46 protein-coding genes (2 of these 46 cut by a window edge) are annotated in these 57671 nt (G+C 36.6%); 25 read left to right on the top strand and 21 right to left on the bottom strand.

Annotated elements, in window-relative coordinates; translation table 11 throughout:
- Positions 1-508, bottom strand: the beginning of a protein-coding gene (locus tag AEQU1_RS09755; protein WP_220092317.1) for a hypothetical protein. The gene continues 980 nt to the left of window position 1, outside the view; 508 of the gene's 1488 nt are visible here — the first part of the coding sequence; it begins with the start codon at positions 506-508; the stop codon falls past the left edge of the window.
- A 128-nt stretch (positions 509-636) separates the two neighbouring features.
- On the opposite strand from AEQU1_RS09755, the gene dnaK reads away from it, so the two are divergent.
- Entirely contained in the window at positions 637-2553 is a 1917-nt protein-coding gene (gene dnaK / locus AEQU1_RS09750) for a molecular chaperone DnaK (protein ID WP_111880742.1), read from the top strand.
- 517 nt (positions 2554-3070) lie between these two features.
- Here dnaK and AEQU1_RS09745 read toward each other — a convergent pair.
- The 3 genes from AEQU1_RS09745 to AEQU1_RS09735 all read right to left on the bottom strand — a co-directional run bounded on the left by AEQU1_RS09745 (position 3071) and on the right by AEQU1_RS09735 (position 5815).
- On the bottom strand, positions 3071-4069 hold the full coding sequence (locus AEQU1_RS09745; protein WP_111880739.1) for an alpha/beta fold hydrolase: 999 nt from the start codon (positions 4067-4069) through the stop codon (positions 3071-3073).
- Between the two features lie 295 nt (positions 4070-4364).
- The gene (locus AEQU1_RS09740) at positions 4365-5078 is read right to left on the bottom strand and encodes a Two component regulator three Y domain protein (RefSeq protein WP_111880737.1); all 714 of its coding nucleotides are present in this window, start codon (positions 5076-5078) and stop codon (positions 4365-4367) included.
- Between the two features lie 95 nt (positions 5079-5173).
- Entirely contained in the window at positions 5174-5815 is a 642-nt protein-coding gene (locus tag AEQU1_RS09735) for an alpha/beta hydrolase (protein WP_111880736.1), read from the bottom strand.
- A 45-nt stretch (positions 5816-5860) separates the two neighbouring features.
- Here AEQU1_RS09735 and AEQU1_RS09730 point away from each other — a divergent pair, with 45 nt between their 5' ends.
- From AEQU1_RS09730 to menD, 3 genes are read left to right on the top strand one after another with little or no spacing between them, the layout of a single operon-like run.
- A complete protein-coding gene (locus AEQU1_RS09730) occupies positions 5861-6286 on the top strand; it encodes a PaaI family thioesterase (RefSeq protein WP_111880734.1) in 426 nt (141 codons plus the stop codon).
- Positions 6286-7353 (top strand): isochorismate synthase, encoded by a 1068-nt coding sequence (locus tag AEQU1_RS09725; RefSeq protein WP_111880733.1) that lies wholly within the window; start codon positions 6286-6288, stop codon positions 7351-7353. Before AEQU1_RS09730 ends, AEQU1_RS09725 begins: the two co-directional genes overlap by 1 nt.
- Positions 7354-7384: 31 nt before the next feature.
- Positions 7385-9049 (top strand): 2-succinyl-5-enolpyruvyl-6-hydroxy-3-cyclohexene-1-carboxylic-acid synthase, encoded by a 1665-nt coding sequence (gene menD, locus AEQU1_RS09720; protein WP_111880731.1) that lies wholly within the window; start codon positions 7385-7387, stop codon positions 9047-9049.
- On the opposite strand, the gene AEQU1_RS09715 is transcribed toward menD, so the two are convergent.
- Positions 9044-9448 (bottom strand): hypothetical protein, encoded by a 405-nt coding sequence (locus AEQU1_RS09715; protein ID WP_111880730.1) that lies wholly within the window; start codon positions 9446-9448, stop codon positions 9044-9046. The two genes, menD and AEQU1_RS09715, sit on opposite strands and share 6 nt — an antisense overlap.
- Positions 9449-9531: 83 nt before the next feature.
- Here AEQU1_RS09715 and AEQU1_RS09710 point away from each other — a divergent pair, with 83 nt between their 5' ends.
- Complete coding sequence (locus AEQU1_RS09710) at positions 9532-10362, top strand: S1 RNA-binding domain-containing protein (protein ID WP_111880728.1); 831 nt, start codon at positions 9532-9534, stop codon at positions 10360-10362.
- Here AEQU1_RS09710 and AEQU1_RS09705 read toward each other — a convergent pair.
- Both AEQU1_RS09705 and AEQU1_RS09700 read right to left on the bottom strand, forming a co-directional pair.
- Positions 10354-10833, bottom strand: a complete 480-nt coding sequence (locus AEQU1_RS09705; RefSeq protein ID WP_111880726.1) for a hypothetical protein — start codon at positions 10831-10833, stop codon at positions 10354-10356. The genes AEQU1_RS09710 and AEQU1_RS09705 overlap by 9 nt on opposite strands.
- Positions 10834-10913: 80 nt before the next feature.
- Positions 10914-12032 (bottom strand): C1 family peptidase, encoded by a 1119-nt coding sequence (locus tag AEQU1_RS09700; RefSeq protein WP_111880725.1) that lies wholly within the window; start codon positions 12030-12032, stop codon positions 10914-10916.
- Positions 12033-12127: 95 nt separating this feature from the next.
- Here AEQU1_RS09700 and AEQU1_RS09695 point away from each other — a divergent pair, with 95 nt between their 5' ends.
- Both AEQU1_RS09695 and AEQU1_RS09690 read left to right on the top strand, forming a co-directional pair.
- On the top strand, positions 12128-12967 hold the full coding sequence (locus tag AEQU1_RS09695; RefSeq protein WP_111880723.1) for a 1,4-dihydroxy-2-naphthoyl-CoA synthase: 840 nt from the start codon (positions 12128-12130) through the stop codon (positions 12965-12967).
- Between the two features lie 18 nt (positions 12968-12985).
- Complete coding sequence (locus tag AEQU1_RS09690) at positions 12986-14170, top strand: TlpA disulfide reductase family protein (RefSeq protein ID WP_111880721.1); 1185 nt, start codon at positions 12986-12988, stop codon at positions 14168-14170.
- Positions 14171-14193: 23 nt separating this feature from the next.
- Here AEQU1_RS09690 and AEQU1_RS09685 read toward each other — a convergent pair whose 3' ends face one another.
- A complete protein-coding gene (locus AEQU1_RS09685; RefSeq protein WP_111880719.1) occupies positions 14194-14583 on the bottom strand; it encodes a hypothetical protein in 390 nt (129 codons plus the stop codon).
- Positions 14584-14695: 112 nt separating this feature from the next.
- On the opposite strand from AEQU1_RS09685, the gene AEQU1_RS09680 reads away from it, so the two are divergent.
- Positions 14696-15208 (top strand): DUF4234 domain-containing protein, encoded by a 513-nt coding sequence (locus tag AEQU1_RS09680; RefSeq protein WP_111880717.1) that lies wholly within the window; start codon positions 14696-14698, stop codon positions 15206-15208.
- Between the two features lie 287 nt (positions 15209-15495).
- The gene (locus tag AEQU1_RS09675; RefSeq protein ID WP_146743739.1) at positions 15496-15861 is read left to right on the top strand and encodes a hypothetical protein; all 366 of its coding nucleotides are present in this window, start codon (positions 15496-15498) and stop codon (positions 15859-15861) included.
- Between the two features lie 74 nt (positions 15862-15935).
- On the opposite strand, the gene asnB is transcribed toward AEQU1_RS09675, so the two are convergent.
- The 9 genes from asnB to AEQU1_RS09630 form a co-directional block, all read right to left on the bottom strand.
- Positions 15936-17603 carry an asparagine synthase B gene (gene asnB, locus AEQU1_RS09670; protein ID WP_111880713.1) on the bottom strand — a complete coding sequence of 556 codons (1668 nt, stop codon included), beginning with the start codon at positions 17601-17603 and terminating at the stop codon, positions 15936-15938.
- Positions 17604-17861: 258 nt separating this feature from the next.
- Positions 17862-20276 carry a thiamine pyrophosphate-dependent enzyme gene (locus AEQU1_RS09665; RefSeq protein ID WP_111880712.1) on the bottom strand — a complete coding sequence of 805 codons (2415 nt, stop codon included), beginning with the start codon at positions 20274-20276 and terminating at the stop codon, positions 17862-17864.
- Between the two features lie 100 nt (positions 20277-20376).
- Entirely contained in the window at positions 20377-20601 is a 225-nt protein-coding gene (locus AEQU1_RS09660) for a hypothetical protein (RefSeq protein ID WP_111880710.1), read from the bottom strand.
- A gap of 37 nt (positions 20602-20638) precedes the next feature.
- Positions 20639-23452, bottom strand: coding sequence for a metalloprotease (locus AEQU1_RS09655; protein WP_111880709.1), 2814 nt, complete (start codon positions 23450-23452; stop codon positions 20639-20641).
- A gap of 16 nt (positions 23453-23468) precedes the next feature.
- Positions 23469-24158 carry a TIGR00730 family Rossman fold protein gene (locus AEQU1_RS09650; protein WP_111880707.1) on the bottom strand — a complete coding sequence of 230 codons (690 nt, stop codon included), beginning with the start codon at positions 24156-24158 and terminating at the stop codon, positions 23469-23471.
- Positions 24159-24216: 58 nt separating this feature from the next.
- Positions 24217-27078 carry an excinuclease ABC subunit UvrA gene (uvrA, locus tag AEQU1_RS09645; protein ID WP_111880706.1) on the bottom strand — a complete coding sequence of 954 codons (2862 nt, stop codon included), beginning with the start codon at positions 27076-27078 and terminating at the stop codon, positions 24217-24219.
- Positions 27079-27170: 92 nt separating this feature from the next.
- A complete protein-coding gene (locus AEQU1_RS09640) occupies positions 27171-28184 on the bottom strand; it encodes a hypothetical protein (RefSeq protein WP_111880704.1) in 1014 nt (337 codons plus the stop codon).
- Between the two features lie 284 nt (positions 28185-28468).
- The gene (gene ggt, locus AEQU1_RS09635) at positions 28469-30184 is read right to left on the bottom strand and encodes a gamma-glutamyltransferase (RefSeq protein ID WP_111880702.1); all 1716 of its coding nucleotides are present in this window, start codon (positions 30182-30184) and stop codon (positions 28469-28471) included.
- The gene (locus AEQU1_RS09630) at positions 30181-30765 is read right to left on the bottom strand and encodes an ACP phosphodiesterase (protein ID WP_111880700.1); all 585 of its coding nucleotides are present in this window, start codon (positions 30763-30765) and stop codon (positions 30181-30183) included. The genes ggt and AEQU1_RS09630 overlap by 4 nt, the downstream gene beginning before the upstream one ends.
- A 40-nt stretch (positions 30766-30805) precedes the next feature.
- On the opposite strand from AEQU1_RS09630, the gene AEQU1_RS09625 reads away from it, so the two are divergent.
- Together AEQU1_RS09625 and glmM are read left to right on the top strand one after the other, a co-directional pair.
- Positions 30806-31876, top strand: a complete 1071-nt coding sequence (locus AEQU1_RS09625) for an acyltransferase (protein WP_111880698.1) — start codon at positions 30806-30808, stop codon at positions 31874-31876.
- The gene (gene glmM / locus AEQU1_RS09620; protein ID WP_111880696.1) at positions 31873-33261 is read left to right on the top strand and encodes a phosphoglucosamine mutase; all 1389 of its coding nucleotides are present in this window, start codon (positions 31873-31875) and stop codon (positions 33259-33261) included. Before AEQU1_RS09625 ends, glmM begins: the two co-directional genes overlap by 4 nt.
- Here glmM and AEQU1_RS09615 read toward each other — a convergent pair whose 3' ends face one another.
- Positions 33262-34137: a lysophospholipid acyltransferase family protein gene (locus AEQU1_RS09615; RefSeq protein ID WP_111880694.1), complete on the bottom strand. Its 876-nt coding sequence runs from the start codon at positions 34135-34137 to the stop codon at positions 33262-33264. It abuts the gene before it with no gap.
- Positions 34138-34230: 93 nt separating this feature from the next.
- Here AEQU1_RS09615 and AEQU1_RS09610 point away from each other — a divergent pair, with 93 nt between their 5' ends.
- Entirely contained in the window at positions 34231-34881 is a 651-nt protein-coding gene (locus AEQU1_RS09610) for a rhomboid family intramembrane serine protease (protein WP_111880692.1), read from the top strand.
- An 11-nt stretch (positions 34882-34892) separates the two neighbouring features.
- A complete protein-coding gene (locus tag AEQU1_RS09605; protein ID WP_111880690.1) occupies positions 34893-35579 on the top strand; it encodes an SIMPL domain-containing protein in 687 nt (228 codons plus the stop codon).
- 106 nt (positions 35580-35685) lie between these two features.
- On the opposite strand, the gene AEQU1_RS09600 is transcribed toward AEQU1_RS09605, so the two are convergent.
- Positions 35686-36801, bottom strand: coding sequence for a TlpA disulfide reductase family protein (locus AEQU1_RS09600; RefSeq protein WP_111880689.1), 1116 nt, complete (start codon positions 36799-36801; stop codon positions 35686-35688).
- 136 nt (positions 36802-36937) lie between these two features.
- Between AEQU1_RS09600 and AEQU1_RS09595 the strand changes: the two genes are divergently transcribed.
- Positions 36938-39304, top strand: coding sequence for a GAF domain-containing protein (locus AEQU1_RS09595; protein WP_258455265.1), 2367 nt, complete (start codon positions 36938-36940; stop codon positions 39302-39304).
- Between the two features lie 3 nt (positions 39305-39307).
- On the opposite strand, the gene AEQU1_RS09590 is transcribed toward AEQU1_RS09595, so the two are convergent.
- Complete coding sequence (locus AEQU1_RS09590; protein WP_111880685.1) at positions 39308-40492, bottom strand: Pycsar system effector family protein; 1185 nt, start codon at positions 40490-40492, stop codon at positions 39308-39310.
- Positions 40493-40544: 52 nt separating this feature from the next.
- Here AEQU1_RS09590 and AEQU1_RS09585 point away from each other — a divergent pair, with 52 nt between their 5' ends.
- The gene (locus AEQU1_RS09585) at positions 40545-44222 is read left to right on the top strand and encodes a phosphoesterase (RefSeq protein WP_111880684.1); all 3678 of its coding nucleotides are present in this window, start codon (positions 40545-40547) and stop codon (positions 44220-44222) included.
- Between the two features lie 7 nt (positions 44223-44229).
- A complete protein-coding gene (locus tag AEQU1_RS09580) occupies positions 44230-47943 on the top strand; it encodes a metallophosphoesterase (protein WP_111880682.1) in 3714 nt (1237 codons plus the stop codon).
- Between the two features lie 95 nt (positions 47944-48038).
- Here AEQU1_RS09580 and AEQU1_RS09575 read toward each other — a convergent pair whose 3' ends face one another.
- Positions 48039-48530, bottom strand: coding sequence for a Dps family protein (locus AEQU1_RS09575; RefSeq protein ID WP_111880680.1), 492 nt, complete (start codon positions 48528-48530; stop codon positions 48039-48041).
- 383 nt (positions 48531-48913) lie between these two features.
- Between AEQU1_RS09575 and cysQ the strand changes: the two genes are divergently transcribed.
- The 9 genes from cysQ to AEQU1_RS09530 all read left to right on the top strand — a co-directional run.
- Positions 48914-49702: a 3'(2'),5'-bisphosphate nucleotidase CysQ gene (cysQ, locus tag AEQU1_RS09570; RefSeq protein WP_111880679.1), complete on the top strand. Its 789-nt coding sequence runs from the start codon at positions 48914-48916 to the stop codon at positions 49700-49702.
- Positions 49702-50124, top strand: coding sequence for a DUF2061 domain-containing protein (locus AEQU1_RS09565; protein ID WP_111880677.1), 423 nt, complete (start codon positions 49702-49704; stop codon positions 50122-50124). The genes cysQ and AEQU1_RS09565 overlap by 1 nt, the downstream gene beginning before the upstream one ends.
- 7 nt (positions 50125-50131) lie before the next feature.
- Positions 50132-50758, top strand: a complete 627-nt coding sequence (gene cysC, locus AEQU1_RS09560; RefSeq protein WP_111881382.1) for an adenylyl-sulfate kinase — start codon at positions 50132-50134, stop codon at positions 50756-50758.
- A 57-nt stretch (positions 50759-50815) separates the two neighbouring features.
- Positions 50816-51721 carry a sulfate adenylyltransferase subunit CysD gene (gene cysD, locus AEQU1_RS09555; protein ID WP_111880676.1) on the top strand — a complete coding sequence of 302 codons (906 nt, stop codon included), beginning with the start codon at positions 50816-50818 and terminating at the stop codon, positions 51719-51721.
- A 167-nt stretch (positions 51722-51888) separates the two neighbouring features.
- Positions 51889-52242 carry a four helix bundle protein gene (locus tag AEQU1_RS09550; RefSeq protein WP_111880674.1) on the top strand — a complete coding sequence of 118 codons (354 nt, stop codon included), beginning with the start codon at positions 51889-51891 and terminating at the stop codon, positions 52240-52242.
- A 40-nt stretch (positions 52243-52282) separates the two neighbouring features.
- Positions 52283-53539, top strand: coding sequence for a sulfate adenylyltransferase subunit CysN (gene cysN / locus AEQU1_RS09545; protein WP_111880672.1), 1257 nt, complete (start codon positions 52283-52285; stop codon positions 53537-53539).
- Between the two features lie 489 nt (positions 53540-54028).
- The gene (locus AEQU1_RS09540; RefSeq protein WP_111880671.1) at positions 54029-55414 is read left to right on the top strand and encodes a nucleotide sugar dehydrogenase; all 1386 of its coding nucleotides are present in this window, start codon (positions 54029-54031) and stop codon (positions 55412-55414) included.
- A gap of 350 nt (positions 55415-55764) precedes the next feature.
- Positions 55765-56763, top strand: a complete 999-nt coding sequence (locus AEQU1_RS09535) for an SDR family oxidoreductase (protein WP_111880669.1) — start codon at positions 55765-55767, stop codon at positions 56761-56763.
- A gap of 22 nt (positions 56764-56785) precedes the next feature.
- On the top strand, positions 56786-57671 hold the 5' portion of the coding sequence (locus tag AEQU1_RS09530; RefSeq protein ID WP_111880668.1) for an oligosaccharide flippase family protein. Its footprint extends 353 nt past the window's final position; only the first 886 of its 1239 coding nucleotides appear in the window; the start codon lies at positions 56786-56788; the stop codon falls past the right edge of the window.

Genomic DNA, 57671 nt, shown 5'->3' with positions numbered 1-57671 from the left:
TAAAATTTGTTTCTGAAATAGTATCGGGAAGGCGCGTCCATTCCGAAGAAAAATTTATATTGTTTCCAACATACAGCCCTAATTGAATTGCAACAATTAAAGCAAGAATATATTCCAATATAATCACTTTCTTTAAATGGTTTTTCAATAAAAAGGCAAGTCCAACAGTAAGAATTATTACAAGTAGAATCAGCTTCTTTTTTGGCCCAATCAAACTGAAAGTTATCAATGCGGCAAACCCAACTATATTCGAGATGCTCAGTAACAGCAAATAATTCTTAGAAATGAAAGCTACTTTTTTTGAAAGAAATTTTAAAAAAACATTTATTGCCACTGGAAGCAATAAAAAAAATGCAATAAAAAAGAGGAATTGACTTACTGAATCAACCAGCGTAAAATTTGTATAATAGTTGTAAAGTAGTGGATATAAGCCTGTGGCTATTCCTACTATTACTGGACTTGTTTTAATGACTTCTCTTTTCAATAAAGGGGTTGGTTGATTTTTCAAAACTACTAATTAATTTTTATCTTAAATACTGACACCATGTCAGCAAGCTTCTGGCTGGCACAATCATTGTCTTATACACAGCGTAAATAAAAAATAAGAATCTAAATTAATAATATAACACAATAGATATGAGTAAAATAATTGGAATCGACTTAGGTACAACCAACTCCTGCGTTGCCGTAATGGAAGGTAGCGAGCCAGTAGTTATTCCTAACGCCGAAGGAAAAAGAACAACTCCTTCCGTAATTGCATTTGTGGAAGGTGGCGAAATTAAAGTAGGTGATCCTGCAAAACGTCAGGCCGTTACAAACCCTACAAAAACCATAAGCTCCATTAAGAGATTTATGGGAAACAAGTATTCCGAATCAAAATCTGAAGCGGAACACGCAGCATATAAAGTGGTAAAAGGTGATAACGACACCGCCCGTGTTGATATTGATGGACGTATGTACACACCACAGGAATTGAGCGCGATGATTCTTCAAAAAATGAAGAAAACCGCCGAAGATTATTTGGGACAAACAGTAACCCGTGCGGTAATTACAGTTCCTGCATATTTTAATGACAGTCAACGTCAAGCTACGAAAGAAGCGGGCGAAATTGCTGGACTTAAAGTGGAACGTATTATAAACGAACCAACCGCAGCGGCATTAGCTTACGGACTTGATAAAAAAGGTACAGACCAAAAAATTGTGGTATTTGACTTTGGTGGTGGTACGCATGATGTTAGTATCCTTGAATTAGGTGATGGCGTTTTTGAAGTATTAGCTACTGATGGCGATACACACTTAGGTGGTGATGATGTAGATCAAAAAATTATTAATTGGTTGGCTGATGAGTTTAAAGCTGAAGAAGATTTTGACCTTCGCAAAGACCCAATGGCATTGCAACGTCTGAAAGAAGCTGCCGAAAAAGCAAAAATTGAACTTTCTTCAGCAGCACAAACTGAAATCAACTTGCCATATGTTACGGCTACCGCTAGCGGACCAAAACACTTGGTGAAAACGTTGACACGCGCGAAGTTTGAACAACTGATTGAAGACCTTGTAAAAAGAACAATCGCTCCTTGCGAAAAAGCAATGAAAGCTGCTGGATTGAATAAAAGCGATATTGATGAAGTAATTTTAGTAGGTGGTTCTACACGTATTCCTGCAGTTCAGGAAGCTGTGGAAAAATTCTTCGGAAAAAAACCTAGCAAAGGTGTAAACCCTGATGAAGTTGTAGCCGTAGGTGCCGCAATTCAAGGTGGTGTTTTAACTGGAGATGTGAAAGACGTATTACTTTTGGACGTAACTCCACTTTCTTTAGGTATTGAAACTATGGGCGGTGTATTGACCAAATTAATTGAGGCCAACACAACTATCCCTACCAAGAAAAGTCAAGTTTTCTCTACTGCGGCAGACAATCAGCCAAGTGTTGAGATTCACGTATTGCAAGGGGAGCGCCCAATGGCAAACGACAACAAGACAATCGGTCGTTTTCACCTAGACGGTATTCCACCAGCACAGCGCGGTACACCACAAATTGAAGTAACGTTTGATATTGATGCCAACGGTATCATTAAAGTAAGCGCTACTGATAAGGCTACCAACAAAACGCAAGACATCCGTATTGAAGCTTCTTCAGGATTGACCGAAGAGGAAATCAAAAAGATGAAAGCAGATGCGGAAGCAAATGCAGAAAGCGATAAGGCTACTAAAGAAAAAGCTGAAAAGTTGAACGAAGCTGATGGAATGATTTTCCAGACTGAAAAGCAATTGAAAGAATTTGGCGAAAAATTATCTGATGATAAAAAGAAACCAATCGAAGATGCTTTGGAAGAATTGAAAAAAGCTTATGAAACTAAAGAAGTTGAAACCATTCAACCCGCTTTGGATAAAATAAACGAAGCTTGGAAAACCGCTTCTGAAGAAATGTACAAAGCCCAAGCCGGTGGTCAAGGCGCCCCAACCGGTGATGCCGGAGCAGGAGCAGAGCAAGGTGGTAAAGATGGCGGATCTGAAAACAGTGATGTTGAAGATGTAGATTTTGAAGAGGTAAAATAAGCTCAAAAACTGAAGTTGGAAGACTGAAGTTTTAGCACAATGCAAAAACCGCAACCTTAATTGGTTGCGGTTTTTTTTGTATCAACATACATCAGATTTTTTTAATTACCTCAACATACTTTTTAAAATTATACAAAAGAGCCTGCTAATCGTTGCGTTGCATTTCTTAAGAGTTTTTGGTTTCGCCTTCAAAAGGTGGTTATGACCTTCCTGCCATCTTCCATAGTATAACTGATTTTCTTTTGGGGTACCACTTCGTCATAAATAACATTAAAGTCAAACCCCCAAACTGCCATCCTTGGCTTCCATTCGTGAGGAAAGCTTACCGCCCACTTTTAAGTCATTGCTAACTTTTGGGCAATGCCAATCTTCATTGGCAAAGTTCCATTTGGCAATGTGTTCGGGCTTATTTCAGTAGTCCCAAACCTTTTTTTTATCTGCGTATATCATATTTTCCCCGGTGATTTTTATGGTGCTCATACAATTGAAATTTTATATCTTTTTAGAAAAAGAATAATTATGTTTGCAAAAATTGAATCAGCGGGGTGATAAATTCTTGAAAAGCTTCAATATGGGGTAAATGCCCAACATTTGGAATTTCAACCAATTTTGCATTTGGAATAGCATCCTGTGTTTTTTTTCCCAATTGATCATAAAGTCCCATTGTTTTACGAACCTCTTCAGAAACTAATGGTTTTCCCAAAGCAGTTCTGTCGCGAGTACCAATAATTAATAACGTGGGAACTTTTATGTCTGGAAATTCATAAACAACAGGCTGCGTAAAAATCATATCATACGTTAAAGCTGCATTCCAGGCTATTAAAGGGTAATCTTCATTGAGTGTCCAACCTGCCAGAAGTTTTACCCACGGTTCATATTCGGCTTTCCAGTTGCCGTCATAATAGCTATCTTTTTGGTATGCTTTTAATTTATCATAATCTTTATCAAGTTCGTTTTTATACCACCAATCCACATTTTTATAGGGCACTTTCAATTTCCAATCTTCCAGCCCGATAGGGTTTTCAAGAATCAATTTTTCAGTGGTTTCAGGATACATCAATGCGAAACGCGTTGCAAGCATCCCGCCCATAGAATGACCAAGTACAGCTGTTTTTTTAATTCTCAATGTATCCAATAGTGTTTTGGTGTTTTCTGCCAACTGCTGAAAAGTATATTGAAAATGTTCGGGCTTAGAAGATTTGCCAAAACCTATTTGATCTGGAACCACTACACGGAAACCTTCTTTTGTAAGTTGATTGATGGTAGTTTGCCAATACGCTCCGTTAAAGTTTTTACCGTGGAGCAAGAGCACATTTTTTCCATTATAATTTTCGGGCATTACATCCATATACCCCATTTTAAGATTTTGCTGTTGATTCTCTATATTTATAAAAGAAACTTCAAAAGGGTAGGTATAGTTTTCAAGATTTATTTCTAGCTTTTCAAGGTTGTCATTTTGAGCAGAAACAATTATTGAACAAAGGATTAATAAAAGGGTATGTAGATACTTTTTCATAAAAATTTGAATTATTTTTTATAAAAGTAATTGTTATGTGAAGCAATTAATATTAAGGTTTTAATAAAAAAAGAGCGACCTAAAAAGGTCGCTCGATTTAAAAGCTATTTTAACCAAATATTAAGCTTTAAGGTCTTTAAAGTGGGTGGGGGCCACTAGGTTCAAAGACCTGCCGCAATCTAATACAATTTTCTAGTATGACAAGGCTTTTTAACGATAAAATATGTTTTTTAACGTATTTTAAAAAAATAAGCGGCCCTTTCGGACCGCTTGGAAATGAGGAAATAGAATAGTGTTAATCTTCAGATTCGTCCCGTTCCACAGCAATTATGGATTGAGATGATTCAATATGTGGGGAATTTTCAAATAAATTCATTTTTGCTCCTGAATTTGAAAGCAGTATTACTGAAAAGTCATTTTGATCTGTAAGATTATTTTCCGCTACCATCATCTGCTTTATGTTTTGACAGTTTGCTAATCCTTGGGGCAAGGTTCCAAATAAATTGTTGTCGAAAACATTAAAAATTTCAATCTTTTTAAGATTTCCAAGGCTTTCAGGGATAGTTCCGCTTAGTTGATTACTGCTTAAGTGCAACTCCTTTAAGTTGGAAAGAGTGCCCAATGACTCCGGAATATTTCCATTTACAGAAGTTCCATTTATTGCCAAAACTTCCAATTGTTTAAGATTGCCCAATTCTGCTGGAATGATTCCAGAAATTGAATTGAAGGAAAGCTCCAGTCTTTTTAAATTTTCTAACTGTCCCAAAGATCCTGGCAAAGTACCGTTCAGGTTATTGAACAATAAATTGATACCTATTACCTTATTATTATCTACAGTAATTCCATACCAAGTTTCAACAGGTGCTTCAAGGTCCCATTGATTGTTCCATTGCGATCCATTTGTAGCAGAATAAAGATTTAGAAGAGCTTGTTTTTCTTGCTTGCTTACTTGCGCCAAAATTGTTGACGCTATAAACATACATATACAGGTAAGTGTTGCCTTTTTCATAGTTTGGGGCTAATTAATTGTTAAAGCGTAGTAAAAGAAAGACAAAAGAAGTTAAAACACAAAATTATTCGATGAACTACACAAAAAAAATCAAACTATTTTGAAGTCTTTAGTAGGAATTGTCTGTTTACTTCATGGATTCCATTAAAAACCTCAATGTTTAAGCGGTCTTTGAAGAGCATGCTACCTTTTAGTTGTTCTTCGGTTTTTCGAACCTCAGTAATGTATTGATCTTTATCACCATAAACATATATCACCTCGGTGGAAGATTTCAAGAATTCAAAATCTGAAGGTTCTAGTTCTTCAGGAATTCCGCCCGAATGAAGAATTAATTTATCACATTGAATTTTTCGGCTTGCCACCCATCGGGTTGCGATGGAAACACCTTGCGAATAACCTAAAATAATAAGGTTTGGTGGTGTATCAGAAACTTCTCTTTTAAAAACTGCATCCACATAATTCAAAATATTTTGTGTTTCGGTTACTGTATTTTCACGGGTAAGCCAACAAGCGCCCACGTGTTTAAATGCTTTGTCTTGGTAATATTTTGAAGGTGCTTGTGGAGCTATAATATAATTTTCATCAGAATCGAGTTCTGAAAAATAATTAATGAAATATTTGCTCAAATAACCCATTCCATGGAAAACGACCCAAACATTCTTAGTTTTTTCGGTAAATTTATTAAGTGTATGGTATGTATTTATAGTAGTGTAGGAAACCTCTTTTTGGATACTCATTTTGTTAAATTCAATTTTGTATTTTTACAAATGTAAACCAATACAATGAAGTACACCAACAAAGAAATTTTGGCCGCCTGTAACAAAATGTGTCAAAATACATTAATGGAAACCTTGGAGATTGAATTCACCGAAGTAGGTGATGATTTTTTAGTAGCCCGAATGCCTGTAACTTCAAAAGTTCATCAGCCAGACGGCGTTTTACACGGTGGGGCATCAGTAGCTCTTGCCGAAAGCGTTGGTAGTGCAGGGGCATTTTTATTTTTGAATTCTAAAGATATCGTGATACGGGGAATAGAAATCGCCGCCAACCATGTTAAAAGCGTACGCGATGGTTATGTTTATGCCCATGCCAGTATTGTTCACAAAGGAAGAACTACACAACTTTGGCAGATAAAAATTACAAATGACGAAGGGGCGCTCGTTTCACTGATAAAACTTACAACCCTTACCTTACCCAAAAACAAGTAATGGATTTTAACCTATTGATCGAGAAAGCTTCAAAACAATATAAGAATGAGTTGCCTTTTGTGATTTTTTCAATGCCCGAAAGTGAAAGTGCAACAATCCTTTTACAAAAAGATAACCACTTTTATACAGACGTAAAACTTACAAATAACGGTTTTGTTTTTGCTCCATTTGAATATAAAGAGACGGTTTTTTATATCCCTGAAAATGATTCGGAAATATTTCATTGCCAATACCTTAAAGAAGATATTGATTTAAACCCAGTAAATGTTTCAAAAGATATTAAAGAGAGGAATTTATACATCAAGTTATTAGACAAAACCATTGAAAACATTAAAAAAAGAAGAGCGCAAAAAATAGTAATATCACGCTATAAGGATTTTGTTTTGGAAAATTTTTCAGTAGAAAAGTTGATAAGGCAGTTGTTTTCAGTTTATTCTAATGCTTTTAAATACGTTTGGTACCATCCTGAAACTGGTCTTTGGTGTGGCGCAACTCCTGAAACGCTTGTTCAGGTTGAAAATGATTCTTTTAAAACAATGGCACTTGCCGGAACACAACCGTTTACAAACAAAGAACCTATATTTTGGGGACCTAAGGAATTAGATGAGCAACAACTGGTTACTGATGCTATTACTACAAGCTTGCAAAAGGTAACTTCAGTGTTAAAGGTTTCAAACCCACATACACATCGTGCGGGATCTTTATTGCACCTCCGAACAGATATTACCGGAATTCTTAAAAGAGGTAAAGCTACTTTAACAACTATTACAGCTGCAGTTCACCCAACTCCTGCAGTTTGCGGAAGCCCAAGAAAATTTGCAAAAGATTTTATAATTGAAAATGAAGGCTATGATCGGGAGTTCTATACTGGTTTTTTGGGTCCAATAATGGACAATGGAGCTTCCGCATCTTTAATGGTAAATCTGCGCTGTATGAAGATTGTTGGTAATAATGCACGTCTTTTTGTGGGTGGGGGAATAACACTCGGCTCACAACCGAATGAAGAATGGCAGGAAACTCAAAATAAATTGCAAACTATGCTACAAGTATTGAAACCAATGCTATAATATTTTCGGCTTCTTTGTACCTTTGTACTCCATGAAATTCTCTGATAAAATTCTCTCTCAAACTCTTGTACAATTATGTCTGGATAAGGACATTGACCACATAATAATTTCTCCAGGATCCCGCAATGCTCCCCTTACTATTGGTTTTGCTGAAAACCTAAGTTTCAAGTGCTTTAGTATTGTGGATGAGCGCTGTGCAGCTTTTTTTGCTTTGGGAATGGCACAGCAGTTAAAAAAACCTGTAGCAGTTGTTTGCACTTCAGGTTCGGCCTTGCTCAATTATTATCCCGCTATTGCAGAAGCGTTTTATAGCGATATTCCTTTAGTTGTAATTTCGGCAGATAGGCCATCTAATTTTATTGATATTGGGGATGGGCAAACCATCCGACAGGAAAATGTGTTTGCAAATCATATTCTTTACAGTGCCAACTGTGAGGAGGGTGAAACATTTCAGATTAAAAATGAAACCGAATTAAATATTGCACTCAATACGGCAATAGAACTTAATGGTCCAGTTCATATAAACATTCCTTTCTCGGAACCATTATATCATACGGTACAAAACCAATTGGTTTGGCCCCAAAATGTTCCATCTCGAGTAGAAACTAAAGAAATAACTGAAGATTTATCCACTTTTGCCAAACAGTGGAACCAAAGCAAAAGGAAGATGGTACTTGTGGGTGTTTTATCACCCAATAGTGTGGAACAGCACTTTGTGGAACAGCTTGCAAAAGATGAAAGTATTTTGGTGCTGTCTGAAACAACTTCAAACCTTCATCATGAAAATTTTATTTCAGCCATAGACCAACTTATCGCTCCTTTGGCGAAAGAAGATTTTGAAAGACTGCAACCTGATATTTTGCTCACTTTTGGCGGAATGGTAGTTTCAAAAAAAATAAAATCATTTCTACGAAGTTTTCCTCCTAAAGCACATTGGCACGTAGATTCTAAAAAAGCTTATGATACTTTTTTTGTGCTGAATCAGCATTTCAAAACTACTATAAACAATTTTCTTACTGAATTTCTTCCAAAGACAACAACTGCAAATAGTAATTATCAAAGCCAATGGCTTGCAATTAAACGACACAGATTGCAACGTCATGCTATATACGAGAGTCAAATTCCATATTCAGATTTTATGGTTTTTTCCAAAATATTCAAACAGCTTCCCGAAATGAGGCAATTGCAGTTGAGCAATAGTGCGACCATTCGTTACGCGCAGCTTTTTGATATTCACAGTTCGGTTCATGTATTTTGCAATCGTGGCACCAGCGGAATTGATGGAAGCACGAGCACAGCTTTAGGAGCAGCCTACGCTTCAACACTGCCAACGGTTTACATTACTGGCGATCTTAGCTTTTTTTATGACAGCAACGCGTTGTGGAACAATTACGTTCCGAAAAATTTTAAATTAATTGTTTTAAATAATGGAGGTGGTGGAATTTTCAGAATTCTTCCCGGAGAAAAGGATTCAAATGTTTTTGATACTTATTTTGAGACGAAACACAATTTAAGCGCGAAAAAACTTTCGGAGATGTATGGGTTTAGGTATTCAATGATTGAAAAAGAAGAAAGTTTAGAGCAAGAAATAAAAGAGTTTTTCAGTAAAAATGATGGGCCTAGTTTATTGGAGATATTCACACCTTCAACAGTGAATGATAAAGTGCTTTTGGATTATTTCAAATTTGTTTTATAAATAACCTTTTCCCCAGATTATTGCTTCAGTAAGATTATCAAAAACATGGAATGGTTTTTTGCAAAAATTAGATTCCAAATCAGCAATGGAACGTCCTACTTCGTTATAATAAACCAGACCTACAGCTTTTAAGGTTGGCACTTTGTTGAGATATTTATAGTCCATAGGTTTTATAGAATAAGAATGTACCCTATTTGAAATATAAACAAAGGTTTCAGCTCCAACAATAGTTAATCCTTTCAGTAAGACAGAGAAAGCTGTTTTATAAGAAAGTATAACTCCTTCATAGGCTTCAAACACAACAATATTATCATAAAAATAAAGTATACCAATATCTGTTTCCACTATTTTTTTTAAATGGAAATGATCAGGAAGGGTATGGGGAGAAATTTTCTGCATTTGAAAGTGAATTTACATCTTTAGTTTTATCTCTATATACGTGTTCTTCGTTTTTTTTCAAAGAATACAGTACCTTTGCAGCTATGATAAAACTGGGCGAATACAATACTTTAGAGATTCTTAGGGAAACCGAACCGGGTCTATATTTAGGCGATGACGAGGAAAATGTGGTGTTGCTACCACATAAATATAAACCTGAGGAATATGAAATTGGTGATGATATTTCAGTCTTCATTTATCTTGATAATGAAGAAAGACCCATAGCTACAACTCTAGATCCTTTTTTGCAATTAAATACTTTTGGATATTTACATTGTAGTGACGTAACGGAATATGGAGCCTTTATGGATTGGGGTTTGGAAAAACAATTGTTCGTTCCTTTTAAGGAGCAAGCACGACCTATGAAAAAGGGTAATTGGTACATTGTATATTTATATATCGATGAAAAGACAAATCGCTTGGTGGGCAGTAGTAAAACAAACCACTTTCTTAGTAATGAAACTTTGACCATTGAGCCATTTTCTGAAGTTGATATATTGGTCACACACCTAACAGAAAAAGGAGCTAATGCAATTGTAAATGGTGTTCATAAAGGGTTAATTTATATAGAAGATATTTTTGAGGATATTCGTACGGGTGATAAAATGAAGGCATTCGTAAAAAAAATTCGTCCCGACAATAAAATAGACCTTGTGCTGCAAACGCCAGGTTACAAAAGTATCGAGCCAAATGCCAATTTTATCCGTGAAGAGTTGGAAGCTGCTGGTGGATTTTTACCACTACACGACAAATCTGATCCAGACTCTATAAAAAATTTATTGGGAATGAGCAAGAAAAGCTTTAAAAAAGCAATTGGAACACTCTACAAAGACAAACAAATTACAATTAAGGAAGACGGTATAGAACTATTGTGAAGGCGTAGCATAAATGCCATAGTCCACATAGAAACCACTTCGCCGAGGGCGTTGGAAAACACCGTAGGAATAGGGCATAAGTTCTGGTCTTAAAAAACCTCGCGACTCTTTATAAGCTATATTTTTGACAGATGTTGAGCCATCTGCTGAATAACTGGCATTACCACCATAAACTCCGTATTCTCTAGGATCGAGTGAAATCTGAATGTTAGATTTTACGTAACTTTCATTTGAGGCCATTGCATCAAACATACTCACAGGTTCGCGGTAATTATCTTTGCTCAATTTAAAGGAAGGAAGTTTTTTGGAATATTTGTTCGTGAAATTTGATTCTGAAGGCAAGGAATTGGTCATCAAACTTTCAATTTCTGGAAGCTTAACAAAATCAAGTTTAAATTTGTTGCTCTCAAAATCCAACTGTGCCGAAGTGATCAGCGGAAGCAAAAGAAGAAGAAACAGTAGTTTTTTCATTGCATCAAAGGTATCAAAATTTGAGCCAATTTTAAATGGTTTTGTGGAGGATTGTTCTTGGTTATCAGTTCCTATGTCTGTTATAATTTTAATTTTTTCGCTATATTCTTAGAAAGCGCATCTTTATGAACTGTAATACTTACCGCTTTTAAGCGCATATAAGCTTCGCTGAAATATACATAACCACCATTTGCAACTCTTGTTTCATCAGTGCCCCAGCTATTTTTCACTTTATAATATTTTGTACCGTTTTGATCGCGAAGCAATCCTGTAATGTGCATTAAATGGTCATCGGTTGTGTCATAATTTTCAAATTCATCCTGACGGTATTCCTGTGTTATTTTCTTTTCAGGATAAATACCCTGAAGGGCCTTTATATTGTTTTCAATATTTTCGGGAATAACTGCAACGCCATCTTTGGAAGAAAACGTTTTTTCACTAACATCACAATCCAGTTCTACCGAAAAACCTTTTTCCAATGCATTGTCAATCATTGCCATCATTTCATCTAATGGAACATTATAAAAACTGCCATTGCTCCAGTTATCGGGGATGTTCAATATAAATTTTGAATAGAACGGAGCTTGTGTAAAACTGGTAATATTTATGTAATCTGCTGGCTGTATCTTGGTCATGGCCAAAAAGGTCTGCGGGGTGTATTGTTTTCCTTCAAACATAAAATTGGTTACGTTTTCACCGATATAGGCATCAAGAACTCCATCAATTGCTGCGCGCCATTTCTTGCTCAATTTCCTTCCAGGATTGTCTATGTATGTTTTGAGCATTGCTTCCAATACAGCAACCATTTCGGCGTGATTGTATTTTGTTTCTCCAGCAAATAATCCGCTAAAGGCTTCTTCGGGAACCAAACCATTTCTTTCTACAGAATTCATCACATCATGAGCCAAGCCACCTTCACTAAACTGTGCTTTCCCTTGACGCATAATAAAATTTTCGGCTTTTAGTGGATAGGTATTTCGCACTTGGTACATTTCACTTAAATCTACTTTCTTTCCAGTAAGACGAATTATTTCGCTTTCTAAAAATGAAGTACTGCTAAAACTCCAGCAAGTACCAGTAATTCCTTGACTTATCACGGGTGTTGCTTCAAGATCTGTGACTGTTGTGAATTTGTAAGCTTCTTGAGCTGTTAGGTTTAAAGTGAAAAGAATTCCGAGGAAAAGAAGGAAGCTGCGCATTTTTTATTGTTATTATTTATTTTTGAAAAAAGGTAATAAGAATAGAAAATAATAATAAACAATATCTTCTATCTTTGAAAACAAAAATAACAATTATGTCTTCACCCAATTGGAAAACCGCCAAAGAATATACCGATATAACTTATAAAAAATCAAACGGCGTGGCGCGCATTGCATTTAATAGGCCCGATGTGCGCAATGCATTTCGCCCAAAAACCACTGCTGAATTGCTAGATGCCTTCCACGATGCGCAGGAAGATATTTCTATTGGTGTCGTGCTACTTTCGGCGGAAGGACCTTCCTCTAAAGATGGTGTTTATAGTTTTTGCAGTGGCGGGGATCAAAAAGCGCGTGGCCATCAAGGCTATGTGGGTGATGATGGGTATCACCGTTTGAATATTCTTGATGTGCAACGATTGATTCGTTTTATGCCAAAAGCAGTTATCTGTGTTGTTCCCGGTTGGGCAGTAGGTGGTGGGCATAGCTTGCACGTTGTTTGCGATTTAACTTTGGCAAGCAAGGAACACGCAATTTTTAAACAAACCGATGCCGATGTTACCAGTTTTGACGGTGGCTACGGAAGTGCCTATTTGGCCAAAATGGTAGGGCAGAAGCGTGCTAGGGAAATCTTTTTCCTCGGAAGAAATTACAGCGCACAACAAGCTTTTGAAATGGGGATGGTAAACGCCGTGATTCCGCACGATGAATTGGAAGATACAGCTTATGAATGGGCGCAGGAAATTCTAGCGAAGAGTCCAACTTCAATTAAAATGCTGAAGTTTGCCATGAATCTTACGGACGACGGCATGGTTGGCCAGCAGGTTTTTGCTGGAGAAGCCACGCGATTGGCATATATGACAGATGAAGCAAAAGAAGGACGTGATGCTTTTCTTGAAAAACGAAAGCCAAACTTTGATAAAAAATGGTTGCCATAAATTGACGTAATACTTCCTATGAAGTCCAAAATAATTATATTTCTCTCTTGTATTAATTTATTATGTAGCTGCAACCCACACCCTTCCATTTATGGTACGTTGCAAAGTTCTAAATATGATGGATTTAAACATAAGGTTTATCTCATCCAACCACAAAAACTGAACGATTTAGCTGCTTCATTTTTAGGAAAAGTGATTGATTCCGCCTTGGTGGCAGATGATGGTAGTTTTGCTTTTCAAAACCTTCCAATAATTTCCCAAGCGACACTTTTTGAGGTTGCAGTGCAAAAAAAAGGAGACCTTCCCAATAAATTAAATAATGAAGATACCATCATTGCAAATTATATGCCTGTGGTTTGGCAAACGGGGGAAACCCTTCAAATTTCTGCAGAACTTGATAATTTTCAGAATAGCTTTCAAATTAAAAATCCTACAGCAGCTAATAAAGCTTTGCTAAAACTTCGCGATATAAAAAAGGAAGCTTTTCAGCAATACTTAAAAAACAAAAGTTGGGATGTGCATGAGGGTTCCCAGTTGCTAGAAAAAGAAGAAGCGCTGTTGAATTATCAAAAACAACTAATAGCTTTTGCTGAAAACACTAACCAACTGCTAGCATCGTTGGTAGCGGTTAGATGGGTAAGCCCCCAAAATGATTATGAACGAGTGCCAGAATTTCTTTTTCAGCAATGTGAAAAATGGAATGCAAAAACCCCCAATGAAGCTTGGGTAAAACAACTTTGTGATAAAGCCGAAACAGAGAAATTACCCCTGCTTAAAGGCGCTATTTTTCCAGATGTTGCTTTGCCAATGTTAAACGGCGACACGGTTTCTGTACATTCCAAATTCGGAAAAAAACTAACGGTTATAGATGTGTGGGCGTCATGGTGTGTGCCATGTAGAAAAGAAAACCGCGACGTGCTCGTGCCCCTGTGGGATAAATACCATAACCAAGGTTTTCAGATTTTAGCTTATGGTCTTGAAACAAATAAAGAAGCTTGGGAAAAAGCTATTGAAAAGGATGGTGCATATAGATGGTTGCACGCTTCACATTTACAAGGCGATGATGCTCCATTTATGAAAAGCCTGCGCATACAATCCATTCCTGCTAATTTTATTCTGGACGTCCGTGGAAAGGTAATAGCCAAAAATATCCATGGGGCATCGCTACAAGAATTTGTTTCAGATTATATGAATAAATATTAAGTCTTGAAAAAATATTTAGAAACCTAAATTTCTTTTTCACTTTCTACTAATTGATTTTGAACCCATCCCATGGCTTCGCTTAATGTTTCAAACACTTCAAAATTCTTTTTGTAGAACATGCTTTCCAAGTTGGCATTTGATTTTGCCAAATCGGTTTTAGCAACTATTGCCATAGCCACGAGGTTGTGGATTTTTGAAGTTTCAAGATAGGTAAGGGGATCTACGGCATAATTAAAATACCTGTTGGAGATATAAACCACTTTTTTATTTGAAAAATGTGTGTCTAGTATTTTGCGGAGTCTTTCATTGTGTTCAGGCGTTACAGTAACTCCTTCTTTTATTTGATTCACCAGAAAATTATCAAAGATAAATACTTCGGAATCTTTAAGATTATAATAATGAAACATACTCATGATTTGTGATTTGGTTGGTTTTTTAAAGATAAACAAGTTTTAAAATAATTCCTTGGAATAGTGTTCTTTTGCTTAAAAGAATATATTTGTTTTTTTTAAAAAAGCATCATCTATGGAAGAAACTATTACACTTAACGAAATTGAAAACACAAAAATAGAGATTGTTTCGCTTCAAAAGTTTATTATTCTAAACGTTATCAGTTTTGGGCTTTATTCTATTTGGTGGATGTATAAAACTTGGAAGTTTTTTAAGGAGAAGGACAATTTAGATATTATGCCTGTGCCACGCGCCATTTTTGCCATTTTCTTTTTAAATGGACTTTTTGAAAAGGTGCAGGAGTTTGCACAATCCAAAGATTATACAAAAACGTTTTCATCACTGGGTTGTTTTTTAGGAGTTATAGGGTTTAATATTGCCGGCAAATTGCCCGAGCCTTACTTTTTGGTTTCCTTTCTTTCATTTTTGTTTTTTTTACCTGCGGTGGAAGCTTTAAACTACGGTATCCGGAATAGTAATTGCTATGAAATTAGAGACACCGAAAGCTTTAACGCACGGCAATTAATATTACTTATAGTGGGCGGTATTTTTTGGGTTCTGGTTTTGATGGGACTTTCCGTGGAGTAGTATCATATTAATTTCTTTTCTGCAGAACAACCGTATAAATGTTCGTTGCCTTAGTTTATTTCTCAGCGGAAATATAGTGTTCTATAAATTTCAACACTTAAGTTTTTATAATATATTTTTTTGATAATCTGCTATTGCATATTGTGAATCTGTATAAACCAATAAGTTTTTAAAAATGAGTGGGTTAAAAATAATTTGAAATTATTTTTTATGTATATTTAGTATTGTTTTCAACTAACGCGAAAGGTGAAAAGCATATAGAGTAGCCAACATCTAAACCACTTATTATGAAAAAAATCACATTTTTATTTTTCTTTATTTCATCATTTTTTGCCACCTCTATGTTCGCGCAAAATTATGAATTGAGATTTGACATTGTTAACCATACCGGCCTTAGTCTTTATGGAATATATGTTACAGATACTAACACAAACAATTGGGGAGATGACATTATTCCCTATGATCGGTTTGAAGATAACACCATGGTAAATGTGAGCATTCCAATTGATAATCAAACCCTATGTGCTTACGATATCCGTATTGCTGATGATGCACAAAATTCTGTAGAATTTACGAATGTAGATTTTTGTGAACTTCAGGTTCTTACACTTTTAATGGATGAAAACGGGAACCTATATTATATAGTAGAATAATCGCCAAATAAAATATACAAAAGCGCCGGATGTTTTTCTTCCGGCGCTTTTTCTTTATAAATACTGACTATTCACTACTTCCCATAAGCATCCGAATGGACATTCTTCACTGCCCGTCCACTAGGGTCGTTCATATTTTTAAAACTTGCATCCCATTCCAAAGCAATCGGACTGCTGCACGCGACAGATGGAACAGAAGGCACGCTAAGCGCTGCGGTGTCGCTTGGGTAATGTTCCGCAAAAATACTTCTGTAATAAAACTCTTCCTTGCTGGAAGGGGTTTGTAGCGGGAACTTGTATTTTGCATTCGCGAGTTGTTCGTCGGTTACATGTTCGTTTACCATTTCTTTTAAAGTGTCTATCCAACTGTACCCAACGCCGTCGCTAAATTGTTCCTTTTGGCGCCACGCTACGCTTGCCGGTAGCATATCTTCAAAGGCTTTGCGGAGTACCCATTTTTCCATGCGCTCACCGTTAATCATTTTATCCTGTGGGTTGATGCGCATGGCTACATCCATAAATTCTTTGTCTAAAAAAGGAACACGCCCTTCAATACCCCAACTTGCAAGCGATTTGTTGGCGCGAAGACAATCATACATATGCAGCTTATCAAGCTTACGAACATTTTCCTTGTGGAATTCCTCTGCATTTGGGGCTTTGTGAAAATAGAGATAACCTCCAAAGATTTCATCAGCACCTTCGCCGCTAAGTACCATTTTTATGCCCATTGCTTTAATAGCACGAGCCATTAAATACATAGGCGTGCTGGCGCGGATAGTGGTGATGTCATAGGTTTCTAGATGATAAATCACATCACGGATAGCATCTATACCTTCCTGTATTGTAAATTTTATTTCGTGGTGCACCGTCTTTAAATGATCTGCCACTTTTTGTGCAGCAGCAAGATCGGGACTGCCTTCAAGTCCGATGGCGAAGCTGTGTAGCTGTGGCCACCAAGCACCTTCGGTATCTTCACTTTCAATACGTTTTTCAGCATATTTTTTTGCGATGGCAGAAGTAATACTGCTGTCTAACCCACCGGAAAGTAATACGCCGTAAGGCACATCGCTCATCAGTTGACGGTGTACCGCTGCTTCCAACGCTTTGCGGAGCTCGGCGATTTCAGTGGCGTTGTCTTTTACGTTTTCATAATCCATCCAATCTCGTGAATACCAGCGTTTCAGCTCGCCTTCGCGGCTGTCCAAATAATGGCCGGGAGGGAAGAGTTCAATTTTTGTACATAAGCCTTCCAAAGCCTTTAATTCTGAAGCAACGTAAAATGTTCCGTGTTGATCCCAACCCATATAAAGAGGAATAATACCCATATGGTCGCGGGCTATAAAGTAGTTGTCATTTTCAATGTCGTACAACGCAAATCCGAAGATGCCGTTCATTTCATCAAGGAAGCTTGCGCCTTTTTCTTTGTATAACGGCAGGATTACTTCGCAGTCGCTTTTGGTTTGGAAGTTATAATTTTTGAATTGTTTCCGAAGCTCAAGGTGATTATAGATTTCACCATTGGCGGCAAGAACCAAATTACCATCGCTGCTAAATAATGGTTGTTTCCCCGAAGTGGGATCAACAATGGCTAGACGCTCGTGGGCCATTATAGCTTTGGCGTTACTGAAAATTCCACTCCAGTCCGGTCCGCGATGACGGATACATTTTGCCATAGACAATACTTGAAGTCGAAGAGCGTCTGCTGGCTCTTTAAGTTTGAATGCACATACAATTCCACACATAATTTCTATAATTTAAATGGTTAGTTTTTTTCATAAAAAAAGCCTGTCAAGAAAAACTTGACAGGCCATATATCGCGACAAGTTTCTGTTACGGCAGCTGGTTATTATTGTTATTATTTTGGCTGAAGAAAGACATAAACTTGTTGTTTTAATAATTGAATTGCTAATTTAAAGCAATTAATTTAAGACTTCCAAATATTTGTTGAATAATCTTTAATTAATAGTTAAAGGAAATGGAATGTTCGATGAAAGGCAAAATTATCTAAGTTTCGGAAACTTCGACGGATTTGACTCATTCATAATTTCATAAACCTTTTCATATACATCCTCTACAGAAGGCTTGCTGAAATAATCGCCATCAGTTCCATAAGCGGGACGGTGGTCTTTTGCAGCCAGCGTTTGTGGTTTACTGTCTAAATATTTGTAACCACCCTGTACATCAACTATATTTTGAAGAATATAAGCTGAAGCCCCACCAGACACATCTTCATCAATAACAAGTAAACGATTGGTTTTTGCTACGCTTTTTACCATATCGTGGTTAAGATCTAAAGGCAAAAGTGATTGCACGTCAATAATTTCGGCGTCAATTCCTGCTTGTTGTAGTTCTTTGGCAGCTTCTTCCACAATTCTCAAAGTGCTACCGTAGGATACCAATGTGATGTCTTTTCCCTCCTTTACAGTTTCAACTACGCCTATTGGGGTTCTTAATTCGCCGAGGTTATTAGGCATTTTTTCCTTTAAGCGGTAACCGTTCAAACATTCAATAACCAATGCGGGTTCGTCAGTTTCAAGTAACGTATTGTAAAATCCTGCAGCTTTGGTCATGTTTCGCGGTACAAGAATATACATTCCACGGAGCAGATGAATCAAGCCACCCATTTGTGAACCACTATGCCAAATACCTTCCAATCTGTGACCACGGGTTCGGACAATCAATGGGGCTTTTTGAGTTCCGTTTGTTCGATAGCGAACCGTCACTAAATCGTCACTCATTATTTGAAGACAGTATAATATATAATCTAAATACTGAATCTCTGCAATAGGGCGGAGGCCACGCATAGCCATCCCAATTCCTTGACCAAGAATTGTGGCTTCGCGAATTCCAACATCTGCAACCCGAAGTTTACCATATTTCTCCTGCATTCCTTCCAAACCTTGATTAACGTCACCAATCTCTCCGCTATCCTCCCCAAAAATTAAAACATCAGGATGTTTGTTAAAAATTGCATCAAAGTTATCACGAATAATAACGCGACCATCTACTTCCTCGGCATCTTTGGCATAGGATGGAAGCACTTCTTTTATAGTCTTCGCATTTTCTTTTGCTTCACTGTAAAGATGCGCGCTATATTTAGGTTGGATTACTTCGAAGTAATTTTCAATCCAATCCTGAAGTTGTTTTTTTTCTGAAGAATCCTCTCCCACCACATATCGCAATGCTTTTCGGGTGGAGGCAAGTATGTCTCTGCGCAATGGTTCTTTTTCAGAAGCCAGCTCGTTCTTTAACTTTTCAATGAAGTTTTTGTTCGCGCTATTTTCGGCTAGGTTTCCAAGCAATAGAACAGCTTCTTCCTGTTCATTTTTCTGAGGTGCAACAAAAGCTTCCCAAGCTGCTTTTTTACCATCGCGAACTTTTTTCTTTATATCTTTTTCAATTTCAGAGAGGGTTTCTTCAGTTGCGATATCGCTTGAAATAATCCATTCACGCATTTTTACGTTGCAATCATTTTTAGCTTCCCACTCCAAACGTTCTTTGCTTTTGTATCGTTCATGCGAACCGCTGGTGCTGTGACCTTGTGGCTGGGTTAATTGCTGAACGTGTATCAAAACTGGGACGTGTTCTTCTCTTGCAATTTTTGAAGCACGGTTGTAAACTTCAATAAGTTCGGGGTAATCCCAACCTTTTACGCGAATAATTTCATAACCGTCTTGTTCATCATTACGCTGAAAACCTTTTAAGACTTCAGAAATATTTTCTTTTGTAGTTTGGTATTTCGCATGAACTGAAATTCCATATTCATCGTCCCAAACGCTCATTACCATTGGTACTTGCAATACGCCGGCAGCATTTATTGTTTCCCAAAAAAGGCCTTCGCTTGTACTGGCATTTCCTATAGTTCCCCAAGCAACTTCATTACCATTAATAGAAAAATTGGTTTTGTTTTCAATTCCTTTTACATTTCTGAAAATCTTTGAAGCTTGTGCTAAGCCCAACAATCGTGGCATTTGCCCCGCTGTAGGTGAAATATCGGCACTGCTATTTTTTTGTTGTGTAAGGTTTTTCCAACTACCATCCTCATTTAAACTATGGGTTGCAAAGTGGCCGCCCATTTGTCTTCCCGCGCTCATTGGGTCAGCTTTAATGTCGGTATGTGCATAAAGACCTGCGAAAAACTGTTCAATAGTAAGCTCCCCGATGGCCATCATAAAGGTCTGGTCACGATAATATCCACTACGCCAATCACCATTTTGAAAAGCTTTGGCCCAAGCAAGTTGCGGCACTTCTTTTCCGTCGCCGAAGATTCCAAATTTAGCTTTTCCAGTAAGAACTTCGCGACGGCCTAATAGACTACATTCACGGCTGGTAACAGCAATTTTATAATCGTTCAAAACTGTTTCTTTAAAATCATTAAAAGAAATCTCGCTGTTTGTCTTAGGGTTTGTCTGCATTACAATGGATTTTTATAAATGCAAAAATAGCGAAATCGGGCGTGTTTCGCAACGCTTTGTGATAGACAGATTATTTTTAAAAAGGAATGGTTTTATTGTTTTAATTCCTTTTGGAAGGAATAAGCTTAAGTATCAACAACCTAAGCAGGAGAATGAAAGGAAAACCGTGTAGTAAAACGTCAAACCAATCTGCGCCCTTCATTCCCACAGCGCCACCGAAAATCCATTTTAGTTTTCCCCAAAGGTGCGGTTCGGGAAAGAATGGGGCTAAACCCAAAGTGAGGCATAAAAGAAGAATGATTCGCCAGTTGTTTAGTAATTGCATTTGCTGAATAGGTTATTTAGTGAATTATAATTCGTCATTAATACCATCTTCTTGTAAACAGACCAAGCAAGGTTTTGGGACTTAATGTTACTATAAACCGAACCCTTTCATCATAATGTGACAATTGTGGTTCAAAGCCCAAACTTGAATAAACAGGGAAATAAAGCTCGAAATAATCAGCAACCAAACTTAGGCGAATTCCGCTATCAAAAACAGCGTTCGTGCCACGTGCTTTATTGTGTACAAGCCCAACGTCGCCATAAGCATAAATCCATTTCCAGATATTGGTGCTGGCATTTACGGTTGCAATCCAACTATTCGCGTATGCAGGTTCTAGTTGTGATTTAAAACCACCTTCGGCAATAATAAGTTGCTGGCTAAAAAGGCCGGAATCTTCGCTACGTCCATAATAATTGTAATCAAAAAGATAATCGTTAGGACGATCTAGAGCAAAGCTGAAAAAATCCTCATTTTCGCGAGTATCATTAAAAAGAAACGCACCGGCAAAAAAGCGAATGTTAAGCTGGCGATTGCTCAAAAATAGTTTACGGTATTCCAGATTCACAGAAATTTTACTAAATTTTGAAGAAATTTCATAATCCGCAACACCTCTAAAATAATTAATAAGGTTTGGGTTTGAATATACATACTGCATATTGAAAACACTGTAATTGGGTTCTTGAAGTGGATTGTTGGGGTCTTCGTCTTGGTAAACATTTACACTTCGCAGATTTATGAACTGCTTTTCATTATCTCGTAAATCTGGATTTCTGAAAGCAAAAGTGATGTACGGGGTAAATTTTTTGTAGAAAAGACCACGGTCGTAGGAATAATAATTTCCAGAGAAACCATATCGCATTGCATATAGATTTCCTTCATTTATAGTTTGTGTATAGCTTACAGAAGCTCTACCAACAAGTTTTTTGGAACGAAAACCGAATTGTGGCTCCAAACTGTAATGCACAGCTTTTGGAAGTACCGTTTTGTTGTAAAGCCTAAGTCCTGCCGAAACCCCATCATACAGATTATATTCAAAGATTGGCATAAAGAAAAACTGTGTATAGGTAGGATCTTCCACGTCTTGAAAAAGACGGAACTGAAGCGGTTTATCTAACAAACCTTCAACAGCCTTAAAATTATTCCGTCTATTATATTCCGGTATTTCTCCATTATAATTCAGAGCTAATTTGCGAATATTGGCTGAAGGTATTGTAATGGAAGAAACGCCATCTACGGGTTTTGTCCACGTTTTATATACAATTGTATCTTTATTGAGGCCGTACAATGAAACAGGAAGTTCAGATTTTCGGTTGTTTTTGATAAAAACTTCCAAGGAATCCCCTTTTTTTATAACCTTCTTAATTTTAAAATCAATCGTTGTTCTTGTATCTGCAAAATCTTCAAAAAACCAATTTATAGGAAGCTCGGTTTTTTCAGAAAGAAAAGCTTCAAAATCTGATGTTTTAATGGGTTTCAATCTATTTTCAGAGTAGAAATCTTTTATGCTTTTATTCAAAATATCGCCCCCTAAATAATCATTTAAATAGCGTAAGCCACTTGCTCCGTAATATCCGGTGGCAATGTTCATATTATATTTCAACAACGAATCCTTTGGCGTGGTTAACGACTGGTGAATATTATTGCGCGCCATATTAAGGTAAAGTATTGGATACTGATCGTTGAATTCAAGATCAGAAGCGTGCGCCCATCTAATTACCCACCAGTTGCTCAAGTTGCCTATTATCTTCATTTTTGGATAATAAGTGTCAACATACTCCATCATCAAATAAATCTGTAAGGCATCTTGCAGCCAATAGTCTTCGCGGGAATTTAAAACCCAAGTGTTGTCAATATAATGACGGGTTATGGTTTTTAACTGCTCCATATCATATTCAAAACCATCTGGAAAAGGACTTATAAAACTGGGTAATTGGTTAAGACCGTAAACTGGGTTGGTACGATAATCAGTTTCACTGATAACCATTTTTTTAAACGGGTAGGGCCCAAGTTTTGAATCTAAAAAATGGACAACTCTATCAATCATCAAAGCTTTTACGGGAGGGGTAACCTTACTATCTTCAAGATTAGTAACAATTTGTATTTTATCTGTTTCAATAGTTTGGAAGTTTGGACTCTTCTCAAGATAGAGAATGGCGTCTAACCTGTCTTTCCCAGTAAGCTCTATGTTTTTTACATTTTCAGAAATATTTTCCGAGATCAAATCAAATTCTGAAGTCACCGAATAATTCTTTGGAATATGAAGTTTTATAGAATATTCTGATGGTGTTAGAAATAAATCGTCTGTATTTTTATTGCTATAAATTTGCCATTCTTTATCATAAACAGCTGGTGAAATATACCAATAGCGCAGTTTGTAATCATTTTGCTTATCCACTCCATAACGTGTAAACCTGTCGTCAGAAATTTTTACGTTATATTCTAAATTGAAGGTGTAACTATCTCCGGGCTGTAGTGGTACATTGGGGATAATCTTTAAAATATCAGCAGCTTCACCACGCTGCCATTGTAAAGGAACAGTGGAATTGCTATAAATTTTTTCAATGCTTGTCTTTCCGCGTTCCTCGTCTTTTTCAAAATGAAATGCACTTTCATAATTTTCAGCAAAACGTTTCCCCAGTGGGGTTATTTTGGATGAAAAGCTATTGGCCCAATCAAAAAGAAAAATCTCTTTTAAAGTATCTGCAGAAGTGTTTTTATAAGTAATCTGTTGTTTTATGGCAATTGTTTTCTGAGAAGCGTTCAGTGTAGCATCAATTGTTATAACATGCTGCGCAGATACTTGAACAGTCAAGAAAAAGAGAATGATATATAAAATGTGTTGAAGTCTCAAGAAGTTTTTGTGAGCTTTAAAAGTTCGGACTTAAGTTATATTCGTTATAAAATTCATTCAAAATAGTAAGAACTTCCTCTTCGGTGTCTACCAAATGCACAAGATCTAAATCTTCAGCATTTACATTATTGTTGGCGTTCAAAAGTGTTGTTTTTATCCATTCAAAAAGTCCGCCCCAAAATTTGGTGCTTACAAGTATTATAGGAAATTTATCTATTTTGTGTGTTTGAATTAGCGTTAGTGCCTCAAAAAACTCATCTAATGTTCCAAATCCTCCCGGCATTACAACAAAGCCTTGCGAGTATTTTACGAACATTACTTTCCTCACAAAGAAATAATCAAAATCAATGCTTTTGTCACTGTCTATATAAGGGTTGTCGTGTTGCTCAAAAGGTAATGTAATATTTAAACCTACGGAAGTTCCTCCTGCTAAATGTGCACCTTTATTTCCTGCCTCCATAATTCCTGGACCACCTCCAGTAATTACTCCATATCCGTTTTCTGTAATTTTTTTAGCAATGCTTTCTGCTAATTTGTAATGTTCATGGTCAGGTTTTGTGCGGGCAGATCCAAAAATGGAAACACAAGGGCCAATCCGGCTCATCTTTTCATAACCGTTTACAAACTCACCCATAATCTTAAAAATAGCCCAAGAGTCGTTGGTTTTCACTTCGTTCCAGTTTTTTGGTACTTGTTCATTTCTCATTAATTTCGGTATTCAATTTCAATTTCAATTTCAGTTTCGATTTCGATTTCAGTTTTGCCTAATGTAATTCTTTTTTAAGGAACCTAGCGGTATAGCTTTTTTTGTCTTCAGCAATTTCTTCGGGAGTTCCCAAAGCCATAATTTTTCCCCCTTCTTTTCCGCCTTCGGGACCTATGTCAATTATATAATCAACTGTTTTAATAACGTCTAGATTGTGTTCAATTATCAACACCGTATTACCTTTGTCCGCCAGTTTGTTTAGTACGATCATTAATACGCGAATGTCCTCAAAATGAAGACCGGTTGTGGGTTCGTCCAAAATATAAAAAGTGTTTCCGGTATCGCGTTTGGAAAGTTCGGTTGATAATTTTATACGCTGCGCTTCTCCACCTGAAAGCGTTGTGGACTGCTGCCCGAGAGTAATATAGCCTAAACCAACATCTTGTATGGTTTTTACTTTTCGATATATTTTTGGAATGTTTTCAAAAAAGTCGCAAGACTCGTTAATAGTCATTTCCAAAACGTCATAAATAGATTTTCCTTTGTAGCGAATTTCCAGTGTTTCTCGATTGAAACGCTTGCCTTGGCAGGTTTCACATTCCACATAAACATCTGGCAGGAAATTCATTTCAATAACCCGTAATCCAGCTCCTTTGCAAGTTTCACACCTTCCGCCTGCAACGTTAAAACTGAAACGGCCAGGTTTATAACCACGTATCAAAGATTCAGATGTTTTGGCAAAAAGATTTCTAATTTCCGAAAAAACACCCGTATAAGTCGCAGGGTTACTTCGCGGAGTCCTTCCTATTGGCGATTGGTTTATGTCTATTACTTTATCAATGTTTTCAAGCCCTTCAATTTTTTTATACGGCATTGGTTTTTTCACACCGTTGAAAAAATGCGCATTTAAAATAGGGTAGAGGGTTTCATTTATCAGCGTACTTTTTCCACTTCCAGAAACGCCTGTAACGCCTATCATTTTTCCTAAAGGGAAAGTGACAGATATGTTTTTTAAGTTATTTCCCGAAGCACCTTTTAGGGTTAAGGTCTTACCGTTTCCTTTTCGTCGTTTTTTTGGAATTTCAATTTTTCTACGGCCGTTTAAATAATCTGCGGTAAGCGTGTCATGTTTTTCTATTTCTTTTGGAGTACCTTCAGAAACTATTTCACCACCGTGTTTCCCGGCTGCAGGGCCGATGTCAATCACATAATCGGCGCTTTCAATCATGTCTTTATCGTGCTCCACAACAATTACAGAATTGCCGAGTTCCCTTAATTGCTTTAGGGAATAAATTAATCGTTCGTTGTCACGCTGATGAAGGCCAATACTGGGCTCATCCAAAATATAAAGCACGCCGACCAACTGAGAGCCAATCTGTGTTGCAAGACGTATTCGCTGCGCTTCACCACCAGAAAGAGATTTGGAGCTTCGGTCCATAGCTAAATAAGTAAGCCCAACATCCACCAAAAATTGAAGTCGCGAACGCACTTCTTTTATAATTTCTGAAGCGATCTTCAATTGTGTTTCGGAAAGGTTTTTGTCAAGGTTTTTGAACCATTCTGCAAGTTCAACTACGTCCATGTGGGCGAGTTCGGCGATATTTTTTCCGTTAACCTTAAAGTAAAGTGATTCTTTCCGAAGGCGTGTTCCGTTGCATTCTGAACACGGAATTTTATCCATATATTCTTTCGCCCAACGTTTCAGTGAAGTGGTTTCACTGGCTTCAAAAGTATTTTGAATAAAGGTGGCAACGCCTTCAAAGTCTATTTTATAGCTTCGGGTGATGCCCAAAGCTTTGGAAGCAATGTCAAATTTTTCATTTCCGCCGAAAAAAATAACATCTTTGGCTTCCTGAGGAATACTTTCAAAAGAATCGCTCAGTTTAAAATTAAAACGTTCTGCAATCAATTCTAGTTGTTTAAAAATCCAATTGCCTTTTTGTGGACCGTGGGGCGCCAAAGCTCCTTGTTTAATGGAAAGTTTTGGATTTGGAACAAGTTTCTTTAAATTAACCTCATAAAGTTTTCCCAGGCCTTTACATTTCGGGCACATTCCTTTTGGGGAGTTGAACGAAAAATTGTTTGGCTCCGGATTGGGATAAGAAATTCCGGAAGAAGGACACATCAAGGAGCGACTGAAATAGCGCGCTTCATCTGTATCGTTATCGAGCACCATCAAAACATCTTCGCCGTGGTACATTGCAGTATTTATGGTTTCAGAAAGACGTTTGTTGTTATCGCTTCCTTCGCCCTCTGTAGCTTTTTCAGACTTAGTTAAGGGGATTTTAAGTCTATCTATAACTATTTCAATATCGTGGTTTTTGTAGCGATCTACTTTCATTCCACTCACAATATCTCTAACTTCACTGTCAACTCGTACTTTCAGAAAACCTTGTTTGGCAATTTGCTCAAAAAGTTCGCGGTAATGCCCCTTTCGGGAACGGATAACAGGAGCGAGGATACTCACTTTTTTATCGGCAAAGTCTTCAAGAATAAGTTGTTTTATTTGCTCGTCGCTATAACTAACCATTTTTTCGCCTGTATTGTAGCTATAAGCATCACTTGCTCGAGCGTAAAAAAGACGCAGAAAATCATAAATTTCTGTAATGGTGCCAACGGTGGATCTTGGACTTTTACTTGTAGTTTTTTGTTCAATTGCAATTACTGGGGAAAGGCCTTCAATTTTATCAACATCGGGACGTTCCAAACTCCCCAAAAACTGACGAGCATAAGCCGAAAAGGTTTCAATATAACGGCGCTGACCTTCAGCATAAATAGTATCAAACGCCAAAGAGGATTTTCCACTGCCGGAAAGCCCTGTAATTACTACTAATTTTTCTCTTGGAATTCGAACGTCAATGTTCTTTAAGTTATGAACGCGGGCGCCCAAAACTTCTATAAAATCCTCATTTTTTGACATAGCTTGCAAAGGTACTTAATTGAACCGAAATTAAAGAATGCATGCCATCATACGGATGTTAATTTTTACTGAAAAAAAGCTCTTTTAAAAAATTACTGATTTACTTCTTTGGAAAGATAAACATGAAAGGTTATCGCAATATAAAATATAGTACTGATAACGATAGAATACCCAACAATTATAGATAATGATGAAAAGCCCAACATTAAATGAATAAGCGGAAGCAATACGCCAAAAACCATTAATAATAAGAAAATTATATAAAGATATCGTACCAATCGCGGTGCTTTCCTGTCCATCTGGCTTTGAAATTGATAAAGTTTTGGAATAACATCTTTCGTCATATATTCCCAAAGCTTTGAGAAAAAAACTTCATTAAAAGAAGCATCTTCAAAAACTTCATTATCTATAGTGTTTGCCAAAGTAAGAATCTTTTCTTGGTGTCTTTCAAAGACTGCTTCCAAATTTATTGAGTTTTTATAAGTACCGTATTTGTAACCGAATACATACCACAATCCAGTACCGCATTTATGCTCGGCCCATTTTTCTATAATTCCGTTACTGTATGAAATAGGATAATTTATAGTTTCCGGAATATGCTTTTCTTTAGGATTGGTCATTAATAAAGATTTCAATTCCAAATAAATATTTTCGGTTTCACCAAAATGATGTGTTTCCTGAAGAAACTCAATGGCAAGTCTGGATTTTCCTTTATAAAATTCTTTGACTTCAAAATAGGAAAGCTCAGAAAATTCCTTTTCAAAATAATCTTTTAAGCCTGGAAGCCAGATGTTTGAAGTGTACAAAATTTCAGCAATATTTCTGAAATTGTGCATCTTTTGTGTGGTCTTGCTGATTTTGGTAATTATTTTGACTTTGTTTGATTTTAAAGCCATCGCAGATGTTGCCAAAAAAACCATCAAGATTGCTGATAAAAAACCACTTACGGCAATGAAAATAGTTGTCAGACTTTTCAAAATGGTTTCAAAGCCTATTGTATCTTCACTTTTTTGATAGAGCAAAAATATTAGCACGGCACAAAGCCCCCCGCTTACTGCCAGGGCGATAATGGAATACAAATCCTTGGGAAAAGATTTATTAGTCATAGGCTAAACATCGCCAAATAAGGCGAAGAGTTACTAATAAAAGGATTTTTATGACAAACAACGTTTACTGCAAAAGTTGAATATTCAATTTTGCAAAAAGAGAAAAAAGATTATTTAAGATTCCGCAAAGGCGAATATGAATAGGTTCTTCAAAAAGTCTCAATCTAAAATTTGTAAAAATCCTTAGTTAATTCCCTCAAATCTAACCTTTTTTATTGCCCACATATCCACCTTTCGATATAATGCACAAGATTTCGATTAAGCGTGCAAAAAAAGATTTAAATTTAATAACCAATAGCAGTATCATCACCGCGACTATCGGCTCCACCTTGAAGTTTATTGTTTGGAAGTCTTAAGATGGCATCTACTTTTCCGATAATTGGATCGACATCAGTGTTTTCTGGATAGCCTTTTTGTTTTAAGTCTTCAATTAAATTCCTGGGAAACTTTTCAAATTCATACCTAATGGCGTCTGGTAACCATTGATGGTGAAAACGAGGAGCGTCCACGGCTTGCTGCATATCCATATTGAATTCATAAACATTTAAAATGGCTTGTGCCACTGAAGTTATAATTGTGGAGCCGCCAGGAGTTCCTACAACCATCCAAAGTTTTCCGTTCTTTTCAACAATGGTAGGCGTCATGGAACTTAACATTCTTTTTTGGGGTGCAATGGCGTTTGCTTTTCCGCCAACCAAGCCATACACATTTGGTTCTCCTGGCTTTGCGCTAAAATCGTCCATTTCATTGTTTAAAAAGAATCCGAGTTCGTTAACGTATAATAATGAACCAAAAGATGAATTGAGTGTAGTGGTAACTGAAACTGCATTTCCAAAGGAATCAACAATAGAAAAATGGGTGGTCTCTGGGCTTTCATAACCCATAATTACACCTGGTTTTATTTCAGAGGAAGGTGTTGCAGCTTCAAAGGAAAAATTTTCCATCCTTTGGGAAAGATAGGCTTCGGAAAGTAAGGAATCTGTGGGATTGTCAACAAAATCTGGGTCACCCAAATAATAGCTTCTGTCAGCATAAGCCCGGCGTTCGGCTTCGGCTAAAACTTGAATGTATTTCTCTGAATTATGACCATAATCTGAAATCGGAAAAGGCTCAACCATTTTTAAAATCTGTGCCAAACAGATGCCGCCGCTGGAAGGGGGCGCCATGGAGATTATTTTTAAATCTTTGTATTGAAAAACAACCGGTTCGCGCCATTGGGCTTCGTAGGCCTCCAAATCTTTTAAAGTGAGAATCCCATCTTTTTCTTTCAGAAAAGAAACGAGTTTTTGTCCGGTTTCCCCACCGTAAAATTCGGCTCTACCGTTTTTCGAAATGCGTTCCAAAGTACTTGCCAATGCATTATTTTTTAAAGTGTCATCCGCTTGGAGCGTTTTGGAATAAAGAATGCTTTGGCCGTTTACCTCTTCAAAATAGGGTTTATATATTTCCAATGCTTCTGCTTCTTTCTCGGTGATTATATATCCTTTTTGGGCAAGTTCAATTATGGGTTTTAATATAACTTCCATTGGTAAACTTCCAAATTTTTCGTGAACTGCAAACATTCCAGCAACTGTTCCCGGAACACCCACAGACATTGCACCAACCGAGCTTTTGTTAGGTATAACGTTTCCGTCTTTATCGAGATACATATTTTTTGTCGCGGCCAATGGTGCTTTTTCTCGATAATCCAAAGAGCCAATTTCGCCATATTGGGTTCTATAAACCATAAATCCGCCGCCCCCAAGGTTACCTGCATTGGGATACGTTAAAGCTAAAGCCATGTTGGTGGCAATCATTGCATCAAAAGCGTTACCGCCCTTTTTAAGTATTTCTGAACCTATTCGTGAAGCTTCGGCCCGTGCCGAAACAACCATAGCACTATCAGCAATTACGGCCTTTTTTATTTCAACCTTTGTTTTTTCAACTAGGTTCTGCGCTTTGGGTTTTTCTTTGCAGGAAAAAAACAAGAAAGCAATTAAAAAAAGATAGGAAAATTTCATAATTCGGTAAGTTTATTTTTGGAGAAAATAATCAATTCGTCAAAAAAGGAAGTGAATTCAGCTTCAAATTCTTCATAAAACTCTTCGAGCTCAGCAACGGCTAAATTCATTTTTGAAATGCCTTTGGTACGTACGTTCATTTGCGCTAAAATTTTACTGATTCCTTCAACGGTGGCGTAGCTTAGCAACCAATTGTCGGCAATCATGTAAGGCATCATTCTTTGTATTCTTGCTGGAAGGATTGTAAAATTTTTCCTAAGTAATTCATAAAAATCATCAACATATTCATCTAAAGGCACATCGGAATACTTACTCCAATTTTTCGCCAAAAAATGATCGTACAGTATATCTACAATTACTCCACTGTAATGGCTATAATTTTTGTGAAGTTTCGCCGTACTTTGGTGCACTATAGGATGCGCGTCTGTGAAGGTATCTATGCCGCGGTGTAATAATATGCCTTTTGCAATTTGTGGTGGGTATTTTTCATAGCGCTTGCCTTTGATGCCATCGGCTATAAAGTTGCCTATTATAACGCTTTCGTCATTACCGGAGAGATAGATGTGGGCTAAAAAATTCATTCAATAAATATATGTATTTTTGAACTGTAAAAACTGAAAATTGAACAGGTTACCAAATTTGGACCCATTGCGGTTTTTCCTTGCTTCCTTCGTGTTGCTGTTTCACTTACCCCAACTTTCGCACAATCAAGGACTTCCTTATTTTGATGGTCTTCCTATATTTCATCGAGGCTTGGAGGCAGTTTATATGTTTTTTGTATTGAGTGGTTTTTTAATTATCCGTCTTATTTATCGCGCAAAAATCAAAGGTACTTTCTCAATAAAAGATTTTTATGTTCGAAGAATTCTGCGAATTTTCCCGCTATACTATCTTGTTTTAGGCTTCGGACTGCTTTTTTATAACGTGCTATTACCTTTTTTAAATATTCCCTTTGAAATAAATTATACTTGGAAAGAAGCCTTGTTTTACAACGTTTTCTTTCTTCCGAATGTCTTCGCTAAAATTTACGAACCTGGTGGAATACTTGAAATTTTATGGTCTATTGGGATTGAAGAACAATTCTATCTCGTGATCGCGCCACTTCTGTTTTTTATAAATGTGAAATGGATTCTAAGGGTTTTAAGCCTTTTGCTGATTGGTTATTTTATAATTTATTGGACGGATTTATTTGAAATTCTTCGCAAATACACCTTTGTGTTTTTCTACCTTTTTTCCGGAGGGGTGATTGCAATTCTTGAAGAAAAGAAAAAGCTTGAATTTTTAAAGCGATCAGCAATTTTTCCATTAGTCATTTGCATTACAACATTACTTTACTTTTTAACCGATTGGGTTCTATTTGAACCTTTATGGCTTCGGGCGTTTTTCACTTGTGTGTTGTTTGCGCTATTTATCCATTCGTTGGCCTTTAATAATAAAGGCGTTGAAGTGAACAATAGATTATTGAATCACTTCGGAAGTATTTCCTATGGAATCTATATGTTTCACGCCATTGTTTTAAATGCTGTTGTATTTTTGTTTTTGAAATTGGAAATGTTCCACAACCTTAATGAAACTTTAACCATAATTTTAATACACCTGTTTACCTTTGCAGGCACACTTTTGATAGCTCATTTATCGTACACCTATTTTGAGCTTTACTTTTTAAAATTGAAAAATAAATTCAGAAAATGACACTTATAAAATCTATATCAGGCATCCGCGGAACCATTGGCGGAATACAAGGCGAAAATTTAACTCCAATTGATGCGGTTAAATATGCAGCAGCTTACGGCAGTTGGGTAAAACAACAGCGCAACAAAGAAAATTATAAAGTGATAGTAGGTCGTGATGCACGTATTTCTGGGGAAATGATCCAACAATTGGTAATGAATACGTTGGTTGGAATGGGCATTACAGTGATAGATTTAAATTTATCAACAACCCCAACTGTTGAGATAGCGGTGGCTTTGGAACATGCCGATGGCGGAATAATATTAACAGCAAGTCATAACCCAAAACAATGGAACGCTTTGAAATTGTTGAACAACAAAGGTGAATTTTTAAATGCTGTAGCTGGTCAACAAATCCTTGATATTGCTGAAAATGGAACTATCCAATTCGCCGAAGTTGACAATTTGGGTGAAATCCATAAAAATGATGCGTATATAGATTTGCACATTGATGAAATTTTGAATCTACCTTTGGTGAAAGCTGATGCCATAAAGCGTTGTAAATTTAAGGTGGTTGTTGACGCCGTAAATTCCACTGGAGGAATTGCCGTGCCTTTACTTTTGGAAGCTTTGGGCGTTGAACCCGTGAAACTGCATTGCACACCTAACGGACAATTTCCACACAATCCTGAACCGTTAAAAGAACATTTGGGCGATTTGATGGAAAGTGTTGTAAAAAACCACGCCGACTTTGGAATAGTGGTAGATCCCGATGTGGACCGACTTGCTTTTGTTGATGAAAAAGGCGAAATGTTCGGTGAGGAATATACACTTGTTGCTGTTGCTGATTATGTTTTGCAGAATAATTCAGGAAATACGGTGAGCAATATGTCTTCATCACGAGCCTTGCGCGATGTAACCGAAAAGCACGGTGGAACTTATACAGCGAGTGCTGTTGGGGAAGTGAACGTTGTTGAGAAAATGAAGGAAACCAATGCCGTGATAGGAGGTGAGGGCAATGGCGGAATTATTTACCCAGAACTACATTACGGTCGTGATAGTTTGGTGGGGATTGCTTTGTTTTTAAGCTTTTTGGCTGAAGAAAAAATTGCCGTTAGCGAACTTCGGAAAAAGTACACGGCTTATTTTATGAGCAAAAAGAAAATTGAGCTAACGCCACAGTTGGACGTTGATGCAATTTTAAAAGCAATGGAGGCAAAATATGCTTCAGAAGATATAAATACGATTGATGGCGTAAAAATAGACTTTGCTGAAAACTGGGTACATCTTCGAAAATCAAACACCGAACCGATAATTAGGATTTATACCGAAGCTAAAAGCCAGGAAGAAGCGGATGCTTTGGCGGATAGGATTATTGGGGAGATTGAGGGAATTGCTAGGTTGTAATCAATCTACTTTTCGAAGTTTCCACCGTTTGTGCGACCATAAATAATACTCAGGTTTTTCTCGGATTTGATCTTCTAAAGCATCAAAAAACATACGTGTAATTTGAAAATCGGGGTATTCTTTTGGGTTTTCAACCAACGGAACAAAAGTGGCTGTGTAATAGCCACGCTTTACTTTTTCAACTTTTAGATAGAGTACAGAGAAATCCAATTTCTTAGCTAATTCTTCTGTTCCTGTGAACATTGGCACATTTATCCCCATAAACGTATCGCGGTGTTTAAATGCACCAAGTTTTGGGGTTTGGTCGGAAAGAATATAAGTGAGAGTTTTGGTCCCTTTTTTCCACTTTCTGAAAAGTACACCGACTATTTTTTTGTTACTAACTATAATTCCTCCAAAGTGTTCCCGTGTTTTTTTTACCAAAGCATCAAATTGTTTGCTGCCTAAAGGTTTGTAAACTGCGTGCGCTTGATGTTGCATCAATTTATTCAAAATACCGCTCCATTCCCAGTTGCCATAGTGGCCGGCCATTAGTAGAATGCTTCGATCATTTTCGTAATATGGATTCAATATTTCGGCATTAGTAACCACAAAACGTTTCCGTATTTCCTTTTCAGAAATAGTAAATGCCTTTATAGTTTCAAAAATAATATCACACAGATGTTTGAAGAATTGCTTCGCTATTCGGTTGCGTTCTTGATCTGTTTTTTCAGGAAAAACTAATGCCAGATTATCTTTCGCTACTTTTTTACGATAACCGATAACATAATACACCAGAAAATATAGCACGGTAGATTTAATATACAAAATGCGCATCGGCAAAATGGAAAGCAGCCAAAGAATTGGATATGCCAGTATATAAAGCAATCTTTGCATAGGAATTGTTACCGCAAAACTAACTAAATTTATTACAAGAATTAGAATTCAAAATTCTTTATAAATTAATAACCCAATAACTTTTATAAACCAATGCAAAATATTGATATAGCAACTCTAGTAATAATTGCCGCAAACGTCATCATTTCCATGAAAGGTTTTAATGATTTTTCATTCTTTGAGAAATACAAATTCAACATAGCGGGCATACGTCGCGGCGAACATATTAGAATGTTCAGTTCTGCTTTTTTACACGCAGACTTTTCACATTTGCTATTTAATATGCTTACGCTCTATTTTTTTGCACCTGTTGTTATAAATAGTGTTGGTGTTCCATTTTTTGTGGTTATTTATGTAGTGAGCTTGCTTGCAGGTAACTTCTTGTCATTCTATTTTCACAAAGACGAATACCACTACAGTGCAATAGGGGCTAGTGGTGCGGTGATGGGAATATTGTATTCCGCTATACTATTTTTCCCAAATATGGGTCTCTATCTTTTCTTTATTCCAATAGCCATTCCGGCATGGCTTTTTGGGATGGCATATTTGTTGTATTCTATCTACGGAATGAAAAAAAGAATGGGAAATATTGGCCACGACGCTCACATTGGCGGGGCAATTGGAGGGTATGTATTAACACTTTTGTTTGCACCCTCTTTGTTTGAGACCAGTTTGTGGATCGTTGTTTTGCTTGCGCTTCCTTTAATTCTGTTATTCATTCTCCATAAATTAAATAAAATTTAAAAAAGAAAACTATGAAAATTTTACAAACATTATTAATTGTAGTAATAACAACTACTAGCATTATGGCACAAAATACTTTACCCCAACCCACAATAGATGTAACTGGCGAAGGAATTGTTCGTGTGGTTCCCGATGAGGTTACCATCAACATCCGCGTTGAAAATACAGGAGAGAATACCAAAACATTGAAAGAACAAAACGATGCAACTATCAGTGAGGTTTTGAAATTTCTGAAGAAAATGAATATCGAGGATAAAGATGTGAAGACCCAATATATGAACCTGAGCAAAAACTATGATTACAATAGCAAAACGTACACATTTGCAGCCAATCAATCCCTATCAGTAAAATTACGCGATTTAAAAAAATATGAACCTGTAATGAAAGGTCTTATTGATACAGGAATTAACCGTATAGACGGGGTTGAGTTTTCTTCTTCAAATAGTGAAGCATTGAAGAGCCAAGCCCGTAAAAAAGCAGTTGAAAACGCACAAATGAAGGCTAAGGAATATACTTCAGTTTTAAATCAAACTATTGGAAAAGCAGTTTCTATAAGTGAATTTAATAATTCAGTAGGGCCGCAGCCTATGTATAAAATGGCAATGAGTGACTCTTCTTCTGGAGGCAGCGATCAAACTATTGCTCTTGGCGAGATGGAAATTAAAACCTCTGTGAACGTTAGCTTTCTATTAAATTAAGTGGATTAGCTTAAAGGTATTATAACATCTAAAATTCCCCCAAATAAAAACCTCGGCTCCCAAAAAGAACCGAGGTTTTTTATTTTTCACTAGAGTAGTCTAAAGATTATTCTGCACCCAAAAGTGTGGCAATCTTTGCTTCTAAAGCCGCTCCACGCAAGTCTTTGTCAATGATCATTCCGTTTTCGTCTACTAGAAAAGTTGCTGGAATGGAACGCACACTATACTGTTGTGCAATAGGATCTTGCCAAAACTGAAGATTGGACACGTGGTACCAATCCATTTTATCGTCTTTTATGGCCTGTATCCATTTGTCTTTTTGTTCGGCTTTATCTAAGGAAACACTAATAATGTTTAAACCTTTATCGTGATACTTATTATAAACATTTACAACATTTGGATTTTCCATGCGACAAGGCTTACACCAAGATGCCCAAAAATCGATGATTGTGTATTTACCCATTGCATCTTTTAAAGACAATGTTTCTCCTGTAGGGGTTGGTGCGCTAAAGTTTGGTGCAGCACTTCCCACTTCAGCTTTTTTAAGTGCTTCAAGATTTGTTTTTAAATCCTGTACTATTTCAGATTCCGCAAGTTTAGGCTCAAGGTCATTAATATAAGCAGATGCTTCTGCTGGTGTAATTTCTTTTCTACTTAACATTTCAGAAATGAGCATTACGGAGAAAATGGAGTTTTTGTTGTCTTTCAAAAACTGCTTTTTATATTCGGTTTCTTCCCCAACCATATTTAAGTTTTCACTTTGTATCTGTGCAATAGCAGCAGTATCGTTAGCTTGTCTTGCATCGCGGAAACGCTCCATGCTTTCTTGTTTCTTTTTGTTAAAAGCAGTCATTTCTGAAACAAAATTGCCATAAGATTCGTTTTGCTTTCCGCCGTTAACGCGAGAGGCTTGAATACTATCTTTATAAATTGTTGCCGTCATATCTTCATTTTCAGGAAAAAATAGAACAGAGCCGTTTATTTCATTGATTCTCAAAAAACTGAGATTTATATCATCGCTTTTTGGATAGGTTGCAGAAAATTTTCCTTGGGTAACAGTGAGAGTATCAATTACTTTTGGTTGTTTGTTTTCCAAAGTGTAAACAAAGATTTCCGTTCCGTCGGCAAAACCAACGGCGTCGCCTTCCAGTTTGTAACTATTGGTATCCTTATTGCAAGAAATAAGTGAAATTGTAAGGAGTGATGCAAAAATCAGTCTCATATATTGGGTTTTTAAAATTTGAACAAAAATAACGGTTTCTTACTTCAATGAAGGATATGGTTTAAGATTTTATTTTTTATTAACATATTGCAAGATTTTTAAAGTTTACTTTTATTGGTTAATAGCTATGGATATAATGACTAAGGAGAAAAAAGACTTCCCATTAAAGATAAAGATTGGTTTCAAAAAAGTTTTTGATGCCTATAAAGAAAAAGCGGGCAAAAGTGATTTAGCAAAAAAGCAAATCTCTGAGATACTTTCCATGGAAAAAGAGTTTCCCATGCTTTCTTCTGGAATAGCTGATTTTGAGGAAATTTTAAAATATAACGATCAGATTGATACAATTCTTGAACCTTTATTTCCTTCAGTACTTGGAACCAATGAAATAAAATTTGCAACTATTCCCTTTCAAGAGGTAGCTTTTAAAAGCACCGAGCGTTATCTAGAAATTCTAAAAGCCGCGGGAGATGGTTTTTCAATGGACATCATAAATTTTGATGAAGACCAATTTTATATTATGGGTTGCAGCATGATATTGAGTCATTATTATGGCAAAAAAGTAGATTTTAAGCGTTCTTTTTATTACAATATTCCCGACGGGCAGGAAATGATTAAAAACTATAGATTATTTTATAATGGTGATTTTGTAGAAATTCAAAAAACAGCAAAGTCAAAAGATATTTCAGAAGATGATATAAATGAATTGTTGGAAAGTTTTGAAGACATTTCAGTTTGGAAAGAAAAATTCCCACCAGGGAGTTGGATCTTTAATGGCTTTGTAATAGCAACTTTGACAGATGTTACAATGGACGTATCCATCTCTGACTTTAAGACAAATTTGCTTCGCTTGGAAAAAAATGGCGGATTCCACGACACAGAATTCAGCCGTATTTTTCGGGCTATCTTTAATTTGAAAGACCTTATGATAGGTTTTGCAGATTATAATGAAGAAAATGAGTCTTTTGAGCGTACACTTTTCAAAGAGATTTCCAGTTTCATTTTAAACGGAGAAAAATCACAATCCAGTAAGGAAGCTCTTTGTAGTGCTTCTTATTATACACTTTTCAAACAAAAGGAATTTTATTGCGTGACAGATGCTGAAAGATACAATAAGATGTATCCAGAGAATCTGCTGTATAAAAAAATGTTGGATCAGGGAATGAAGAGTGCCATTTTTGCCGCAATTGTTGCAGATGAAAAAATTCTTGGGATTTTGGAACTTGTTTCTCCCAACGCTAATGATTTGAACACAATAAACGCAAATAAACTGCGCGACATTATGCCGTTCCTTATTGATTCTGTTGTTCGTTCAAAGGAAAATTTTGAAAACGAACTGGAACTTATAATCCAAGAAGAATGTACCGCCATTCATAGTAGTGTGCAATGGAAATTTCGGAAAGAAGCAAAACGGTATTTAAGTTCAATTACAGAAGGTAATCCTACTTTTTTCCGTGAAATTGTTTTTGAAGATATTCATCCGCTCTATGGGCAGACAGATATTAAAGGTTCCTCTGAGGCTCGTAATGAAGCTACAAAAAAGGATTTAACATTGCAGTTGACCTATATTGAAACTGTTTTAAAGAAGTTGTACAATCATACTCCTTTGCCCATTTTAGAACAAATGAATTTTGCAATAACAGGCTTTTTGAATGAAATTGAAGAAAACCTGCAAGTAGATACGGAGCGGAAAATAATGGATTTTCTAGTATCTGAAATAATACCATTTTTCAAATACGTGAGAGAGAGAAATGAAACATTTAAGGTATTGGTTGATGAGTATTATCAGTTGATAGATTTTAGCACCGGTCTTGTATATAAAAATAGAAAAGATTATGATGAATCGGTAATGCTTATAAATAAACGTTTGGCATCTGTTTTAGATAAAAAGCAACAGGAAGCACAGAAAATGTATCCGCATTATTTTGAACGTTTCAAAACGGATGGAGTAGAGCATAATTTATATATAGGTGAATCTATTACAAAGGAAAAATCATTCAATAAAATATTCCTGAACAATATAAAGCTTTGGCAATTGCAAGTTATTTGCGAAATGGAGAACAACTATTACCGTTATAAGGATAAACTTCCCGTGGAGCTGGATGTTGCTTCAATGATTTTAGCCTTTAACGGTTCGCTATCATTAAGATTTAGAATGGACGAAAAACGCTTTGATGTTGACGGCACGTACAATGCCCGTTATGAAGTTGTAAAAAAACGGGTTGATAAGGCACACATAAAAAACACAGAAGAACGCATAACCCAGCCGGGAAAAATATCTATTATTTATTCCCAAAAAGAAGATGAGGAGGAATATTTAAAGTATATCCGTTTTCTGCAATATCAAAAATTGCTTGGGGATGAAATAGAGATTTTAGAGTTAGAAGATTTGCAGGGTGTTACCGGTTTAAAGGCTTTACGAGTTAATGTGCTTTATTCCAAAAATAATGATCAGGCAAAAGAATATTATACGTATGAAGATTTAATTTCACAAATTCAGGAGTAAATTCTATGCTTCCATATAGAAAAACACCGCAAAGGAAATTAAGGAAATGATGGTTCCTGCCACGAATATGGTATACGTAAGTCTTAAAATTCTATATTTTCTATCCAGAACTTTTCCCAAAAAGTATAAATCTTTGGTAAGCGATTTATAGACGTAATTTCTATCCTTCAGTAACTCCTCAATGGCCCATTCAAATTGTTCCAGTTCCATTTTATGGAAATTTCCGAAAAAGGTTAAGTTTACGTTTTGATCTTCCACATCCTGTTTGGTAAATTCTCCACGTGTTACGTTGGGGCGCGTTGCAATTACCGCCAGAACCATTGTAATAGCACTAAAAAGTATGAAAATAGCAGTTGGAATTATTAAATAATTATTATTGTCTAGTTTAGATATAAGATTGGACAGTACCAATGAAATAATAATAGCATTAACCGAAAGCATGATATTGGCTTTTGTGTCTGCAATGTCACTAAGTTTCATATGGTTTCTTAGGGCAGTTCGGTAAAAAGTTTGAATTCCACGTTCAGGACTATCGTTTTTGTATTGCGCTTTTAGCTTAGCTTTAGTCTTTTCCTTTTGAAATTTTTCTTTGTGCTTTTTACGTTTGTTAAGGAGTTTTGAAAGGTTTTCTTCTTTTACGGGTTGCCAGTTTTTTAGCGCATAATCTGAATAAAATTCATGGCTTTCAACAAGAACCTTTATGTTTTCCTGAAGCCATTCGTTTGAGGTATAATTATGAACATTTTGAGAAAGATATTCCTGTCTTAAAAATTCACTAGCTTCTTCAAAATAATCTTTCCCGAAATGGGAAGAATCTGCATCTCTTATAATCTTTTCAAGTTCGTTTTGGGGTGTTGTATTTTTGAATTTTGTGGCAAGTATACATTTTTTTACACCTTCAATTATATCATTTTCAACCCCGTGCTTTTCCAGAAAAGCAACTGCTATTTTCACGCTTTCTTCTTCGTGATTTTCGCGGCAAACAATGTAACCCGTATCGTGGAGTAAAGCTGCTAAACGTAGTGTCTGAGCATCTTTAACATCAATTTGGGAGTTTTCAATAATTTCGTTTATACTTTTATAAACACGTTTTGTGTGGGTATAATTGTGATAAACAAAGGTGTTTGGAAGCTCATCTTTAAATAATTGGAATACAAAATTATCAGTAGCTTCTACAATATTATCCATAGAAAAAATTTAGTGATCCAAAGTACTAAAAAATCAATACCAAAATAGATATATGAATAAAATTAACATCTTTATAACTTTTGCTTTAGCAGCCCTTTTTTCTGCTTGTGCAACTTACAATCCACAATATAAAACAGTTAAAAATAACTTTTCCAACACTCCTTCCGATAAAGAAATAGACAAAACTTTCTATTTAGTTGGAAATGCTGGAAAGTCTGGAAGTGAAGCTTCAAAATCCATTCAATCTTTAAAAAAGTATTTAAACGAAAACAATTCTAAAAATAGCTATGTTTTATTTTTAGGAAATAGTTTTTATCCTTCGGGAATGCAACCAAAAGATAAGACGGAAAAGAAAGCCGCTGAAAATTCAATGGAACTGCAACTTGAAGCCTTAAAAGGTTTTAAGGGTAAAGTAGTAGTGCTTCCAGGCAACCGCGATTGGAAAAGTGGGGTTGATGGTTTGGAGCTTGAAGAAGATTTTCTGAAAGCAAAATTTGATGATGCCGATGTGCTTCAGCCAAACAATGGTTGCGGATTGGAAAGTATAGATATAAATGATAATGTGCATTTAATCGCGCTGGATACGCAGTGGTTTTTGGAAGATTGGGATGATTATTCAAAAATGAACGACAAGTGTGACATAAAAACCCGCAATAAGTTTTTTATTGAATTTGAAGGAGAGCTTAAGAAAAACGCCGATAAGACAATCATTGTCGCAATGTACCATCCACTTATTACTTATGGGGAACACGGCGGAAAATACCCATTGATACACAAGGATTTTTTTAGCACATTCATTAAGCAGGTGAAAATTCAAGGTGCAATTTCAAAACAGGATCGTTATAATGAACGCTACAACGAATTAATGAGCCGATTGAAAGTGCTTACAAAAGACCTTGATCGCCTCGTTTTTGTGTCTGGATTAGATGAATCCTTACAGTATATTGAAGACGGAACAGTAAAGCAGATTGTTTCGGGTTCAGGCTCTGGGGCAACGGCTGCTGCTTTAGGACAGTTTGGAGAGTTTGCTTATGGTGGAGAAGGTTTTGCAAGGCTTGATGTGGAAAAAAACGGTGCTTCGGAAATCCGGTTTTTCAAAGCTAATGACGATGCAACTTCAGAGATTCTATTTCAAAAGAAAATATTTTCTGAAAAAGAAAACTATGATTTTTCTACCCTTCATGAAAATTTTCCACCCACTACAAAAGCAAAAGTTTATAGCGATGAAATGGTTGAAAAAACTGGTTTTTATAAAACTGTTTGGGGAAAGCATTACCGAAAAATATACGGTACAGATGTTACTGCAAAAACCGTCCTTTTAGATACTCTATACGGAGGGCTTAAAGTGGTGCGTGCTGGGGGAGGTCACCAAACGCGATCACTTAGATTAGAAGATAAAGATGGAAGAACATATAATATGCGTGCACTAAAAAAGAGTGCTGTACAATTTTTGCAAACTGTAATTATTAAAGATAAAATTGTAGAAGATGAATTTTTAAATACAATCCCTGAAGATTTAATTCTTGATTTTTATACTGCTGCACATCCTTATGGAGCATTTACAATTCCTCAACTGTCTGAGGCAGCTGGAATTCTTCATACAAACCCAAAGCTATATTATGTGCCGAAGCAAAAGGCCCTCGGAAAATATAACGAAGATTATGGAAATGAACTATATATGATTGTTGAAAGGCCTGATAAAGAATTTGAAGGAAAACTTTTTGACTATCCAGATGACGTAGAAAGCACAGATGATTTACTTGCAAAACTTCGCAAAGACGAAAAATACAAATTGGATGAACAAGCCTACATTCGCGCCAGGGTTTTTGATATGCTTGTAGGTGATTGGGATCGCCACAATGATCAGTGGCGTTTTACACAAAAAAAAGATGATAATGGAAATTCCCTGTTTCTGCCAATTCCGAGAGATAGGGATCAGGTTTATTCAAATTTTGACGGAGGACTTTTAGATGTAGTTAGAGCTTTATTCAATACATCTAGACAATTTCAAGTGTACGGCGAAGAACTAAAACATACTAAATGGTTTAATGCTGCTGGTATAAAATTAGATCACGCATTAATTCAAAATTATGGAAAAGAAGCTTGGCTTGAACAGGCAGGAATAATTCAAAAGAATGTTACAGATAATGTAATTGATAATGCTTTTAAAGACCTACCTAAAGAAGCGCAGGATGAAACTTCCGCAGAAATTAAGCAAAAGCTAAAAGGTAGACGAGACAATATCGTAAAAATTGCTGGAGAATATTATGATTATCTCGCAAGACTGCAGGTGATTACGGGAACTGATAAAGATGATTATTTTGAAATAAACCGTTTGCCCGAAGGAAAAACGAATATTAAAACCTACCGTATAAAAGATGGTGAAAAGGGTGAATTAATGGTTGACAGGACTTTCAATGCGAAAGAAACTAAACAAATTTGGGTTTATGGGCTTGACGATGACGATGTTTTTGATGTGAAAGGAGATGGTAACAATCCTATTTTTATAAGAATTATTGGCGGTCAAAACAACGATACCTATAAAATTGCAAATGGTAAAAAGGTTAAGGTGTACGATCAAAAAAGTAAAAAAAGTACAGTTGAAGAAAAAGGCGGAGCTACCTTCCGATTTACTGATAATTATGACTTCAATACTTTCGATTATCAAAAACAAATGCAAACTGTAAATCTTTTTCTTCCAGCTGTGGGCTTTAATCCTGATGATGGTTTTAAACTAGGTTTTTCAGATGTTTTTACTGTAAATGGTTTTCAAAGAAATCCATTTTCCCAACAACATCGATTAGCTGTTGGCTATTATTTTGCTACACAAAGCTTTGATGTAAATTATGAAGGAGAGTTCGCAAATGTCTTTGGCAGTTGGAACTTTTTATTGGGAGGCTACTTTAAAAACCCAAATTTCTCTGAAAACTATTTCGGGTTTGGAAATGAAACAATAAATCCAGATTATGAATTTGATACTGAATTGGATTATAATCGGGTTCGTATTGGTGGTTACGGCGGCTCTATTGGGTTTAAAAAAGATTCCCCTTATGGAAGTATGTTTCAGATTAAGGCCATTTTTGATGCAATTGAAGTAGAGGGAACCGATGGAAGGTTTATTTCAGATGTAATTCCTACCCCGACAGAATTGGATAAAACCAAGAATTTTGTAACCGCTGAAGGAACCTATCAGTATGAAAGTTATGACAACAAAGTAAACCCAACACGAGGCATGGATTTTACACTCGTTGCGGGGGGAACTCAAAACATAGAAGATAGTGATCAAATTTTTGGTTATGTAAAACCTTCAATTATATTCTACAACGCAATTACAAAAAACAGAAAATTGGTTTTAAAGACCGATGTTAGCGGACAGTTCAATATTGGTAATAATTTTGAATTCTATCAAGGGGCACAATTAGGAAGTGATACCGGTCTTCGTGGTTATAGAAATGAACGTTTTACGGGTAGAAGTGCAGCAGTAGCCGGAGCAGATCTTCGCTACAGTTTCAATAAATTTCGCACTGCCTTAACGCCCATACAAATAGGTGTTTTTGGAGGCTACGATGTGGGAAGGGTTTGGGTTCCAAATGATACTTCAGACGTTTGGCATAATTCTTACGGAGGAGGTTTTTGGGTAAACACCGCTGATTTATTGAGTGCATCCTTCAATTTATTTACTGGGGATGAAGGATTGCGTTTCACTTTTGGATTAGCTTTTTCAATGTAAATAATATATGGTTTTTAAAAAGTTCTTTTTTCTATTTTTTATTGTTTTTTTTATTTCTTCCTGTGCCACGTATGCGCCGCAGTTTAGGGATAAAGAGGCTAACCCTATATATCCTTCGGAAAAAAAAATAGAAAAAACTTTTTATTTGGTTGGTGATGCCGGCCTGTCCCCAATGGGCGGGATGAGTGATGCGCTTGCTACATTCCAAAATTACCTTGAAAGTGAAAAAACTTCCGGGAACTATACTATTTATTTGGGTGATAATATTTATCCCGCAGGAATGGATCCTGAAGGTCATCCACGACGGAAGGAATCTGAAAACATGATTGATGCCCAGCATAAGGCGGTAAGCAATTATAAAGGACAGACCATTTTCATCCCAGGAAACCACGAGTGGTATAACGGAGGCGTTTTGGGTGTAGAGCGCGAAGAAAATTATGTGGAATCTAAATTTCCTGATCAGGATGCATTCAAGCCCAGTAATGGCTGCCCTTTGGAAAGTATTGACGTTTCCGATAATATTCAGTTAATTATTATCGATACGCAATGGTTTTTGGAAGACTGGGACAAAAATCCCACCATCAATGAAAAATGCGACATTAAAACCCGCGAAAAGTTTTTTATAGAGCTTCAATTAGAATTGGAAAAAAATCAAAATAAAACCATTGTTTTTGCCCTTCACCACCCTATGTTCACCAATGGAAATCACGGGGGTTATTTTGCATTGGAAAAACATTTGTACCCAACACAAAAGAAAATTCCTTTACCCATTTTATCTTCATTGGTTGTTCAGATTCGATCCCAGGGAGGGGTCTCCGTACAAGATAGATATAACGAGCTCTATAATAATTTTATGAGCCGATTGCAGCAACTTGCCAAAAATAACAAGCGTCTTGTTTTTGTATCGGGCCATGACCATAACCTTCAATATATAGAGAAAGAAGGGTTTCACCAGATTGTTTCGGGAGCTGGGTCTAAAGAGTCTTATGCTGCCACGGGAGAAGATGGTTTTTTCAGTACAGGAAAGCAAGGATTTGCGGTTTTGGATGTGTTTGAAGATGGCTCTTCTTGGGTTCGCTATTTTGTAAAGGGTGATAATAATAAGCCTGAACTCCTTTTTCAGAAAGAAGTTATTTCTGCTCCTAAAAATTTAGATGTTTCAAATTATCCCGAAATATTTCCACAGGAATATACAGTTCCAATTTATAAGCAGGACAGTATTAGTGAACCACTTTTTTTCAAAACAGTGTGGGGCGCAAAATACAAGAATGCCTATTCGCAACCAGTCAGTGCCAAAGTAGCATCTTTAGATACACTTTTTGGTGGGCTGCACGTAATTCTTGAAGGTAATGAAGGGGATTATAATTCGTTGTTGTTGGCAGACGAAAAAGGCAATCGATACAGGATGAGAGCCATGGAAAAAAATGCACTTCAGATTTCTAAAAAAATAGTTTTTGAAGACAACAATACGAAGCCATCCGAAGTTGAAAAAATAGACGTGCCTTCTCTTAAAGGACAGAATGCTAGTTTTTATACAGCTTCACATCCGTATGCAGTTATGGCAATACCAGATTTGGCTCAGGCTATAAATATTTTTTATACAACTCCACAATTGTTTTATGTGCCCAAGCAGAAACGTTTGGGTAATTATAATAAAAATTTTGGGGATGATCTGTATCTTATCTCCATAGAACCATCTGAAAGTAGTGAAGGAGAAGGACTTTTTAAATATCCCGACGATGTGGAAACCACGGATGATATTTTAATAAAGCTTCGCAAAACGGGCGATGTTCTTGTGGATGAGGAAAACTATATAAAATCCAGACTTTTTGACATGCTTATTGGCGATTGGGACCGCGAGCCAGATCATTGGCAATGGGCAGAATATTACAACAGCTACAAAAAAAATGTATATGTACCCATCCCGAAAAACCGCGATAATGCCTTTTCAAGTTTTGATGGAAATATATTCGATTTTACACGTTCTTTGTTCAATGGTTCTAAACAGACACACGTCTATGGAAAAAATCTGAAAGATTTAGGATGGTTCAATAAGGAAGGTGTTATTTTAGACAGGGCATTACTTGAAAACTCAGGTCGCGGCCAATGGAAATATCTTGCCAGAGTACTTCAGGACAGCATAACAGACAGTGTAATTGAAAAGGCGTTTAGTAAACTTCCTCAGGAAGTGCAGGACGAATCGCTTGAAGAAATTAAACAAAAACTGAAAGAACGTAAAAAGAACCTAGTGGATATTGCTGATAGCTATTATAGTTATCTTTCTACGCTACAAACCATTATTGGAACTGATTATGATGATATTTTTGAAATTACACGTTTACCCGGCGGGAAAACAAATGTAAAAAGCTTTACCACCATAAAGGGAATTAAGTCTGATACCTTAATTGACCGAACTTATTCAAATAAAGACACCAAAGAGCTCTGGATTTATGGTCTCGGCGGAAAAGATAAATTTACTGTCACTGGAAATGAAAACAACTTGGTTTACATTCGTATTATTGGGGGGCAAGATGAAGATGTTTTTAATTTAGAGGAAGGAAGAAGAGTAAAGGTTTACGATTATGAAAGCAAACCAAATACTGTAGAGAAAAAGGAAGGCGGGACACTCCGTTTTACAGATGTTTATAATTTAAACACGTACGATTACAGGAAGCAGATTGAACGCTCGCAGGGATTGGTTTCAGCAATTGGTTACAATCCCGATGATGGTTTTAGAGCGGCTTTACAATTCGTCTATCGGGTTGATAACTTTCAGCGAAATCCGTTTTCACAGAAACATGTAATTAATGCAGCGTATTTTACAGACATAAACAGCTTTGAGTTTTCTTATTCTGGTGAATTTGCTAATATTCAGGATAACCTCAACCTCAGTTTTGGAGCAAAACTGACAAGCCCAAATTTTAAAATTAATTTTTTCGGCTTTGGAAACGAAACACAGAATTTCCAGGACAGTGAAGGGTATGAATTCAATAGAGTAGAAGTACAGCACATTTCGGCAAATATTGGTTTGCTTCGCAACAGTAATTTTGGTAGTTTTTTCAAACTGCAGACCACTTTTGATGGGTATGAAGTGAATAACTCACCCCAGAATTTTATATCGAATGTAAATGTAGAAGACAAAGGAGAAACCAGTTTTTTTGGAACTTTGGAAGGTATTTACAATTACAGAAGTTATGACGATATTCTTAACCCAACGCTGGGTATGTTGTTTGATTTAAATGTAGGCGTGACAGACAATATTAAAGATACCGATGATGTATTTGGGTTTGTAAAATCACGAATTGGTTTTTACAATACTTTGGTAAAAAATAGGACTTTAGTTTTAAAAACGACTGTGAATTATCAACTTAATATTGGGGACAGGTATCAATTTTACCAAGCAGCAAATTTGGGTGGCGACAACGGGTTGAGAGGATACAGGGAACAACGTTTTACAGGAAAGTCATTTTTAGTGGGTAGTGCGGATCTTCGGTACAGCTTCCCTAAATTTAAGATTGGGTTAATTCCACTACAAACGGGAATTTTTGGAGGAACAGATTTGGGAAGAGTTTGGTTACCTGAGGAAAGTTCCAAAAAATGGCATAATTCCTACGGTGGGGGTTTTTGGATTAATGGGTCAGGAGGATTGAACGCCAACTTCAGCATCTTTGATTCCAAAGAGGGAGCAAGGGTTACTTTTGGATTGGGATTTGATTTTTAGAAAAAAATCGATTTTAAAAAAGTAGAAAAAATTAAAAAACTGGTAAAAGTTAAAACCTTTACCAGTTTTTAATTTATAAAGCTTATAAAGAAAACTTAAGCTTCTGGGTGGTTATCACCTGTTTTCATCGTCCAAGCATCCAGCATCCAGCTTATTTTTTCAATATGGCCAATAAAACCGCCAATCATATCTATGGTTCCTTCATCACCTGCAGCATCGGCTTTTTCGATTACTTTTCGCATTTGCTGCAAAATTTTGCCGTGATCTTCCAAAAGAATTTTTACCATCTGCAAATCTTTTGTTTCAGATGAAGACTCTTTTAAATTACTTATTTTTAGATAATCTGTAAAATTACTCGTAGGCTGAAAGCGCAACGTTAAAATTCGCTCAGCAATTTCATCTACTTTTAATTTTGCGTCTTCATACATTTCTTCAAATTTAATATGAAGATCGAAGAAATTATCACCAACAACATTCCAATGGAAATTTCGAAGTTTTTGATAGTATAAATTATAATCCGCCAACAAGATGTTAAGTTCTTTAGCTGTGGTTGTTGTTTTCTTTTTATCAAGGTTTAAATAGCTCATTGTTATTGTTTTTAAGGTTTATACAAAGATAACCAACGCGATGGGAGTAGTAAATTTATACTCTGGGTTTAGTCTTTTTTTAACTTGAAATAGGGTTTTTTAATGGTTAAAAATCTCAAGTATTAATCCATATTATTTTTTGTAGGAAAAAAGAGCCATTTTCCTACATTTTAATGACTTTGCTATGGTTTTGCTATGGCTTTGGTATGGAGTATCCGTAAATGGGGGCTAATTAATTGAATTTGGAATACTGAACACAATCACCAAAGTATTTAAAGTTTTAGCTATATTGATCTCTACTATTAAAATTTATAGAAATGAATTTTTAACAACAGCTCCCTTATTCAAAAGTTGTAACTTTTCTCCCGAAACAAAAAAGCCCAATGAAAACTAACTTGTACGTAGCCATTCAGGCTGCTTTGGATGCTGGAAAGGAAATACTAAAAATTTACGAAACAGATTTCAGCGTAGAAACAAAGAGTGATGATTCTCCTTTAACGCAGGCTGATAAAAACGCCAATGAAATAATAAATACATATTTAAAACCTACTAATATTCCAATAATTAGTGAAGAAAACCGGCAACTTGATTATTTGGAAAGGAAAGATTGGAGCCAATGTTGGATTGTAGATCCGTTAGATGGCACCAAGGAATTTATTAAGCGGAATGGTGAATTTACGGTGAATATTGCTTTGGTAAAAAATGGCACGCCTATGCTGGGAGTAATTTACGTTCCAGTTTCAAAAGAGCTGTATTTTACTTCTGAGGATGGGAACACTTCAAAAAAAATGATTATTTCTTCGGAAGAAATTTCGATTGAAGAAATATTAGAAAATGCCAAAGAGATTAGTCCGAGTAAAGCCACTTCCGAAGTGAAAATTGTAGGCAGTCGTTCCCATTTGAATGAGGAGACTAAAAATTTTATTTCAAAAATTGAAAAAGAGAATAAGGTTGAAATTGTGTCAAAAGGAAGTTCTTTAAAATTTTGTTTGGTCGCTGAAGGACTCGCACATATTTATCCGCGATACGCTCCTACAATGGAGTGGGATACTGCTGCAGGTCATGCTATTTGCAGAGCTGTTGGAGTTGAGGTAATAGATCAATCTACTGAAAATTCTATGCAGTACAACAAGCCAAACTTATTGAACAACTATTTTGTAGTAAAAACCTAATGCAGGACCAATCCCGAAAAAGACATATTGCCAAAACCATAACTTGGCGGATTGTTGGTACTATTGATACTATTTTAGTGTCTTGGTATATTACGGGCAACCCTTTGACGGGACTTAAGATTGGTTTCGTAGAAATTATTACAAAAATGGTTTTATACTATTTTCACGAAAGGGTGTGGTTTAAAATCAACCTTTCAGAAAAAGGGATTATTCAAGAAAGTAGAAAACGCCATATAGCTAAAACTTTTACTTGGCGTGGGGTTGGAACATTAGATACTATGTTACTTTCTTGGTTAATTACAGGAAATCCATTGACCGGACTTAAGATTGGTCTCTCGGAACTTTTAACAAAAATGATTTTATATTATCTTCACGAACGCGCTTGGTATCGCACCAATTATGGATTGCCAAACAGAAAATAAAACTTTTATGGAAGAAAATGTAATTCCACATAATTTCAGCATTACAAAAGAAGGACGGAATAAATTAATGGGCCATACACCTATCTTGATTTGGTTTACGGGACTTTCCGGTTCAGGGAAATCTACAATAGCAAACGCTCTTGAAAAGAAATTATTCCAAAAAGATGTTCATACATACTTATTGGATGGCGATAATGTACGTAAAGGATTAAATAACAACCTCACCTTTTCTCCAGAAGACAGAACTGAAAATATCCGTCGTATAGCTGAAGTAGCCCACTTGATGATAGACGCCGGGTTAGTTGTAATAGCGTCTTTTATATCACCTTATCGCGAAGATCGTGAAAATGTGAAACGGATTGTAGGCTATGGAAATTTTGTGGAAGTTTTTGTGAATACCCCTATAGAAGAATGTGAACGTCGGGACGTAAAAGGATTATACGCCAAAGCTCGAGCGGGAGAAATTGAAAACTTTACAGGTGTCAACGCACCATACGAAGCGCCAATGGCACCAGATGTTGAAATTGATACGACTGTTGTTTCGGTGGAGGACAGTGTTGCTTTGATTTTGACCGAAATTGAGAAAAGAATAAAGAGTAAACTATATAAGGTTGCTTCACTTTCCTCAAAATAACGATCCTGAAGCAACGTATAAACAATCGGCTTAACCTTGCGATTTAAAAAAAATATTATGAGTAAGTATTATTTAAATTATTTAGATGAATTGGAATCGGAAGCCATCTATATCCTTCGGGAAGTTTGGGCGCAGTTTCAGAATCCGGTGATATTATTTTCTGGAGGGAAAGATTCTATATTGATTACACATTTAGCTAAAAAGGCATTTTATCCCGCAAAAATTCCTTTTGCTTTAATGCATGTAGATACAGGCCATAATTTTCCAGAAACCATAGAATTTCGCGATCGTCTTATTGAGGAACTTGGCGCACAACTTATAGTGGGCTCTGTACAGGAGTCTATTGACACAGGTAGGGTAGCAGAGGAAAAAGGAAAAAACGCTACCCGTAATGCGCTTCAAATAACAACGCTTTTAGATGCTATTGAAACCAATAAAATTGACTGTGCCATAGGCGGTGGAAGGCGGGATGAGGAAAAAGCTCGTGCCAAGGAACGCTTTTTTTCGCATAGAGACGATTTTGGACAGTGGGACCCTAAAAACCAACGGCCGGAACTTTGGAATCTTTTAAATGGAAAGCACTTTGAAGGAGAACATTTCCGTGCGTTTCCTATAAGCAATTGGACGGAAATGGACGTTTGGAACTATATAAAACGTGAAAACATAGCAATTCCATCTCTTTATTTAGCACACGATAGAGAAGTGGTATGGCGAAGTGATTCTTGGATTCCAAATTCTAAATTTTTGAAATTGGAAGATGGGGAAGCGGTAGTTTCTAAAAAAATTCGTTTTAGAACTTTGGGGGACATTACCATTACAGGCGGAATAGAAAGTGATGCGGATACGTTGGAGAAAATTGTAGAAGAAGTTGCAACAATGCGAATGACGGAACGCGGGAATCGTTCAGATGATAAGCGTTCTGAAACGGCGATGGAAGATAGGAAGAGGCAGGGGTATTTTTAGGCTGTAAGCTGTAGGCCATAAGCTATATGCGATTTAATAAAGTGAAAATTAAGAATGTTCAAAAGGAGTAAATAAAATAAAGTTAGGGTGCAAAGACGTAAACTTAATATAAAAGATAACAAGCACAGGACTCAAAGCATAAAGCCTAAAGCTTAAAGCACTAAAATATGAGAGATTTTAGAAAATACGATGTTTGGAAATTAAGTCACGAACTTGTTTTGGAAGTTTATAAAATTACTTCTGAATTTCCTAATTCTGAAAAGTTTCAACTAACAAGTCAAATGCAAAGAGCTGCATATTCTATTCCTTCTAATTTTTGTGAAGGGTGCGGAAGAGATTCAGACAAGGATTTCAATAGGTTTGTACAGATAGCATTAGGATCAGCTCATGAACTAGAGTATTTTTTTATTCTGGCTAAAGACTTGTCCATTATTTCTACTGAATCTGAAGAAAAATTTTCAAAGGCGATAAATGACATTAAGAGAAAACTTTATAATTTAAGTAAAAAGTTAAAAAAGTAAAATAGCCTAAAGCCTATAGCTTACGGCATAAAGCATTAAAATGAAAATAGATAACAACCAACTACTAAGATTCACAACTGCAGGAAGTGTTGATGATGGGAAAAGCACTTTAATAGGTAGGCTGCTGTATGATTCAAAATCAATTTTTGAAGACCAATTGGAGGCTGTGGAAAAAACTAGCAAGAAAAAGGGACATGACAATATTGATTTGGCCATGTTTACTGACGGTCTAAAGGAAGAGCGGGAGCAGGGCATTACTATAGATGTTGCATACAGATATTTTACTACCCCTAAGAGAAAATTTATTATAGCCGATACACCTGGTCATATTCAATATACTCGAAATATGATCACAGGAGCCTCAACGGCAAATGCTGCAATAATTCTTGTGGATGCTAGACACGGCGTGATTGAACAGACCAAAAGGCACTCTTTTATCGCCTCCCTTTTACAAATACCACATTTAATTGTCTGTATCAATAAAATGGATCTGGTTGATTATGATGAGTCTGTTTATAACGATATAGTTGCACATTACGAGGAATTGTCATCCAAACTTGTAATTCAAGATATCACCTATATTCCAATTAGTGCTTTGTATGGCGACAATGTGGTAAACAGATCTGAGAATATGGATTGGTATAAGGGGGCGACCTTATTATATACGCTAGAAACGCTACATATTAGCAACGACCTTAATAAAATAGATGCACGTTTCCCAGTACAAACCGTTCTGCGTCCGCAAAGAGAAGGTTTTATAGATTACAGAGGTTATGCGGGTAGGGTGGCAAGCGGGGTTTTCAGAAAGGGAGATGAGGTAGTGGCGCTTCCATCCGGTTTTACTTCCAAAATAAAAAGTATTGACACTTTTGATGGAGAGGTGGACGAGGCATACGTACCAATGTCTATTTCTATTACTTTACAAGACGATATTGATATAAGTAGGGGCGATATGATTGTAAGGACCAATAACAGACCTGAAACCTCACAGGAATTTGACGTAATGCTGTGCTGGATGAGTAATAAACCTTCACAGCCGCGAGCGAAATACACGGTTTGCCATACTGAGAATTCCCAAAAAGCGATGATAAAGAGCGTTTTGTACAAAATAGACATCAACACTTACAATCGTATAACCGAAGAGGAAATCTTTACTATGAATGAAATAGGAAGGGTTACCATAAGAACGACAAAACCGTTAATGATAGATTCATACGGCACCAACCGCACTACCGGGAGTATTATATTGATAGATGACAATACCAATGAAACTGTGGCGGCGGGGATGATTGTATAGTATTGAGTAGTTAGTATTGAGAAGTTAGTAGTGAGTAGTTAGTATTGAGTAGTTAGTATTGAGTAGTTAGTATTTAGTGATTATTGTTTAGTACTGGAATAGGTTGACAGCTTATAAATAATTTATATACTTTCCTATTCACCTATTCACCTATTCACCTATTCACCTATTTACCTATTCACCTATTCACAGTTATCAGTTGTCTGTTGTCTGTTTTCTGTTGGTTAACTTTGAGTTATTCAAGATTGGAATTTCGATTCCGGTTTTAATCCCGATTGTTATTGTGGGTTAGATGCATAAATTCAAATAGTTCTATTTCTATTTTGATTTTATTTTCATTAAAAACTACTTATACATTTTAACGTTAAAAGCTACCACTTTATCGAAAGAGGTTTTTTATCTTTGCGGCTTCAAAATTTTTTGATGAGTTGGTTTTATCAATTTGGATATCAATGAGTTTGGAATTTAACATATATATGAAAAAGAAGCATGCGAGTAGTTGAAAAATCACCAAAGTTAAAATTACAGGAAATAGGAGCAGATAACTCCGTGAAAATCGCCATTATAGGTCTTGGCTATGTTGGGCTACCCTTGGCCAGACTTTTCGCAACAAAATATCAAGTTATAGGTTTCGATATCAATAAAAATAGGGTAGAGGCACTTCAAAAGGGCCATGACAGTACTCTAGAAGTTGCAGATGATGTATTACAAAAAGTACTGCTAAAAAGTATGCCTATGGGCGACTTAAATGACCTATTGGAAGAAAAGGGCATTGACATAACCACTGATAAAACTAAAAAGGGTTTGTTTTGTACTAGCGATTTAATGGATATCCAAAATTGCAACTACTATATAATAACAGTACCTACACCCGTTGATAAAAACAATAGACCCGTACTTAACCCTTTATACGCAGCAAGTGAAACTGTTGGCAGAGTTATTAAGAAAGGCGATACGGTTATTTATGAATCAACAGTTTATCCCGGGGTAACAGAAGACGAATGTGTACCCGTCCTTGAGAAGATAAGCGGCCTAACTTTTAATACAGACTTTTTTGTTGGCTATTCTCCAGAGCGTATTAATCCTGGCGATAAGGAGCATACCGTAGATAAAATACTTAAAATAACCGCGGGTTCAACCCCAGAGGCGGCCAAGGAGATCGATGCCCTTTACGCTTCGGTTATTACCGGCGGTACATATTTAGCCCCCAGCATCAAAGTGGCTGAGGCTGCAAAAGTGATTGAGAATTCGCAGCGCGATATTAACATTGCTTTCGTGAACGAACTTGCAAAAATATTCAACCTCTTGGAAATCGATACCCACGAAGTGCTAAAGGCGGCAGGCACCAAATGGAACTTTTTGCCCTTTAAACCCGGCTTGGTCGGTGGGCATTGTATAGGTGTTGACCCATATTATTTAGCGCAAAAGGCGCAGGAGAAAGGCTATCACCCAGAAATTATTTTGGCGGGAAGAAGATTGAACGATTCCATGGGCGAATATGTAGCCAGTCAGGTAATAAAGTGTATGATCAAAAAAAACATCGCCATCAGCTCTGCAGAAGTGCTAATGCTGGGCGTTACCTTTAAGGAAAACTGCCCCGATGTACGCAATACTAAAATAGTAGACGTGATAAAAGCCCTGTGCGACTACGGCGTAAAAGTAACCACTTACGACCCGTGGGCAAACCCAGTAGAAGTAAAACACGAATACGGTATAGAAACCACCGCTTCCCTCAAACAAGGCCAATTTGACGCCATCGTTTTAGGAGTAGCGCATAACGAATTTTTAAAACTGGACCTGGAGCCGTTTAAAAAAGAAATGGCGATAGTTTATGACGTGAAAGGCGTTCTTGAAAACGCAACGGCTAAGTTGTAATTTGGAAAGCGTGATTTGGGAATCGTTTCCCGATAGCTATCGGGATTCGGGATTCGGTAGACTGGGATTGATATTCGGAAAACGGGATTCGCGATTTGTTTCCAGATAGCTATCGGGATCGGGAATCTGCGATTCATGAAATGGGAACGAAATAACAAACCACTAGCTTAAAAAATAACGAATACTAATCAGAGAATCAACGAAGTTGAGAAGTAATGAAGTAAAGAATAACGAATCAACGAAGTTGATAAGTAACGATTTACGATTTACGATTCACGCATCACGAATCACGAATCACGAATCACGAATCACGAATCACGCATCACTAATCCCAAATTAACCAAAAAGTAATGGATTACACACAATTCCAAGTCCTAGCAAATAAAAATATACTCGTCACAGGCGGCGCCGGCTTTATCGGTTCCAACCTCGTGGAGGCGCTTTTGAAAATAGGGGCAAACGTAACCTGCCTAGACAACTTCGCTACCGGGCATAAGCATAATATTGGGCCCTTTTTGTCGGATGAAAACTTTAAGTTGATAGAAGGCGATATACGCGATCTGAAAACCTGCAATACTGCCTGCAAAGGGCAAGACTTTGTGCTGCACCAAGCAGCGCTCGGCTCGGTGCCGCGCTCTATTATCGATCCCATTACCTCCAACGAGGTTAACGTAAGCGGATTTTTAAATATGCTGGTAGCAGCACGCGATGCAGGGGTAAAACGTTTTGTATATGCCGCCAGTAGTTCTACGTATGGCGATAGTGAGGCTTTGCCAAAGGTGGAGGATGTAATAGGGAAACCCTTATCGCCTTATGCTATCACCAAATATGTAAACGAACTTTATGCCGAGAATTTTTACAATAGCTACGGCCTAAACACCATTGGCTTGCGATATTTTAATGTTTTTGGCAGACGCCAAGATCCCAACGGCGCTTATGCGGCGGTAATCCCGCTATTTGTAAAACAGTTTATGGAGCACGAAAGCCCGCTTATTAATGGCGATGGCAGTTACTCCCGCGATTTTACCTATATAGACAATGTGGTACAGATGAACCTTTTAGCCATCACCACCGAAAATGAGGCAGCACTCAACCAAGTGTACAACACGGCAGTAGGCGACAGAACTACCTTGGTACAGCTTACTGAATTGCTTAAAAAGCATTTAAGCACCTTTGACCCCGCTATTGCAGAGGTTGAAATTAAGCACGGGCCAAACCGCAAGGGGGATATTCCACATTCTTTGGCTTCTGTGGAGAAGGCGGAAAGACTTTTATGCTATACCCCTAGCCATACCATTGACAAAGGTATTGAAGAGGCGGTGGAATGGTATTGGGGGAATTTGGGATAATATTATTGTTGAATAAGAACGCGTGTTTAAAAAACTAAGGAATCTGTTTAAGGGAAAGGATGCGAAGGTCCTTTTGGAAAACTTTATTTCGCTATCAGCATTACAACTGGTGGGAATGATCCTTCCTTTAATAACATTACCTTATGTTCTTCGTGTTTTAGGATTTGAAAATTATGGAACAATTGTCTTCGCGGCCTCTTTAATAGCTTATTTTACTGCCTTAACCGATTTTAGTTTCAAATATACAGCTACACGAGATGTAGCAATATTTAAAGATAGTCCCGAAAAATTAAATCTAATATACAGTAAGGTTTTAACGATAAAGGCAATTTTCCTTCTTCTTTCTTTTATAATTATAACTATAGTAGTTTATAGTTACAAACCCTTTTATGAAAATAGATTGATATATTTTCTGACTGTTCCAATGTTATTGGGGCAAGCTCTTTTTCCAGAATGGTTTTTTCAAGGAATTGAAAAAATGAAGTATATCACTTTTTTAAATTTAGGGATTAAGCTATTCTTCACCATTTGCATATTTATTTTTATAAAGAAAGAAACAGATTATTGGATTTTTCCTCTATTACAGAGTGCTGGTTTTGTGGGTGCTGGTTTGGTAGGTCAATTTATTTTGGTCAGAAAGTATAAATTAAAATTTTTATGGTTGAAGCCCCGAATCATTGTTCAAACAATTAAGGGTAATGTTCCTATATTTATTAATCAATTCGTTCCTACTTTATATAACAATACAAGCACTTTTCTGCTAGGCATACTCACAAACAATACTTTCGTTGGTGTGTTTAATGCTATTAAAATTATTATTAATTTCTGTGTTAGTTTGATAGAAATATTATCACGAGTCTTCTTTCCTTTTCTTAATAGAAAAAAGCATGCGTTCTTGAGATATAAAA

Origin of the sequence: Aequorivita sp. CIP111184 (assembly GCF_900489465.1) — a bacterium.
Classification (GTDB): Bacteria; Bacteroidota; Bacteroidia; order Flavobacteriales; family Flavobacteriaceae; genus Aequorivita.
The sequence above is the reverse complement of the archived record's forward strand: the minus strand, read 5'-3'. Positions and strand labels throughout refer to the sequence as shown.

Coding starts and splice junctions, on each gene's coding strand:
- dnaK (WP_111880742.1), top strand. CDS start 637: ATGAGTAAAATAATTGGAATCGACTTAGGTACAACCAACTCCTGCGTT.
- AEQU1_RS09745 (WP_111880739.1), bottom strand. CDS start 4,069: ATGAAAAAGTATCTACATACCCTTTTATTAATCCTTTGTTCAATAATT.
- AEQU1_RS09740 (WP_111880737.1), bottom strand. CDS start 5,078: ATGAAAAAGGCAACACTTACCTGTATATGTATGTTTATAGCGTCAACA.
- AEQU1_RS09735 (WP_111880736.1), bottom strand. CDS start 5,815: ATGAGTATCCAAAAAGAGGTTTCCTACACTACTATAAATACATACCAT.
- AEQU1_RS09730 (WP_111880734.1), top strand. CDS start 5,861: ATGAAGTACACCAACAAAGAAATTTTGGCCGCCTGTAACAAAATGTGT.
- AEQU1_RS09725 (WP_111880733.1), top strand. CDS start 6,286: ATGGATTTTAACCTATTGATCGAGAAAGCTTCAAAACAATATAAGAAT.
- menD (WP_111880731.1), top strand. CDS start 7,385: ATGAAATTCTCTGATAAAATTCTCTCTCAAACTCTTGTACAATTATGT.
- AEQU1_RS09715 (WP_111880730.1), bottom strand. CDS start 9,448: ATGCAGAAAATTTCTCCCCATACCCTTCCTGATCATTTCCATTTAAAA.
- AEQU1_RS09710 (WP_111880728.1), top strand. CDS start 9,532: ATGATAAAACTGGGCGAATACAATACTTTAGAGATTCTTAGGGAAACC.
- AEQU1_RS09705 (WP_111880726.1), bottom strand. CDS start 10,833: ATGAAAAAACTACTGTTTCTTCTTCTTTTGCTTCCGCTGATCACTTCG.
- AEQU1_RS09700 (WP_111880725.1), bottom strand. CDS start 12,032: ATGCGCAGCTTCCTTCTTTTCCTCGGAATTCTTTTCACTTTAAACCTA.
- AEQU1_RS09695 (WP_111880723.1), top strand. CDS start 12,128: ATGTCTTCACCCAATTGGAAAACCGCCAAAGAATATACCGATATAACT.
- AEQU1_RS09690 (WP_111880721.1), top strand. CDS start 12,986: ATGAAGTCCAAAATAATTATATTTCTCTCTTGTATTAATTTATTATGT.
- AEQU1_RS09685 (WP_111880719.1), bottom strand. CDS start 14,583: ATGAGTATGTTTCATTATTATAATCTTAAAGATTCCGAAGTATTTATC.
- AEQU1_RS09680 (WP_111880717.1), top strand. CDS start 14,696: ATGGAAGAAACTATTACACTTAACGAAATTGAAAACACAAAAATAGAG.
- AEQU1_RS09675 (WP_146743739.1), top strand. CDS start 15,496: ATGAAAAAAATCACATTTTTATTTTTCTTTATTTCATCATTTTTTGCC.
- asnB (WP_111880713.1), bottom strand. CDS start 17,603: ATGTGTGGAATTGTATGTGCATTCAAACTTAAAGAGCCAGCAGACGCT.
- AEQU1_RS09665 (WP_111880712.1), bottom strand. CDS start 20,276: ATGCAGACAAACCCTAAGACAAACAGCGAGATTTCTTTTAATGATTTT.
- AEQU1_RS09660 (WP_111880710.1), bottom strand. CDS start 20,601: ATGCAATTACTAAACAACTGGCGAATCATTCTTCTTTTATGCCTCACT.
- AEQU1_RS09650 (WP_111880707.1), bottom strand. CDS start 24,158: ATGAGAAATGAACAAGTACCAAAAAACTGGAACGAAGTGAAAACCAAC.
- uvrA (WP_111880706.1), bottom strand. CDS start 27,078: ATGTCAAAAAATGAGGATTTTATAGAAGTTTTGGGCGCCCGCGTTCAT.
- AEQU1_RS09640 (WP_111880704.1), bottom strand. CDS start 28,184: ATGACTAATAAATCTTTTCCCAAGGATTTGTATTCCATTATCGCCCTG.
- ggt (WP_111880702.1), bottom strand. CDS start 30,184: ATGAAATTTTCCTATCTTTTTTTAATTGCTTTCTTGTTTTTTTCCTGC.
- AEQU1_RS09630 (WP_111880700.1), bottom strand. CDS start 30,765: ATGAATTTTTTAGCCCACATCTATCTCTCCGGTAATGACGAAAGCGTT.
- glmM (WP_111880696.1), top strand. CDS start 31,873: ATGACACTTATAAAATCTATATCAGGCATCCGCGGAACCATTGGCGGA.
- AEQU1_RS09615 (WP_111880694.1), bottom strand. CDS start 34,137: ATGCAAAGATTGCTTTATATACTGGCATATCCAATTCTTTGGCTGCTT.
- AEQU1_RS09610 (WP_111880692.1), top strand. CDS start 34,231: ATGCAAAATATTGATATAGCAACTCTAGTAATAATTGCCGCAAACGTC.
- AEQU1_RS09605 (WP_111880690.1), top strand. CDS start 34,893: ATGAAAATTTTACAAACATTATTAATTGTAGTAATAACAACTACTAGC.
- AEQU1_RS09600 (WP_111880689.1), bottom strand. CDS start 36,801: ATGAGACTGATTTTTGCATCACTCCTTACAATTTCACTTATTTCTTGC.
- AEQU1_RS09595 (WP_258455265.1), top strand. CDS start 36,938: ATGACTAAGGAGAAAAAAGACTTCCCATTAAAGATAAAGATTGGTTTC.
- AEQU1_RS09590 (WP_111880685.1), bottom strand. CDS start 40,492: ATGGATAATATTGTAGAAGCTACTGATAATTTTGTATTCCAATTATTT.
- AEQU1_RS09585 (WP_111880684.1), top strand. CDS start 40,545: ATGAATAAAATTAACATCTTTATAACTTTTGCTTTAGCAGCCCTTTTT.
- AEQU1_RS09580 (WP_111880682.1), top strand. CDS start 44,230: ATGGTTTTTAAAAAGTTCTTTTTTCTATTTTTTATTGTTTTTTTTATT.
- AEQU1_RS09575 (WP_111880680.1), bottom strand. CDS start 48,530: ATGAGCTATTTAAACCTTGATAAAAAGAAAACAACAACCACAGCTAAA.
- cysQ (WP_111880679.1), top strand. CDS start 48,914: ATGAAAACTAACTTGTACGTAGCCATTCAGGCTGCTTTGGATGCTGGA.
- AEQU1_RS09565 (WP_111880677.1), top strand. CDS start 49,702: ATGCAGGACCAATCCCGAAAAAGACATATTGCCAAAACCATAACTTGG.
- cysC (WP_111881382.1), top strand. CDS start 50,132: ATGGAAGAAAATGTAATTCCACATAATTTCAGCATTACAAAAGAAGGA.
- cysD (WP_111880676.1), top strand. CDS start 50,816: ATGAGTAAGTATTATTTAAATTATTTAGATGAATTGGAATCGGAAGCC.
- AEQU1_RS09550 (WP_111880674.1), top strand. CDS start 51,889: ATGAGAGATTTTAGAAAATACGATGTTTGGAAATTAAGTCACGAACTT.
- cysN (WP_111880672.1), top strand. CDS start 52,283: ATGAAAATAGATAACAACCAACTACTAAGATTCACAACTGCAGGAAGT.
- AEQU1_RS09540 (WP_111880671.1), top strand. CDS start 54,029: ATGCGAGTAGTTGAAAAATCACCAAAGTTAAAATTACAGGAAATAGGA.
- AEQU1_RS09535 (WP_111880669.1), top strand. CDS start 55,765: ATGGATTACACACAATTCCAAGTCCTAGCAAATAAAAATATACTCGTC.